The sequence below is a fragment of the Halorubrum distributum JCM 13561 genome, from assembly GCF_000337395.1.
Lineage (GTDB): Archaea > Halobacteriota > Halobacteria > Halobacteriales > Haloferacaceae > Halorubrum > Halorubrum distributum.
This window is the reverse complement of sequence record NZ_AOJF01000018.1, coordinates 1-55,170: the sequence shown is the minus strand read 5'-3', so window position 1 is coordinate 55,170 and position 55,170 is coordinate 1. Positions and strand designations below refer to the sequence as shown.

Sequence of the window (55,170 nt, the reverse complement as noted above, 5' to 3'; positions counted from 1 at the left end):
GAGGGAGTCGGGCGCGCCGAGGGCGACCGAAGGGAGCCCGATGGACGCGCCCGACGAGGCTGGGGAGGCGTGAGGTGCGGTTGCGGTCCGGTCGGGGCGGGACTCAAAGGGGCAGTCGCGAGGGCGGCGCAGACGACGTAAGCACCGCAGCGAGCAGCGCGAGCGAGGAGCGCAACGAGTGTGCGCCGCCCTCGCGACTGGGGCTTTGGCGGTGTTCGCCACCGATCCGCGAGCAGCGGTTTATAAATGAGCGATGGGACGTTGGCGGTGTTCACGAGTACAGAGCTCAGATCGTAGTCGTCACTCCGCACGTAGCATCGAAAGGAATTGTGCGTGGGTGCTGTCGTAGAGACAACACCGTGCATCGTTCGGGGGTGGACCCCTGCGATGCGTGGGACCGGATTTGAACCGGCGGACCTCTACAGGACAGCGCCCTCAACGCTGCGCCGTTGGCCTGGCTTGGCTACCCACGCTCGCGGTGTTCTGTCGCGTCTCCACGTACCCTTCCCCTAATTAAAAGCCCTTCCATTTGGCGGGACCGTGGCGGGGTTTCGCAGACCGCCGTGCGGCGCGCCGCGACCGCGACCGCGACTCGGTGACCGCACCCGGAACGCGTCGACCGCAACCGGCACGCGTTTGGGGGTCGCGTCCCACCGCACGGACATGTCCGACTGGGCCCGCGAGAACGTCTCCGTGTTGACCGCCGTCGCCTCCGCCGTCGCGCTCGCGCTCGTCTTCAGCGCGGTCGGCGGCGTCATTCCGAGTTCGCTGCTACCGCGCGCGAGCGACGCCGTCCTCGCCGCGATCCCGCACTTCAACGCCGCCGTCTCCGTGACCGCTATCGCCACGATCCTGCTCGGGTGGCGGGAGATCTCCCGTGGGAACGTCGAACGCCACCGGAACTTCATGGTGACCTCGTTCGCGCTGTTCGCCGCGTTCCTCGGCGCGTACCTCTACCGGCTGATCCTCGTCGGCACGACCGAGTTCCCCGGCCCCGAGCTCGTCTACTCGTACGTCTACCTCCCCTTCCTCGCGATCCACATCCTGCTCGCGATCGTCTGCGTCCCGTTCGTCTTCCACGCGCTCCTGCTCGCCGCGACCCGGCCGTACGAGGAGATATACCACACGCGGCACGCGCAGGTCGGGATGGTCGGCGCCGTCCTCTGGCTGATCTCCTTCACGATGGGGATCGGCGTGTACCTGCTGCTGTACCACCTGTACTGACAGAAGCTGCGAGAACCGGAGTCGATTACGCGTTTCTGTCCGCGTTCCGCTCGGCCATCTGGTGGGCCGCGTAGAACAGCGGGACGAGCAGCGCGCCGGCGAAGCCGAAGCCGAGCGCGAGCGTCCCGATGTCGCTCGCGGAGAGCCCGCTCCCGCCGCCGGACCCGCCGGATCCGCCCTCGCCGCCGAGGAGGTCGTCGTCGACGGCGCCGACCGCGACCGCGCCCTTCATCCCGACCGACTGATGCGGTTCGCAGGCGTACCGGAACACGTCGCCCTCGCCGGCGTCCTCGAACGTGTGCTCGAAGGTGGTCCCCTCCTCCGCGACTGCCGACCCGCTGTCGAAGGCCCCGTTCTCCTCGACGACGTTGTGACCGCCGCCCTGTCCGGTCCACTCCCAGACGACCGTCGTCCCCTGATCGACCAGAATCGCGGGCGGGTCGAACAGCAGGCCGTTCTCGCCGCCGCCGACCGCGACGGTGACCTCGTCCTGACCCCGGAGGTCACGTGTCCCCTCGTAGTTACCGACGTTCTCGAACCAGTCGCCGTAGCCGGACGCGCCGCTCCCCTCGCCGTCGCCGCCGTCACTGCCGTCGCCGCCCTCGGCCTGCGGGTCGACGAGGTCGTCGTCGACGGAGCCGACCGCGACGACGCCCTTCATGCCGACCGACTGATGCGGCCCGCAGTAGTAGTTGAACGTGTCGCCGTCGCCGGCGTCCTCGAACGTGTGCTCGAAGGTGGTCCCCTCCTCCGCGACCGCCGACCCGCTGTCGAAGGCTCCGTTCTCCTCGACGACGTTGTGGCCGCCGCCCTGTCCGGTCCACTCCCAGACCACGGTCGCGCCCGGGTCGATGAGGATCGCGGCCGGGCCGAACCGGAGTCCGTTCTCGCCCGCCCCGACCTCGACGGTAACCTCGTCCTGCCCGCGGTAGTCGTGGGTGCCGTCGTAGTTGCTGACGCCCTCCAGCCAGCCGTCGTACTGCGCGGCGACGGTCCCGCTTCCGGCGGCGACTCCGGCGGCGACCGCCGCCCCGGCGGCCCCGGCGCGGAAGAATCCGCGACGGCTCATCGACCCGGCGTCGTCGCCCTCGGCGGCAGCGTCGGCGTTCCGTGTCATACTCCCACGTCTAATCGTGAGCGTATTTAAGCCCCCGATACGTCCCGACCCGTCGGACCGGTGCCGAACGTGTGCGGGATGGCGTTGGAAAGGGGAGCGCTACTCGTCGGCGGAGCCGGACGGAGAGCGCTAATCGTCCGCCGGCGTCGGGTCCGAGACCGGCGCGTCGACGTCGCGGTCGGTCGCCTCGCCCTCGACGTCGAAGGGGTACTCGCCGGTGACGCAGCCGAGACAGAGGTCGGCGCGGCTCTCGCCGAGCGCCTCCGCGACCGCGTCGATCGAGAGGTACGACAGCGAGTCGGCGCCGACCTCCTGGCGGATCTCCTCGGTCGAGGCGTCGGCGGCGATCAGCTCGTCGCGCGTCGCCATGTCGATGCCGAAGTAGCAGGGCGCGAGGATCGGCGGCGCGCCGATCCGGAGGTGGACCTCCTCGGCGCCCGCCTCGCGGACCAGCTCGACGAGCTGGGTCGAGGTCGTCCCGCGGACGATGGAGTCGTCGATGATCGTGACCGACTTCCCCTCCACCGTCGAGCGGATCGGGTTCAGCTTCAGCCGGACCGCCCGCTCGCGCTCGTCCTGCGTGGGCATGATGAACGTCCGGCCCACGTAGCGGTTCTTCATCAGCCCCTCCGCGAACTCGACGCCGCCGTCGTCGGCCGCTCTGGGCTCGCCGTCGGCGGTGGTCTCGCCCGCGGCGTCGGCGTAGCCGGAGGCGAACGCGCGCCCCGAGTCGGGGACGGGCATCACCACGTCGGACTCGACGCCGGACTCCTCCCAGAGCTTCCGGCCGAGCTTCCGGCGCACCTCGTACACGAGGCTCTCGTCGATGACGGAGTCGGGGCGCGCGAAGTAGACGTGTTCGAAGAAGCAGTGGGCGGTCGCGTCGCGTTCGACCAGCTGATACGTGTCGTACCCCGTGCCGTCGGGGTCGAGGACGACGAGCTCGCCGGGTCGGACGTCGCGGATCAGCTCCCCGTCGAGCGTGTCGATGGCGGCGGACTCGCTCGCGAGGACGTAGCCGCCGTCGATCTTGCCGAGACACAGCGGGCGGTTGCCGAGCGGGTCGCGCACGCCCAGCACGGTGTCGTCGTGGGTGATCGCCAGCGAGTAGGAGCCGTGGATGCGGTTCATCGTGTGTTTGACCGCCCGGACGAGGTCCTCTTCGAGGAGGTTGCGCGCGAGGTCGTGGGCGATCACCTCGGTGTCGCCGTCGGAGGTGAACGCGTGGCCCGCGGCCGCCAGCTCCTCGCGCACCTCGTCGGCGTTGACGAGGTTGCCGTTGTGCGAGAGCCCGAGCGATCCGGACTTAAACGAGACAGAGAAGGGCTGCGCGCAGCTCTTGTCGAGGCTCCCGGCGGTCGGGTAGCGCACGTGGCCGATGCCAGTGCCCCCCGACAGCGACGCGAGGTCCCCCTCCTCGAAGGCGTCGCCGACGAGGCCGCGCTCGACGTGGCTGTGCTGTTGGAACCCGTCGTGCGTGACGATCCCGGCCGACTCCTGCCCGCGGTGCTGGAGCGCGTACAGCGCGTAGTACAGCGGCCGCGCGGCCTCCCGGTCCTCGAGCGAGACGCCGACGACGCCGCACTTCTCCCGCGGTTCGTCGCCGCCGTAGTCCCCACCGGCGTTCATGTACGCGACGGTCGGGCGGGCGGCGATAAAAATCCTCGTGTTCGTGGCGTATCCGCTCGCATCTCGCCGCGAGTTATGCGTAATCGTGGATAGTATCCGGTGCGGACCGCCGCGCGGTCACGCGGTCTCCTCGCCGCCGACGAACTCGTCGAGCCGCGCGAAGTACTCCTCCCGCGGCACCTGATACGCGCCCCGGTAATCCACCTCGCCCGCGACGAACCGCGCCGCGACGTCGACCGCGCCGGCCGCGCCCGCCTCGCGGCTCTCGTACGTCTCGGAGACCGCCTCGATCTCCGGCTCCAAGAAGCAGACGACGTGCCACTCGTCGGTCGCGTACTGGCCCGAGCCCGGGCGCGCGTTCCGAGCGCCGTTCGTCAGGTAGATCGTCGGGAGACACTCGTTCGGGAGGTCGCCGGTCCCGAAGACGTCGGGGCGGTAGACGAGGATGGCCCGGCCGCTCGGCTCCTCGTTCCACACCCGCCACCCCTCCGGCAGCGATTCGAAGGTCATGCGCCCTCTCCGTCGCGGAGGCTTGAAAACGTCGCGCTCGGGCGGGTCGGTGGGGCGCGCGCTCCCCGGCGGGCCGTCAGTCCACGATGTCCGAGCCGCCCGGCGGGAGGAACTCCTGGAGCTGGTCCGCGCTCGCGACCTTGCGGACGAACGACTTGTCGTTGAACCGCTCTTTGAGGTTCCGGTAGGCCATCATCGCGGCGTCGTTTTGCGCGTACATGCCCGGCTCGAAGGTGACGTGCGCGGCCGCGCGGTCGACGATCGCCGACGGCGGCCCGCCGATTGCGCGGGTGACCGGCTCGCACTGGACGCCGACGGCGATCCGGCAGGCGACGTCCTCGAAGTAGGTTCGGTCGCCGCGGATCACGAAGCTCCCCTTCTCGATGTACTCGCCGCTCTCGGGGGTCTTCGACACCTGATCCGGCTCGACCATGTACGCGTCGCCCGCGCCGCGGCCGTCCTTCCAGTCCGACGAGTAGGAGACGGCGAACTGCGCGGCCTCGCGCAACGTCTCCTCGGAGAAGTCGACCGGGTCCGCGGACTCCGAGGGCCCGGCGGCCTTCAGGAGCGTCACCGGACCCCCGTGGGCCTGCGTGTGGAAGAACCGGTCGTGTTTGCTCATGTACTTTTTCACCAGCTCCTCGTTCTGGTCCGCGTTGCGCCCGCCGATGACGAGGTAGCCGGTCGAGGTGTGGAACCAGCGGAACCGCTCGAACCAGTCGTCCGGGCTCCGGATCGGGATCGACGAGCGGGCGAGCCAGTCGGTCTCGTACTCCTCGTCCTCTTCGCCCTCGTTGTCACCGCCGTCCCCGCCGCTCCCGTCGTCGGCCGCCTGCTGTTCCTCCCACTCCCGCTTGCGCTCCTTGACGGCCTCCAGCTCCTCGCGGGTCGACTCGATCGCCTCCTTCGCGCCCTCCTTCTTCCCCTCGACGCGCTTCGCCTCCCGGTAGAGGCGGTCGGCGTTGACCTCCACGCCCTCGCTCGCGTCGAGTTCGACCGCCATCGTCCCCCCGTCGTCCCCCTCCTCTTCGAGCTCGACCGTCACCGTCCCCTCGCCGCCGTCGACGCCGACGACGGCCTCCGCGGCCGGAATTCCTCGCTCCGCGCCGGCCGCGAGCGTCTCCTCGATCTCGTCCCACGGCACCTCGTTCTCGCGGGCCTCGCGGACCGTCGAGATCACCTCGTCGACGAGGTCGTAGTGCGCGTACAGCAGCTCGGCGCGCTCGCGCTCCGCCTGCGCCTGCTCCTCGAACCCCTCGATCGCTCCCTTCTGCTGTTCGATGATCCGCTCCTGTTTGGCGATCTCCTCCTCGAAGTCCGGGCGGGACGCGCTCGCGTCCGCCGGGGCCTCGCCCTCCTCCGTCTCCTCGCCTCCGAGCCGGTGGAAGTATTCGTCGACGGCGGCGTTGAAGGAGTCGAACCCGACGCTCGGCAGATCCTCGTGCTCCGCGAGCGGGAAGGGAGTGACGTCGACGACGCGGGGATCTCGCCCGTCGCTTCCGTCGGCGTCTCCTCCGTCGCCGCCCTCGCCGTCGACCGACTCCTCGTACACGCGGGGGTCGATGTCGCCAGAGCGGAGCCGCTCACCGATCCGGGAGAGCGCGTCGTGGAGCGCCCCGAGCTGGTCGTCGGTCGCCTCATCGATCGGCGTCTCCTTCGGCACGCCCGCCCGGGTACACACCTCCTCGGCGTAGAGCCCGCCGAGGTTCAGCTGGGTCGCGAGGGTGCGCACCACGTCGCTGTCCGACTCGCGCATGTGCCGGTCGAACCCGCCGCGGCTCACGGTGAGGGGGTTCAGCCGCGAGGCGGGGTACTCGTACTGCGAGCCGGGCGCGACGGTGCGGGACTTCAGCCGGACCGTCGACAGGGCGCCGATAACCTCGCCCGTCTCGTCGAGCGCGGCGACGTTTCCCTGGCCGAACAGCTCGGCGACGAGCGTCGTGTTCTGGTCCTCGCGCTCGAATTCGAAGGTGAGGATCCGGTCGAACTCGTACTGCTCGACGCCCGCGAAGTCGGCGCCCGACAGCCGGTTCCGCAGCATCTTCGCGAAGTTCGGCGGGCGGCCGGGAGCGTCGGCGACGTGGTCCGGGTCGGCGGCGTGCGCCCGTTTGATGTCTCCGACCTCGATCATGAGCTCGACGCGGCCGCGGTCGAAGTCGCGCAGCTTCAGCCGGAGCAGGTCGTCGTCGTAGAGGTACGCCTTGTCGACCTTCGCGCCCTCGTACCGATTCAGCTCGGTGACGAGCGCGGCGAGGTCGATGCTCGACAGCTCCCGCTTCTGGTCCATACTCGAAAGAGACCGGCGGGCCGGAAAAAGGCGTGTCGTTGTGGAGGCCGCGCTACGGTGGACACCAGCGCGGGTTTGCGTCGGAATAAATATTATCCTACATAAGATCTGTGAGAAAATTATATATTAACTTAGCACAAGGAATAGTCGCATGCCTAACGTTACCAAGCGTGACTTTCTCAAAGTGAGCGGGTCGCTGATCGGCGGGATCGCGGCCGGAACGACTGTCACGGCCGCGGAGCGGACCGATCGGTTCATCGTCTCGACGGGGGGAAAGGCTGACCTGAGCGACCTGACGGTCGTCCACGAGATGCCCGGGATCGACTACGCGGTCGTCCGGGGCGACGAGTCGGCGGTAAAGCGGTCGGTCAAGAGCTACGAGGCGGACGTCCAGATCGAACTCGACTCGCCGGACGTGAACAGCGAGGCGCCGACGCTGGACGCCGACGAGTACGAGGGACAGCCGGGCGACATCTATCAGTGGGACAAGGCCGACCTCGACATTCCGGAAGCTCACGAGACGGCCGAAGGCGAAGGGACACGGGTCGCCGTGATCGACTCCGGGGTACTCGAAACGCATCCGGACCTATCGGGGCCGCTGAACCTCGGCCTCTCCCGGAACTTCACCGACGACGGTGGCGACCACAATCCCGTCGGCGGCGACGACCACGGGACGCACGTCGCCGGGATCGTCGCCGCGGACAACGGCGGCGGACTCGGCGTCAACGGGACCGCCCCGAAGACCGACCTCGTCGACTGTCGCGTGTTCTCCGGGGACGGCGCGTCGTTCGCTGACATCCTCGCGGCGGTCGTCTACAGCGCGAACATCGACGCTGACGTTGCGAATCTCTCGCTGGGGGCGTATCCGGTGCCGCGACAGGCGCAGGGCCAGTTCTACGGGAAGGTCCTCAACAGCGCGATGACGTACGCGAACAAGGAGGGGACGCTGCTCGTCATCGCCGCGGGCAACGACAGCGCCGACCTTCAGCACGACAAGAACTTCATCAGCCTGCCGAACGAGGGCGCGCAGGCGGTCTCCGTGGCTTCGACCGGTCCGATCGGCTACGGCCTCTCGTTCGACCTCGGGGACGTGAACAGCCCCGCGGAGAGCCCGGCGGTCTACACGAACTACGGGACCAACGCGGTCACGCTGGCCGCGCCGGGCGGCGACTTCGACGCGTCCCTTTCCGATCCGGTCGGTGGCGTCCCGGCGTACGCGTACGACCTCGTGTTCAACACGGTGTTCTCGGTAGAAACAGACGAGGACGGCGAATCAGAGCAGGTCCCGGGATACGGCTGGAAGGCCGGGACCTCGATGGCGGCGCCGAACGTCGCGGGCGCGGCTGCCCTCGTCAAGTCGGCGAATCCGGATTACAACGCGAACCAGGTCGAGGCCGCGCTGAAGAGGGCCGCCGAAGTGCCCGACGACTACGGGAAAGAGTACTACGGCGCCGGCTACCTGAACGTAGTCGACGCGCTCTGAGCGTCAGCCACCGAACTCCGGTTTTCCGAACTACAGCCGCTTCGAGACGTACGGCCCGTCCTGCCGGTAGCCGAGCTTGTTCCGGTAGTACTCGCGGGCGCCGATCCCGGAGATGACCGCGATCTTCTCGTAGCCGGCCTCGCGAGAGAGCTCCTCGGCGCGTTCGAGGAGCTTCGTCCCGTACCCCTGATGCTGCCAGTCGCCGTCGCCGCCGATGCCGACCTCGGTGCCGTACACGTGGAGCTCGCGGACCAGCGCGGCGTCTTCGAGCTCCGGCCGGATCGGGTCGCCCTCGGTGCCGGGCGCGCCGGGCTGGTCGGGGGCGAACGACGGGAACCGCAGGCGACAGAAGCCGACGAGCAGGTCGCGGACGGGGTCCTCGAAGGAGATGAAGTGTTCCGTGCCGCCGCCGGCCTCGTAGGTGAGCACGTCGAGCTCGACGTCGTCGGGGTCCGGGTCGGCGTCGTTGTGGCCGACCTCGCGGGCGCGGATGTCCTGTTGGACGATCCCCTTCTCCTCGGCGCGCTGCGCCGCGAGCTGGCGGAGGTTCGACTTCTGGACGCCGGCGTCGATGAAGTCCGCCGGGATGTCGCGCTGGACGCGCTGGAGCCGCGTGTACTTCGGGATCAGGTCCATCACGTCGGCGACGAGGTCGGCCGCTTCCTCGCTCGTGAGCGGGTCGAAGTCCTCGCGCCGCCAGCGGTCGTACACGCGAGTCCCCTCGACGACGAGGGTGGGGTAGATCTTCAGGTAGTCCGGGCGCCAGTCGGGACTGTCGAACAGCTGGCGGAAGTCCTCCAGGCACATCTCCCGCGTCATCCCCGGCTGGCCGGGCATCATGTGGAAGCCGACCTTGAACGCGGCGTCGCGCAGGCGGCGGTTCGCGTTCCGGGAGGCCTCGTTGCCGTGGCCGCGGTGCATCTCGCGGTTGATGCGTTCGTAGGTGGTCTGGACGCCGACCTCGACCTTCGTGCCGCCGAGGTCGAGCATCCGGTCGATCTGCTCGGGGTCGCACCAGTCCGGCTTCGTCTCGAACGTCGTGCCGATGTTGCGGATCGCGTTCGTCTCGTTTTCCGCGATCACGTCCTCGAGGTACTCGAACTCGGTCTCCTCGGGGGCGGGCGCGAACGACTCGCCCTCGGCGGGCTCGGGCTCCTTCTCGAGGTCGTAGTCGTTCATCGCCTGAAGTGCGCGCTTCACGAACCACTCCTGGTAGTCGTGCGAGCGCGCGGTCATCGTCCCGCCCATCAGGATCAGCTCCACCTTGTCGACCGGGTGGCCGATCTTCCGGAGCTGTTCGAGCCGGAGCGTGACCTGCCCGTACGGGTCGTAGTCGTTCTGCTCGCCGCGGGCGGCCGCGGGCTCGTGGCCCGTGTACGACTGCGCCGAGGAGAACTCCGAGGCCGGGCCGCCCGGGCAGTAGAGGCACTTCCCGTGGGGGCACAGCTCCGGCGAGGTCATGATCGCGACCGGGGAGACGCCCGAGGCGGTCCGGACGGGCTTGCGCTGGACCACCTCGATCACGTCGTCACGGGCCTCGGCGGGCGCGTGGTCGAGGATCTCGGTGTTCTTCGGCACCTTCGGGGAGCCGAACTCCGAGCAGGCGTCGAGCTTTGCGCGTTCGAGGTCGTCGCGCTCGATTTCGCCCGCGAGGATGCGGTCGACGAGGTGCTCGCAGGTGCGGACGAACGCCTCGGAGTCGGTGGGGTCCCCGGAAGCGGCGTCCTCGGACTCGGCGTCGCCCGCCGCGTCGGTACTCATTACCCTTCGATCCGCGGGTTTCGGGGTTAAGCGTGTCGCACCCGGGCGCCGACTCGGTGCGCCGAGCCGTTTACCACAGAGTATATTAGTTAGTGGTATTAGCGGGTAATTATGCCAGCGACACAGATGGAGCGGGCGCGACGCGGCGAGGTCACCTCCGCGATGGAACGCGTGGCGGCGCGCGAGAACCGTGATCCGGAGTTCGTCCGCGAGGCGGTCGCCGAGGGGCGTGCGGTGATTCCGAACAACCACGCGCACGACGCGCTCGACCCGATGGTCATCGGCCGGGCGTTCGCCACGAAGGTCAACGCGAACATCGGGAACAGCGAGACGACGAGCGGCCGGGAGGAGGAGCTCGAAAAGCTCCACGCGGCGGTCCACTACGGCGGCGACACGGTGATGGACCTCTCGACGGGCGACGAGCTGGACGCGACCCGCGAGGCCAACGTGGCGCACTCGCCGGTGCCGGTCGGGACGGTCCCGATCTACGAGGCGGTCAAGCGGGCCGAGTCCGCCGAGGCGATCACCCGCGAGCTCCTGCTCGACGTCATCGAGAAACAGGCGCGGCAGGGCGTCGACTACATGACGGTCCACGCGGGGATACTGATGGAACACCTCCCGCTGACCGACGGCCGGAAGACGGGGATCGTCTCGCGAGGGGGGTCGATCCTCGCGCAGTGGATGGAGGAGAACGGGTCGCAGAACCCGCTGTACGCGAATTTCGAGGCGATCTGTGAGATATTCGCCGAACACGACGTGACGGTCTCGCTCGGGGACGGCCTCCGTCCGGGCTGTGTGGCCGACGCGAGCGACGAGGCGCAGTTCGCCGAGCTCGACACCCTCGGAGACCTCACGCGGACCGCGTGGGACCACGGCGTCCAAGTAATGGTGGAGGGCCCCGGCCACGTCCCGATGGACGATATCGCGGAGAACGTCGAGCGGCAGCAGGCGGTGTGCGACGGGGCGCCGTTCTACGTCCTCGGCCCGCTGGTGACGGACGTGGCGCCGGGGTACGACCACATCACGAGCGCGATCGGCGCGACCGAGGCCGCGCGGGCCGGCGCGGCCATGCTGTGCTATGTGACGCCGAAGGAGCACCTCGGACTGCCGGAGCCCGAGGACGTGCGGGACGGTCTCGCCGCGTATCGGATCGCGGCGCACGCGGCCGACGTGGCGAACGACCTCCCCGGCGCGCGCGACTGGGACGACGCGCTCTCCGAGGCGCGGTACGAGTTCGACTGGCGGCGCCAGTTCGACCTCGCGCTCGACCCCGAGCGCGCGCGGTCGTACCACGACCAGACCCTTCCCGGAGACAACTACAAGGAGGCCCGCTTCTGCTCGATGTGCGGCGCGGAGTTCTGCTCGATGCGGATCGATCAGGACGCCCGAGACGCGGACGGCGAGATGGCGTCGATAGCGGGATCGGAGGGGACGGACCTCGACGCATCGCCGGCCGCGAGCGTGAACCTCCCGCCGGTCGGGGCCCACGACACGAGCCGCGTGCCGGAGCGGATCGAGGTCGAGGGAGTGACGTTCACCCCGGAGACCACGGACGACGACTGAGTCGGGCGGAGGGGCGGGTGCGGGGGAGCCGCGGCCGGAAGCGCGCGTCGGCCCGGGAGAGGCGAACCCGGCCGGTTTTAGTCCGGCACCCGCGTAGTCGCGGCCGTGTTACGGAAGGACCTCCTGCGCGTCTCCCGGGCGGGCGGCGGCTACCGGCCGCAGTTCACGGGGCGCGAACACCGCCCGCTCGCGGCGCGGGTCCTCGGGACGTTCGAGTCGCACGTCGGCGAGCGCCGCGGCGACCTCGACGACGCGCTGGCGGACCTGGAGGCCGACGCGGCCGCGCGGAACGGCGACTTCAAGCTCGTCCGCGGGCTGGCGGCGCTCGTCGAGCGCGAGTGCGAGTTCGAGACGCGCGCGCCGGTTCCGCCCCGTCGCGTCCGGCGGACCGCGTTCGAGGCCGCGGAGGCGGTCGGCGTCGCGAGCGAGGCGGAGCGGGAGGCGGCGATCGAGCGCGCCGCGGCCGCGCTCGGGATAGAACCGGCCGACGTGGAGCGGTCGCTGTACGCCGACCGCGACGTCGAGCAGGTCCTCTCCGGCGCCGACGTGCGCTGGGATCCCGACGCGCTCTTGGAGCAGTACGACCTCTCTCTGGCCCAGACCGCGCTGTTCGACGCCACCGAGGTCAGAGTGCGGTCGAACGACCCGAAGCGGCTCGTCTCCGCCGTGAAGCGCCTGCGACTGATGTACGAGGTCGAGCAGACGCCGGAGGGCCGCGAACTCGTCGTTACGGGGCCGGACCGGCTGTTCTCGCGCACCCGGCGCTACGGGACCGCCTTCGCGCGGCTGCTCCGCAGCGTCGCGGAGTCCGCGGAGTGGTCGCTGGAGGCGACGATCGACGACCGCGGCCGCGAGCGCACGATGCGCCTCTCGGACGGCGACGTGACCGTGCCCGACGTGGAGCCGGTCGCGGAGCCCGACTTCGACAGCGGGGTCGAAGCGGACTTCGCCGGCCGGTTCCGCGGGCTCGACCTCGACTGGACCCTCGTCCGCGAGCCGGAACCCCTCGAAACCGGCGCGAGCGTCATGATCCCGGACTTCGCGTTCGACTACGCCCACGCCGACTTCCGGCTGTTCTTCGAGGTGATGGGGTTCTGGACGCCCGAGTACGTCGACAAGAAGCTCGGCCAACTCGCGGACGTGGAGGACGTGGACCTGCTCGTCGCCGTCGACGAGAGCCTCGGGGTGGGCGAGGAGATCGCCGCCCGCGACCACCGCGTCGTCACCTACTCCGGGACGGTACGCGTGAAGGACGTCGTGGACGTCCTCCGCGAGTACGAGGCCGAGTTCGTCGCCGACGCGGCCGCCGACCTCCCGGGCTCGCTCTCGCCCGACGCCGACGTGATCGCGCTGGACGACCTCGCCGACGAGTACGGCGTCAGCGTCGAGGCGCTCGAGGGGAAGGCGTTTCCCGACCACGAGCGCATCGGGCGGACACTCGTGCGGCCAGCAGTGTTGGAAGCGGTCGACGCGGGAATCGAGCCCGGGATGGCGCTCTCGGAGGCCGAAGCGGTCCTCGACGACCGCGGCGTCGACGACGCGAGCGCCGCGCTCTCGCGGCTCGGCTACCGCGTCGAGTGGGAGGGGCTCGGCGGCGGGACGGTCCGAGAAAAGGACCCGTAGCCGTGCGCGGGCAGAGACGATGCGGGGCGAGATCGGAGCCGGCGTTGGAGCGTGTTCAGGGGAAATTGCGGCGGCTATCGCGAGAGGCCGCGCCGCGACGGGTTGCGGGCGTGCCGGCGAGTTCGACTCTCCCGGGCGGAATCACGCCCGTCTCACGTGAGTTCGGACCCGTCCGCCTCGGCGGAGAGGTTGAGCTCCGCGACGAGGCGGGCGGTGATGACCTGCTCGATGATGTCGAGTAGCTGTCCGTCGTCGGTGACGTAGTCGGCGAAGAGACCGAGCGGGATTTCACCGCCCGCCACGTCGTGATGCCCCCCGCCGCTGCCGACGTCGCCGAACGCGTTGTTCAACACGTCGCCGACGTGGACGCGAGGGTCCGGCGATCGGGCGCTGATCTGAATGGACTCCTTGACGAGGCCGAAGACGATGGCCGTCCTGACGCCCTCTAACCGGACGAGATAATCGACGGCCTGTGGGAGCGAGTCTCGCTCGGTGGTCCGGCCGACGTGGGAGATGAGCACTGCGCCGTTCGTCCGTCGGTTGTCTATCGCGGTCGATATCGCGTCGATCGTTCCGCCGCTGACCGACGGGCTCGAGAGCTTTCGGAGCAGTTCCGGATCCCCGTGGTCGTGGAGGTACCCCGCCGCTTCGTATTCGACGTTGGTCGCCCCTCGGAGGAAGTCGAGGGTGTCCGAACGGATGGCGAACAGGAGTGCCGTCGCGAGGTCGCTATCGAGGTCGACCTCCAGGGCGCGGACGTACTCGGTCAGGATCGTCGCCGCCGCGCCGAGTTCCTCGCGGTGATCGACGAACCGGGCGTCGATGTCCCCGGTGGGGTGGTGGTCGATTACGATGTCCACCGGCGTGTCGGGAGGGACCGTGTTGTTCCTGCCGGGGATCGAGTGATCGACGAAGGCGAGCAGCGAGTCGGGCGGCCGGTCTTCGACTTCGGCGGTGTCGAACGGTTTGAGATCCACGTCGAGGAGGTTGACGAAGGCCCGGTTCTGTTGGTGAGAGATGTCACCGCTGTAAAAGATGTGGCGCTCGTCGATGCCGGCGGTGGCCGCGATCCGCCCCAAGGCGAGCGCGCTCGCGAGACAGTCCGGATCGGGGTTGTTGTGACAGACGATGTTGATCTCGCTGCTCTCGCGGAGCATCGATCGGAGTTCCTGTGGGCGGCCCATACCTCCCACGTACGACCGCGACACGGTTAGTACTGTACTCCGGATCGAACGCGCGAACCGCGTCTCACTCGACGACCGGCAGGTCCGCGCGGCTCCCCTTGGGAACCACCGACCGCAGTTCGTCGTATAAATACAGCCCCACGCCGATCGGCACGCTCTCACCGGCGACCTCGTGGGTCGCGATCAGGTACCCCCAGTCGCCGTCCCACTCCGGGATGTCCTGATCGTCCCCGGCAGCGAACCGAGACGCCTGCTCGGGGTCCAGTTCGATCACGTTCTTCGTCGCCCGCGACCCGAACCGCGAGACCGCGCGCCCGGTCGGCTTCCAGTGCTCCTGTCGCGTGCGGAGGAACGTCATCCCGACCGCCTCCACCTCGCTGGGGTCGGTCGCCTCGCCGTTGAAGATCCAGATCTTCCCCGCGCCCTTCTCCCAGAAGCTGTACTCCTCGAACACTCCACCGCCGATCCCGAACCGCTCGGCCCACCAGTCGAGGACCTCCGCTCGGCTCGCGCGGCCCTCGACCTCGCGGTCGGCGGGAGTCTCGGGAAGGCGGTCGAACTGCTGGCCGTCGTTGGTGGGGGCGCTGTCGGTCACGCTCCCACCTCCGTTTCCTCCCCGCCCACGCGCAGCTTCGCGCAGAAGAACCCGCCCGTGTCGTTTCGGTGCGGGTAGACGCGCTTCGCGCGCGTCACGGACTCGTCGTACGCCTCGCCGTCCCACTGGGTGACGCCGGGGTCGGTGTCGAGCGGCAGGTCGAACTCGACGAGCTCGCAGTCCTCCTCGTCGAGGACGTGGTCGAGGACGGCCTCGTTCTCCTCCGGCGCGAACGTACACGTGGAGTAGACGACGACCCCGCCGGGGCGGGTCGCCTGAACCGCTCGCGCCAGAACGCCCTTCTGGATCCCGGCGACCGCGTGGACGTGGTCGAGCGTCCACTGGTCGAGGACGTCAGGGTTCTTCCGGCAGGTGCCCTCACAGGAGCAGGGCGCGTCGACCAGCGCGCGGTCGAACTCGTCGAACGCCAGCGGCTTCGTCGAGAAGTTGCGGGCGTCCTGGTTCGTGACGATCGCGTTCGTGATCCCGAGGCGCTCGGCGTTGTGCCGGAGCGCGGAGAGGCGCCCGAGGTTGTTATCGTTGGCGACGACGGTCCCCTCGTCGTCCATCGCGTCCGCGATCTGGGTGGTCTTGCTGCCGGGCGCCGCACAGGCGTCCCAGACGCGCTCGCCGGGTCGGGGGTCGAGCGCGAGCGTCGGCAGCACGGACACCTCCTCCTGCCCGTGCGTCCAGCCGTGGACGTACGGCCAGTTGCCGCCGGGGTTCCCGTCGGGAAGCCGGAAGAGGCCGTCGTGCCAGTCGACCGGTTCGTACGCCACTCCCGCCTCGTCGAACGCCTCGCGGACGCGGGCCGGCGTCGCGGCGATCTCGTTCGTACGCACGACCGAGGGGAGGGGCCGGTCGCACGCCGCCCGGAACGCGTCGACGTCGTCGACGAGCGGCTCGTATCGGTCGAGCGGATTCATGCCCGTCCTTTCGCGTCGGGCCGTTAGACGGTTTCGGGACACGCGCCCGGCGCTGCGCGCCTCACCTGTACCCGGAACCGCCCCCGCCGCACCTTTAGGTCCGCCCCGAGCGTAGGGGCGCGCATGGCACGCATCTCCGTCCTCGACGACGACGTCTCGCTGGACGAACCCACCCTGATCGAGGGATTCCCGGGCGTCGGCCTCGTCGGCAAGATCGCGACCGACCACCTGATCGACGTCCACGAGATGACCCACTACGCGAACGTCCACTGCGACGGGCTCCCGCCGGTGGCCGTCTACCGCGAGTCCGAGACGGCCGCGACGACGCCGGTGCGGTTGTACGCCGATCCGGAGAACGACCTCGTCGCGCTCCGCAGCGACGTGCCCGTCAACCCGACCGCGGCGACGGAGGTCGCGGCGTGCCTCGGCTCGTGGTTCGACGAGGCCGAACTGTTCCCGGTCTTCCTGTCGGGGCTCGGCCGCGAGAAGGGCGAGGCCCCCCCGAGCCTGTACGGGATCGCGACCGGCGGCGGCGGCGAGGCGCTCGGGCGCGCGGACGTGTCCGAGCCGTCCGAATCCGGGCTCGTCTCGGGGCCCACGGGTGCGATGCTCGCGGCGGCGCTCGAAAACGACCGCGACTCGGTCGGGCTCGTCGTCGAGTCGGACCCGAAGTTCCCCGACCCCGAGGCGGCGCGGGTGCTCATCGCCGACGGCATCGACCCCATCGCCGGGATCGAGACGCCGATCGACGGGCTCGTCGAGCAGGCGACCGAGATCCGGAACGCGAAACAGCAGCTCGCCGAGCAGATGCGGCAGGCGACCGAGGAGAGCTCGCAGGCCGAGCCGCTGAAGATGTTCCAGTAAGCGCGGCGCAACCGTCGACTGACCGCGCTACCGATCGGGTGAGTCGCCAGCGCCGTCACCCTCCAGCTCGTCGAGGATCGGCCGGTACTTCAGCTGGACCTCGTCCCACTCGCGGTCGGGGTCGGAGTCGGAGACGATACCGACGCCCGCGAACAGCGTGGCGCGCCGGCGGCTCGCCACGGCCGAGCGGATCGCGACCGCGAACGCGCCGTTCCCGGCGGCGTCGATCCAGCCGACCGGCGCGGCGTACCAGCCGCGGTCGAACGGTTCCGTCTCGCGTATCGTCGCCAGCGCTCGGTCCGGCGGCAGCCCGCCCACCGCGGGCGTCGGGTGGAGCGCCTCGACGAGGTCGAGCACGTGACGGTCCGCGTCGAGTTCGGCGGTGATCGGGGTGTGGAGGTGTTGGACCGTCGCGAGCCGGCGGACGCGGCGCTCGCCGGCCGAGATGGACGCCGCGAACGGCTCCAGCTGGTCGCGGACCGTCTCCGCGACGAGCTCGTGCTCGTGGACGTTCTTCTCGTCGTCGAGGAGCTCCTGCGCGAGCCACTCGTCCTCCGCCGGCGTCTCGCCGCGGCCGGTCGTCCCGGCGAGCGCGTCGGTCTCGACGGTGCGGCCGCGGAGCGAGACGAGCCGCTCCGGCGTGGCGCCGAAGAAGGCGCTCTCGCCGCCGTCCGGCTCGAACCAGTAGCGGTGACAGTCCGGGTACTTCTCCGCGAGGCGTTCGAGCGTCGCCGCGCGCGGGAAGTCGGCAGCGAGGTCGGCCTCCAGCGCCTGCGCCAACACCACCTTCCGGAGGTCGCCGTCGCGGATCCGGTCGACCGCGGCGCCGACGCTCTCGCGCCACGCCTCGCGGCTCGTCGTCCGGCGGCTCTCGCTGATGCCCGGACGGGGCGGACGACCGGCGTCGGCCGCGTCCGCGGAGTCCCTCCGGTCGAGCGCGGCGAACCGGTCGACCTCGCGCGCCAGGCGATCCTCGACTGCGGACACGTCGGCGTCGGGGCCGACCGCGTTGACGGTGAGCCACGCGCCGTTGTCCGCTATCGTCAGCTGGACCCGCGGTAACACGAACCGCGCCTCCGGAAACGGCCCCCACGGGTCGCCGTCGCAGGCGCCCTCGTGGAAGGCGAACCCCCCGAAGACGCGGGGGCGGGCCGCCTCGGTGCCCGCGTGGACGTCGCCCGACTCGAACAGCTCGGCCGCTGCCTCCCGGATCGCCGCGAACCGATCGCCGCCGGAGGCGGTGAGCGTCGCCGCCGCGCCGCCGCCGAGCACCAGCGCGTCGTCTGGCGCGCTCCACGTCGTGCGCGGCGACGGCAGCACGTCGAACGCCGCCGCGAACGCCGGCTCGTCGACCGCCGTAGTCCGGCTGACCAGCGGCGGCGACGACCGAGAGCGCACCCGTTCCATGCGTATCGAGTGGGGGCCGGGGACCCTTTATCCTGACTATCGGGGCGGAGCGGGCGGGGGAGATCCGGCGGCGGGGCGGAGGGACTTCAGCGCCGAACGATCAGCTGTATCGCTCTTCGTTCCAGGGGTTCGCCGTGTCACTGTACCCGCGCTTCTCCCAGTAGCCCAGCTCGGGCTTGGTGAGGAGCTCGACGCCCGAGACCCACTTCGCGCCCTTGTACGCGTACTTATGCGGCGTGACGACCCGGACCGGTCCGCCGTGGTCGGCCGGGAGGTCGTCGCCGTCGAAGCCGTACGCGAGCTGGACGCCCGGCTTCGTACACTCGTCGAGCGGGAGGTCGGTGGTGTACCCGTCCAGCGAGTGGAACATCACGTGTTCGGCGTCGTCGCGGACGCCCGCGAGCTCGGCCAGGTCCGCAAACGCGACCCCGGTGAACTCGCAGTCGAACTTGCTCCACCCCGTCACGCAGTGGAAGTCCTGTCGCTGGGTGACCGCCGGGAGGTCGCGGAACTCGTCGAGCGAGAGGGACAGCGACTCCTCGACGGCGCCCCACACCTCGAGTTCGAACGTTTCCGGGTCCCACGAGGGCGTTCCGCTCTTCGAGAGGACCGGGAAGCCGTCGGTCTCGCGCTGCCCCGGCGGGAGTCGGTCGTCGCCGTACTCGCGGTAGAGGTCGGTGAGGTCCTCGGTGGCCTCGACGCCGGACTCTGTCATGCGGTTCGGTTCGGCCCGGACCGACGTATGAATGTCGCTCTCGGTGACGGTCGGGCGTCAGAGCGCGCCGCGCTCGGCGGGAACGCCTCCGGCGCCGGAGGGAGTGGGATCGGGTTCGCACATCTCTAACGCGTATTTAGAAGATCAAAAATGAACTTTTGAGTAGTCGTTTTGAGTTTTTGTATCCGCGGATCTCCGACGCCAATTTTATATACGCCATGCCACAAGACCCGGACAGCAAATGCCACGAGTGAAGATAACCGTGCCGGAGCATCTGGAGATGCAGATCGCCCAGATGGTCGAGGAGGGAGAGTTCCTCAACCGGGAGGAGGCGGTCGAGGAGCTGCTGTCGACTGGCATCAAGGCGTACAAGACGAGCGGTCCCCGAGACGACGACGACTCCAACGGGTTCGAGGACGAGGGGATGATGGGCCACGAAGACGAGTACGTCTTCTGAGCGAACGACCCCCGCATCGAACCGCACGCGGTACGGATCCGTGCGTACCGCCCTCAACAACCCTTATAGGGCATACAACACGTATCCGTGGGTATGCACAAGGATGAGCTGCTCGAACTCCACGAACAGATGGTGACTATCATGGAGCACTTTCGCGCGCAGGAGTCCGTCGACGGCTCGCTGTTCGACCCCTACGACGAGCTCGAGGTCGACCCGTCCCACGTCCACAAGTCGAAGAGCGAGCACAAACACGCCGTGTTCGTCCTCGGCAACGCATTGGCGAACGCGATGAGCGAAGACGAGTTCTCGCCCGCCGGCCGCGTCGGCAAGCGGATGGAGGAGCTGGCCGACGACGCGGAGAACAAGATCTGAGGCCGGAGGCTCCGGTCACCCGTCGAGGCACGCTCTTCCTCCTATATCTATCTCGACTCGACGCGCTGGACCCCCGTATTGATGTGTGCGCGGCCCCCTCGAACCCCACATGGTCGCGGAAGCGCTGACGTCGGACGCCGTCCATCTCGCAGCCGGAGGCGTCGGCGTCGTCGTCGCGCTCGCCGCGGTGTACCTCGTCGAGCGCCCGAGCGGCGACTGGACGCGGGCGCTCCGGTCGCGGCTCCTCCTCGGCGTCCCGTGGGGGACGCTCCTCACGATCGCCGGCGTGATCGGGGTGTACCTGTTCGTCCAGTCCGGCGTCGACGACCCGAACCGACCGGTGGTGATCCCGTTCCGGTCGTGGTCGTACTTCTACCCGGAGGGGCTCGTCTGGTCGAGCTTCGCGCACGCGAGCCGCGGGCACCTCACCGGGAACCTCCTCTCCGCGCTCGTCGCCGGCGGGCTCGCGGAGTACGCGTACGGCCACTTCCCCGACGGGCGCGAGGTCGACCGCGGGGGTCGGCCCGCCGTCCGGCTCCGGCGGCTCCCGAGTCTCCTTCGGGGACTCCCGATCCGACTCCGTAGACTCCCCGAACGAGTCCGGGAGGTGCCGAGCCGGATCGCCGCCGTCGAGTCGCCGGCCGAGAGCCCCTACGTCCGAGCGTTCCTGATCGTTCCCGGCGCCGCGGTCGCGTTCGGGCTCCTCTCCGCGCTGTTCGCGCTCGGTCCGGTGATCGGCTTCTCCGTCGTCGTCTTCGGGTACTGGGGGTTCGCGCTCGTCTCCCGCCCAGTCGCCGCGGTCGTCGCGATGGCCGGGACGACCCTCGTCGGCGTCCTCTACGACGCAGTCCGGGTCCCGGTGGCGTTCGCGGAAGCGTCCCCCTCCTACGGCGTGCCGGGGTGGGCGAACGTCGCGATCCAGGGGCACGCGCTCGGGCTCATCGGCGGCGCGCTGGTCGCCGTCCTCCTCCTGCGCCGTCGCGCCCGGCGACCGAACCGCGTCGACCGTGACGCGGACTCGGAGTCGACCGCGGGGCGGTGGCGGTACCATCCGGTCGCGACCGCGGACGACGGCGAGGGATCCCGCGCTGACGCGACCACGAGCGGAAACGGCTCCCGCCCTGACGCGACCGAGCGGTCCGCGCTCCTCGTCTTCGGCGCGCTGCTGCTGTTCGGCGCCTCCCGTCGGCTGTGGGCTGTCTACTGGTACCTCGGCAACGAGCGGTACGAGCTGTACCGCGCCGTCGGCGTCGGGCTGCTCGCCCTGCTTGCCGCGATCGTCGCCGTCGCGGCCGTCTCGCGCGACGACCCCCTGTGGCCGGCTCGGGCGGTTCCGGAGCCCGAAACGCTCCGGGACGGGATCCGGTCGGCGACGCCGGCGGCGCTCGGGGTCCTCCTGCTCGTCGCGGCGCTGGCGGCCGTCGCCGGCCCGGGCGTCGTCCCGAACCTCGTCGCGGTCGACGGCGCCGACCTCCCGGGCGACCCGATCGAGGTGGAAGGGTACCAGGTGACGTACGCCGAGAACGTGGAGGATCAGCTCGTTGGCGTCGTCGACGTGGAGGCGTTCGGGCGCTCGACGTCGGTCAACACCTCGGGGGTGATCGTCAGCGACCCTGACCGCGAGATATGGACGACCGCGGTCTCGAAGGGGAACCTCGCGTTCTGGGGGTACCGCGCGGTCGACGTGGGCGGGGCGGGCTGGCGCGAGACCGTCTGGGTCCAGCGCGTCGGGTGGGTCGCCGCGAACGGCGGCCCGACCTACCGGGTCGACGCGGTCCGGAACGAGACCAGGCGGACGCTGTTCGTGAGCGATCCGGCGCGGGCCGAGCCCCGGATCGACGGCCGAAACGTCACCGTCGCGGCGACGCAGGGCGGGTTCGAGCTGCGGGTCGACGGCCCGGACGGGAACGCGAGCGCGCCGCTCCCGGCGGCCAACGAGTCGGTGACGTTACGCGGGGTCGAGCTCGTCAGAGAGAGCGACGTCCTGTTCGCCGAGCGCGGCGAGACGCGCGTGCGGATCGCGCAGCGGGAGCGCTACGAGGGGCGGCAGTAACCGGTGGCGACGGCTCCGCAGGAAGAGCTCGGAGCGCCCTACGACCACTCGATCCGGTACACTTCGGTGTCGATCTCTCGCGCCTCGTCGGTGTGGTGGTCGAACTGCGCGTCGATCCGGAACTCGGCCGCGAAGGCGTGGGTCACCTCGCCGCCCTCGTCGGCGGCGAACGCCTCGATGAACTCCCGGCTCCCGGCGTTGTGGACCGAGTAGGAGACGTCCGCGAGGTCCCTCGCGGCCGCGAGGAACTCGCGGTCGGCGTTGCGGTTGCCGTCCTGCGCCCCGAACGGGGGGTTCATCACGACGGTCGCGGGCTCCGAAACGTTGAGCGGCGGGCGGGTGGCGTCGCCGCGGACCCAGTGGACCGGCGCGCTGGCGGCGACGCGGCGCTCGTTGTCCCGGGCAGTCGCGAGCGCGCCGCCGTCGAGTTCCAGGCCGACGACGCGGGCGGGACCGCGCAGCGCGGCGGCCAGCGCGAGCATTCCGGTGCCGGCGCCCAGATCGATCACGGTCCGGCCGTCGACGTCGCCGTGGAGGTCCGCGAGGTGGACGACGTGGGCCGCCAGCTCCGGGGGCGTCGGGTACTGTTCGAGGGCGGCGTTAGGGCGCTCGAACCCGGCGACGACCCCGAGCTTGGTCGCGAGCGACCGTTTCGTCGCCATCGGTCAGGCGGCGCCGCCGCCGTCGACGCGAACCAACTCGACGCCCTCGCGGTCGGCCCGCTCGGCGAGCGCCGCGAGCGCGGTTTTCGCCTCCTCGCACGCGTCGCCGTCGACGCTGACCTCGATCCGGCCGGCGCCGAGGAACGAGGCCGCGCGGACGAGCCCGCGGAGGCGGTCGGCCTCGCGCTGGCGTTCGAGCGTGCTCTCGGCGTCGAACTCCGCCTCGGTCGCGACCGCGGCGGGCTGGTAGCCGCGGGCCGCGAGCCCCCGCTTGAGGTCGCGGAGGTGTTCGGGCGCGGTGCTGTCGAGGTCCGCCGCGTCGATGACGACGGGGTCGACGTCCGCGGGACGACAGCCGCGCAGCGTGCGTTCGATGCCGGGAGACGAAGTGGTGCTCATACGAACCCATTGGCAATAGTTATACAAAAGCCTTTATAGATGTCTGAAAGTAATAATGCGAGCGGCGCTCGACACCTCCCGGTAGTGGGTACGCCGGTATCGGCGTTTGAGCTCCGTCGGCCGTGGAACGCACGCGATTTGGGGACTCGGGACCCGCTGTCCGAAAGCAGGCGACGATTCCGACCTCAACCCGCGGTCACGTTTCGTACGTCGCGGCCGAGCGACGGGACGGGCCGCGGCCGTTGCCGAACCGACGCCCAATTTCCAGATCCGTCGCCAAATGGGCTCAGATGGCGGTTAAAACGGTATCCGTACGGCGGCCGACCATCAGGATCGTTGATGGGGGTGGACAAGGTTTAAATGCGCGACTGACCACAAACCTTTTAATGGAACGTCCGAGTCGCCAGCGACAACAGGAGCGGGACACGGAGCAGGAAACGGACGAATCGACGGTCTCCTGTCCGGAGTGTGACTCGGAGAACATCGTCACCGACGCCGACCAAGAGCTCGTCTGCGAGGACTGCGGGCTCGTGCTGGACGAACGGAACATCGACCGCGGCCCGGAGTGGCGCGCGTTCAACCACAACGAGCGGCAGTCGAAGTCGCGCGTCGGCGCCCCGATCACGGAGACGATGCACGACAAGGGGCTGACGACGACGATCGACTGGAAGGACAAGGACGCCTACGGGCGGTCGCTTTCCTCGGAGAAGCGCTCACAGATGCACCGCCTGCGCAAGTGGCAGGAGCGGATCCGGACCAAGGACGCGGGCGAGCGCAACCTCCAGTTCGCGCTCTCTGAGATCGACCGGATGGCGAGCGCGCTCGGTGTGCCGCGCTCGGTACGCGAGGTGGCGTCCGTCATCTACCGACGCGCGCTCAACGAGGACCTCATCCGAGGGCGCTCCATCGAGGGCGTCTCCACGGCCGCGCTGTACGCCGCCTGCCGACAGGAGGGGATCCCCCGCAGCCTCGACGAGGTCGCCGACGTCTCGCGGGTCCCGCAGAAGGAGATCGGCCGGACCTATCGGTACATCTCCCAAGAGCTCGGGCTGGAGCTGAAGCCGGTCGACCCCAAGCAGTTCGTCCCGCGGTTCGCGTCCTCGCTCCAGCTCTCCGAGGAGGTCCAGTCGAAGGCGACCGAGATCATCGACGTCTCCGCCGAGCAGGGGTTGCTCTCCGGAAAGTCGCCCACCGGCTTCGCTGCGGCCGCCATCTACGCGGCCTCGCTGCTCTGTAACGAGAAGAAGACACAGCGCGAGGTCGCCGACGTCGCGCAGGTCACCGAAGTCACCATCCGCAACCGGTACCAAGAGCAGATCGAAGCGATGGGGTTCCGCTAGGGGGGGTCCCGTTCGAAATCGCGGTGTCCGCTCCGTACCCGGCTTCGAGACAGTTGATCGGGTTTTTAATCGATACCCGCTGTACAGTGGAGTGAGATGTACTCAGAGATCCTCGTTCCGACCGACGGCGGTCCGGCGTCGGACGCCGCGATCGAGCACGCGATCGACCTCGCGGACCAGTACGGCGCGCGCCTCCACGCGCTGTACGTCGTCGACGGCGCGGCGTACTCCAGCCTCGAGGCGGGCGCGGAGATCGTCGTCGAGGCGCTCGAATCTGAGGGCGAGGAGGCGACCGGCCGTGTCGCGGACGCCGCCGCGGACGCCGGGGTCGAGTGCGTCACCAGCGTGACGTCGGGAACGGCCTACCGGTCGATCCACGACTACGTCGACGAACACGGCATCGACGTCGTGGTGATGGGGACGCACGGACGGAAGGGCCTCGACCGTTACCTGCTCGGGAGCGTCACGGAGCGCGTCGTCCGAACCTCTGACGTTCCGGTGTTGACCGTGCGACAGCCGACAGATGAGTAGCCGCAGCGTACTCGGCGAACGCGGGTGAGACCGATGCGCGACTGGCTCTCTCACCGCGTGGTCTCGTCGCCCGACGACACCGCCCTCGTCCGCGCCGAGGACGGCGAGGCGTGGAGCTACACCGACCTCGACCGCCTCGTCGCCGAGACGGCCGGCCGGCTCGTCGCCCACGGGCTGGGCGAGGGCGACCGCATCGGCGTGCTCACGCCCCCGTACGTGGGTACCGTCGGCCTCGTCCACGCGACGATGCGCATCGGGGCGACGTTCGTCCCGCTCGGCCAGGAGCTGACCGCGCGCGAGATCGCCGCGCGAATCGACCGGACCGACCTCGACGCCGTCGTCTGCGCGGAGCCGACCGAGCCGACGGCGACCGACGCGGCGGCGGAGATCGAGGGCGTCCCCGTCTACTCCGTCGACGACCCGACGAGCGCCGAAGTAACGGGGATCCACGACGTCGACCCGGCGTCGCTCGATCCGCCCGAGTGGTCGTTCGAGGACCCGCTCTGCGTGCTGTTCACCTCGGGGACCACCGGCGAGCCCAAGCCCGTGCCGCTGACCGCGGGCAACGTGTACAGCTCGGCAGTCGCTTCCGCGTTCCGCCTCGGCGTCGAGGCCGACGACCGGTGGCTGGTGTCGCTGTCGCTCCACCACATGGGCGGGCTCGCACCGGTGTACCGGTCGGTGCTGTACGGGACCACGCTCGTGTTGCGCGAGGGGTTCGACGCGGGCGGCACCGCCGACGACATCGACGCGTACGACGTGACCGGCGTCTCGCTCGTCCCGACGATGCTCAAGCGGATGCTCGACCGACGGGGGACGCTGTCGGACTCGCTCCGCGTGGTCCTCCTCGGCGGCGCCCCCGCGCCGGCGGAGCTGTTGGAGCGGTGTCGCGACTACTCGGTCCCCGTCTACCCGACGTACGGGATGACGGAGGCCGCCTCGCAGATCACGACCGCGACGCCGCGACAGACCAGAGACCGGATCGGGACGGTGGGCCGACCTCTCTTCGGCACCGACGTGACGGTCGTCGACGACGGCGACCCGGTCGAGACGGGCGAGACCGGCGAGATCGTCGTCAGCGGACCGACGATCACGCCGGGGTACCTCGTCGAAGACGAGGGAGACCCCCCCGACGCGGTCGGCGAGGGCGACGCGTCCCCGGGCGAGGCGATCGGTCTGAACGGGATCGACCTCGCAGACGTCGACCGATCCGATTTCGGCCCGTACGGACTTCACACGGGCGACGTCGGACGGTTCGACGAGGACGGCTACCTCCACGTGCTCAACCGCGTCGACGACCGGATCATCAGCGGCGGCGAGAACGTCGAACCCGGTGAGGTCGCGGACGTCCTCCGGGAGTACGACGAGGTCGACGACGTGGCGGTGGTCGGGCTCGACGACGAGGTGTGGGGCGAGCGCGTCGCGGCGCTCGTGGCCGTCGGCGACCGGTTCCCGTCGCCGGCGACGGCCTCCGTCGAGGGCGACGCCTCGGAACAGGGCGCGGCGGAACAGGGCGCCGTGGAACAGGACGCCTCGGAACAGGGCGCCTCGGAACAGAGCGCAGCGGAACAGGACGCCCCGGGCGACGAGCTCGTCGACGACGAGCCCGCGGAGCAGAGCGCGGGAACCGCGACGCCGACGGTCGAAGCCGGCGGCATCGGCCCCGCGCCGATCGACGAGACGGCGTTCGTCGCCTTCGCCCGGGAGCGACTCGCGCGGTTCAAGATCCCGAAGACGATCGCCTACGTCGACGAGCTGCCGCGGACCGTCTCGGGGACGGTCGACAGGGAGGCGACGCGCGCGCTCCTCCGAGAGCGCGGCGCGGACCCTCGACGGAACGTCGACGCAGACCTCGAAACCGCGGGATTCAAACCCGCCGACCCCGCCGAGCCGCCCGAATCGACCGAACCGCCGGCGGAGTCGGAGGAGGACTCGCCGAGCGAGGCGAACGCCTCGGAACCCGGTTCCGACGAGCCGAGCGGCGACGGCGCGGCCGCGGACGAGCCGAGCGACGACCCTGACGAGGTCGACATCGCCGACGCGGAGGAGATCGCGACCGAGCCGAGCGACGACGCTGCCGACGCCGCGGAGTCCGGTGACACGGCCGCTGTCGAGGCGGGAGAACGGGACGGCGACGGAGACGACGCGAGCGCGGGCGACGAGGAGTAAACTCCCCCGAAGTTCTCCGTTGTTCCACGAACGTTTTGCCCGCGGAGTCCTCACGGGTCGTATGGAGCTGCTCGACGACAGCATCGTGCCGGAGCGCGCGCGAGACGTCAAACAGGAGGCCCGCGAGTTCGCCGACGAGTACATCGCCCCGAACGCCGAGGAGTACTACGAGTCGGGTGAGTACCCGTGGGAGGTCCTCGAGGCGGGGATGGACGCCGGCCTCGTCGCACAGGACATCGGCGAGGAGTACGGCGGGAAGGGGTTCGACCTCGCGCAGGTGCTGGCCATCGCGGAGGAGTTCTACCGCGCCGACGCCGGCATCGCGCTCACGCTCCAGCTCGCCAGCTTCGGGGCGGAGATGGTCGAGGATTACGGCACGGAGGAACAGAAAGAGGAGTACCTCCGCCCGGTCGCGGAGAACGACCAGATCTCGGGGCTCGCGGTCTCCGAGCCGCAGACCGGCTCGGACCTCGCGGGGATGACGACGAAGGCAGAGAAGGTAGAGGGCGGCTACGAGCTCACCGGCGAGAAGTACTGGGTCGGCAACGCGGTGGAGGCCGACTGGCTCACCGTCTACGCCAAGACCGGCGAGAGCGACGACCGCTACTCGAACTACACCCTGTTCATCGTCGAGACCGACTCGGACGGCTACGAGGCCGAGCACATCCCCGAGAAGATGGGGATGCGCGCGTCCAAGCAGGGCCACATCGTCTTCGAGGACTGCTTCGTGCCGGAGGAGAACGTCGTCGGCAGCGAGGGCGGCGGCTTCTACGTCCTCGCGGACTTCTTCAACCACGGCCGCGTCATCGTCGGCGGCCACGGGCTCGGGCTCGCGGCCGCGGCCATCGAGGAGGCGGAGGCGTTCATCGACGAGCGCGAGGCGTTCGGCCGCACCATCGACGACTTCCAGGCCGTCCAGCACACCATCTCGGACATGCGGATCGGGTTCGAGTCGGCGCGGGCGCTCAACTGGCGCGCCTGCGAAAAGGTCGCGAACAACGAGGACGCCGGCTACTGGGCCGCGCTGGCGAAGACGAAGTCGACGGAGGTAGCAACCGACTGCGCCGAGCAGGGCATGAAGCTCCACGGGGGCCGCTCGATCCTCACCGACCGCCGGATCGCCCGCGTCTACCGCGACGTGCGCATTCCGGTGATCTACGAGGGCGCCAACGACATCCAGCGCAACCTCATCTACCGGCAGTCGCGCTGAGCGGCCGTTGTTAAACTGAGTTCACAGCGTCGCGGCCGCCCGCTTCAGCGCCTCTCGCCCGTCGGTCGCGATCGGGTCGCCGTGCCCGGCGCAGGCGACCTCGAACGCCGGGGCGCGTTCGGCGAGCCCGCGCACGCTCGTCGCGACCGCGTCCGTGTCGTAGCTGATCACCCAGCCGGAGGGCTTCAGGTCGCCGTCCGACGCCGAGACGAGGTCGCCGAGCAGTCCGACCCCCAGTTCCTCGCTGACGTACGCGACGTGGCCCGGCGTGTGCCCGGGCGTGTGGTAGGCGGTGAACGAGCCGACCTCCTCGCCGTCGCGGACGCCGACGACGTCGAGGTCTGGGAGATCGGTGACGAGCCCGCCGAGCCGCTGGATCAGTCCTTTGTGGTTCCGGAGGGGCGGCGACCGCGCTCCGCGGATGAGTTGCGCGTCGAAGCCGTACGCGCGGACCGGTGCGTCGAGGTCGGGCGCGAGCGCCGCCAGCGTCCCGACGTGGTCGAGGTCGTAGTGGGTGAGGAGGACGCGACCGATCTCCGAAACCTCGACGCCGGCCTCGTCGAGGCCGCTCCGGATCGCCGCCTCGTCCCACGGCGTGCCGGCGTCGACGAGCGTCGGCACGTCGTCGGAGACGAGGTACGCGTTGACTCCGCGACAGTCGAGCCGCCAGACGCCGTCCGCGATCTCCGTCGCCATGTCCGTCGGGTACGGCCCGGAACGGAATGAACGCTGTCGTGGCGGAACCGCGGGGAACGCGGCCACCGCGGAGCCCAGCGGACGCCGTCGGCGGCGCTGGCGACGAAAGCGCCAAGACGCCGGGGCGACACCACGGGGTATGCGACTCCAGGACTACTGGGGGATCGGGCCCAAGACGAGCGAGCGGCTCGTCGAGGCGCTCGGGACCGAGCGGGCGGTCGAGGCGATCGAGTCGGCCGACGTCCGCGCGCTCGTCGACGCCGGGCTCCACCGCGGCCGCGCGACCCGCATCCTCCGCCGGGCTAACGGCGAGGCCGGCATGGACGTGCTCGCGACGGGCGACGCGCGCTCGGTGTACGACGACCTCCTCGGACTCGCGGCCGACGCCGCGCTGACAGCCCACGCGGCGGACCGGATCCGGGTGTTGACCCCGCTGCTCGACCGCGACGCCGTCGAGGAACGACTGGATCGGGTGGTCGCCGCCCGCGACGCGTGGAGCGGCCTCGACGAGGCGGACCGCGAGGCCGTCGCCGACGCCTTCGCGGCGTACGACGAGGCGGACGGGTCCGACCTCGCCGCGGTCGAGACCGCCGTCGCGCTCCGCGAGGCGGGATTGACCGACGGCCCCTTCGCGAACGTGGGCGCGCTCGACGGCGACCGCCTGCGCGACGCGGCCGACGCGCTCGCCGACGTGCGTGGCTCGATCGACCCCGCCGGCGATCTCGGCGGGGAGGACATCGAGATCGCGAGCGGCGCCGACGCGGAGCTGGACCGCCTGCGCGAGCAGCTGTCGGCCGCGCGCGACCTCGCCGACTCCGCGTTCGACGTGCTCGAATCGGTCCGCGACGGGAGCCTCCGCGACTTCGAGGCGCTGGAGGCGGCGACCATCGAGCACGTCGCGCGCGAGACGGAGGTCGATCCCGCGACGGTCCGCTCGGCGGCGCCCGACGAGGCGCTCGACGCCGCCGACTTCGTCTCCGGGACGCTGCGCGACCTCGTCGCCGAACTCGAGTCGGCAGTCGACGAGCGCGAGGCCGCGGTCGCGGCCGACATCCGCGAGCGGCTTGGCGACGAGCCGGAGGCCGACGAAGACGGCGTCGACGCGGACGACGGCGAAACCACCGTCGCCCGCGCCGCGACGGCGGTCTCCGACGCCGCGTTCCTCCTGTCGCTCGGACGGTTCGCGGCCGAGAACGGCCACGTCCGACCGACGCTCGTCGACGACGGCATCGCCGTGCGCGGCGCGCGGAACCCCTTCCTCGGCGGCGAGGTCCAGCCCGTCTCCTACGGCGTCGGCTCGCACTCGCTGGCGGACGAGGCGGGCGTCGCGAGCGCGGACGCCCCGCCGACCGGCGACCGCGTGAGCGTCCTCACCGGGGCGAACTCCGGCGGGAAGACGACGCTCTTGGAGACCCTCTGTGCGGTGGCGCTGCTCGCGTCGATGGGGCTGCCCGTGCCCGCCGACGCGGCCGAGGTGGGGACGTTCGACCGGATCGTCTTCCACCGACGGCACGCCTCCTTCAACGCCGGGGTGCTGGAGTCGACGCTGAAGTCGGTCGTCCCGCCGCTGACCGCGGACGGCCGGACGCTGATGCTCGTCGACGAGTTCGAGGCGATCACGGAGCCGGGCCGGGCCGCCGACCTGTTGAACGGGCTGGTGACGCTCACCGTCGACCGCGGCGCGCTCGGCGTCTACGTCACGCACCTCGCCGAGGACCTGAGCCCGCTGCCCGACGCCGCCCGGATCGACGGCATCTTCGCGGAGGGGCTGACGAACGACCTCGAACTCCGCGTCGACTACCAGCCGCGGTTCGAGACTGTCGGGAAGTCCACGCCGGAGTTCATCGTCTCGCGGCTGGTCGCGAACGCGGGCGACCGCGGCGTCCGGGCTGGCTTCGAGCACCTCGCGGGCGCGGTCGGCGAGGAGGCCGTCCAGCGAACGCTCTCCGACGCCGAGTGGGCGGCGAACGATGAGTGAGGAGGGGAGCGGTCGGGACTCCGGACCCGACCGGATCCGGTCGATCGCCGTCCACCGCGAGGACGTGGCGAACGCGCTCGAAGCCACCCTCCGGAGCGACCGCGAGGTCGTGCTCCGCGCGACGCCGCCCTTCTCCGGGCGGATGCGCGCCCGCCTCCACGCGCTCGATGCGGGCGGGAACGGGAACGACGGCGGGGATCCGGGGAGCGCCGACGGCTCCGACGCCCCCGGGCCGCTTCATATCGACCCCCGGGACCTCGTCCCGGACGTCCCGCCGTACCCGGAGCCGGACGAGACCGCGAGCGAGCATCCTGACGCCGACCTCGAGGCTCGACGGGAGCGACACGCGGAGGCCGTCGAGGCGTGGCGCGAGCGCGTCCGGGAGCGCGTCGGCTCGACGGTCGAGATCGAGGTCGACGACGAGACCCGCACCGTCGACGTGGTCGGGCTCGGATAAATCGGAGTTCCCCGTCCTGCCTACAGCCGTAACCGCTCGACAGCGGTGCCGGCGGCCTCGAAGTCGTCGTCGGTCGCGGCCGCGACCACGACGGTGTCCGCGTCGGTGTCGGCGTCGAGGTCGGCCTCGAAGGCGCCGGCGTCGTCCGGCGTCACGAACCGCGAGGTCGTTCGGGTGTGGACCGCGACGGTGTCCGCGTCCGTCTCGCCCGCGATGACGACCGAGTCCTCGACGAACTCGGCGGTGGCCGTCAGGTCGGGGCCGGCCGGGCGGTCGCGCTCGACGTAGCGGTCGCGGACGACGGTCGGCGTCTCCACCGGTTCGCCCGCGTCGACGCCGTGCGCCAGCCGGACGAAGCCGGCCATCGACCACGCGAGGGGGGTCGCCCCCCCGGTGCCCTCGCCGAACTCCCAGCCGTACTTCGTCGGGTGCTCGCGGTCCCACACCTGCTCGGGCAGCATCAGTCCGGAGTTGCCGAACCCGGCCATCGTCTCCAGCAGCGCCTCCGGTTCGAGCATCTCGTCGTCGGTGCCGCCGAAGGCGTCCGGACCGTCGGCGCGGGCGCGCAGTTCGTACTCGCCGCGCTCGCCGGTGAAGATGGGCCAGAGGCGCCCGCGGCCGTCGCCCGTGCCGGCCCACGGCGCGCCGGGATCGCCGACGGCGATCTCGCCGTACGCGTCGCCAACGTACCGGTACCAGGCGGCGCCGTGCGGCGTGTCGACGCGGATCGAGTCGTCGACGACGGAGACGGAGTTGCGGACGACCGCGTCGTCGGCGGGCTTGATCCCCAGCCGGACGAGCTCGAGGAAGCCGCCGTCGACGATCTCCCGCTCGTCGTAGGTGGGGCCGTCGTTGGCGATGGTGCGGGGCCGGCCGGAGTCGGGGTCCCCGTCCGCCGTGATCCGAAGGTAGTACGGCGTCCGGTCGTGGCGGTCGGTGCCGGTCGCGGTCGCGCACCACTCCTCGACGCGCGCCGTCCAATCGTCCGCGAGCGCGAGCCACGCGAGCGCGTCGGCGCGCAGCTCGTCGGGCGACGCCACGGCGTCGCTCCCGGAGTCGTCTCCCTCGCGTCGGTCGGCCTCTGCGAGCGCGAGCGCCGCGCCGCAGACCAGGCCGGCGATCTCGGCCGCGATGCTCGACGGCGAGTAGCCGGCCTCCTCCTCCCAGCGCTCCTGGGCGGTCTCGGGGCCGTTCTCGGCGATGTAGTCGAGCGAGCGGGCGACCTGGTCGTAGGTGTAGCCGGCGTCGTCGAGCGTCACGCCGCGCTCGTACAGCTGCCAGGCCATCACCGAGGGGAACCCGATGTTGTCCATCTGCTCGCCGCCCCACCGGGTCCGGCCGTCGATGTAGGTGTTCTGCGGGAGGAACCCGTCGTCGTCCTGCTGGGTGTTGTACAGGTACGCCAAGGCGTCCGCGCCGCGCTCGAGCTCGTCCATCTCGATCAGCGCGGTGAACACCTGGTAGAGGTCCCGCGACCAGACGAAGTTGTAGCCGTAGCCGCGGTCCTCCGCGGCGTACTCCGTCTCGCCCCACGGGACGGAGGGGCTCGCGATCCCCGCGCCGTCGTGGGCCTTGTCCTCGACGGCGGCTAGCGTCATCAAGGCGAAGCGGTACTGCGCCGCGAGGTCCGGGTCGCCCGCGACCGAGTCGGGGAGGTCGCGGTCAGCGAGCCACGACCGCCACGTCTCGGCGTACGCGTCCGCGGCGTCGTCGAATCCGCGCCCGAGCGCGCCCTCCGCCTCGCCGAGGGCGGCCGCGGTGTCCGAGTCTTCGGCGAACCCGAGCGCGACCGTGTCCGCGACGGTCGCGCCGCTCCCGACGAGGCCGGCCAGCACGACGTTGCCGACCGCCTCGGCCGACTCCTCGACCCGCTCGCCGTCGCCGAACAGCGCGTCCGCCGCGTCGCCGCCGGCCGCGAGCGCGCTGGCCCAGTCGAACCCGTCGCCGCTCGCCAAGGCGAGCGCGGGGTCGAACGGCTCGCCCTCGTCGTCGACCAGCTTGCCCGGGTCGCGGTCGGGGGTGTCCTTCCGCGCGAGCAGGTGGGCCCCCGCCTCGCCGTCGACGCGCTCGGCGTGGTCGTTCGTGCCGACGTTGGCGATCGTCGCGTCCGCGAGCGCGTACACGTCGTACTCGCGGCTCCCCTCGAACCGGACGTCCGCGAGGATCGCGGTCCCGTCGGTGTCGACCGCGTACTCGACGCGGAGCGTCCAGGAGTGCCCGTGGCCGTCGCCGGTCTCGCGGATCGTCTGGACGTACGCGAGCGCGTCGTCGGCCGCCGGCTCCGTCGTCCGCTCTATCGTCTCCGTGGCCGTGACGTGACCCGTCTCGTCGAACGTCCGGATCGCGTACTCGGAGTCGGGGTCGGCGACGAGGAAGTCGAACGTCCGGACGTTCATCACGTCGATCCGGGGGAACCGCGCCTCGGTGAGCGCCCCCTCGGTGAGCGTGAACCACACCGGAACCGGCTCGTCGGCCTCGTAGTCGGCCGGCGTGCCGACGCCGAACTTCCGGCCGGTCGTCCAGTGCGGCGCCGCCTCGGGGCCCGTCTCGCGGTCGTGCGGGACCGGGAGCTCGCCGTGGCTCGCGAGCGTCACCGTCGCGTCGATCCGCAGCGCGTGCGACCACGCGATCGGCGTCGCGCTGTCGAGGTCGCCGTCGTCGAACGCCTGCTCCGCGAACAGCCCCGCCTCGTTGACGAAGGGGCCGTCGGGTTCGCAGAGCGCGTACAGGTCGCGGGCGTCGGCGAACAGCGGTCCGGCTGCCCCGCCGCGCTCCTCGACGACGCCGGCGAGCGTCGCCGCCGCGGTCGCGCCCCACAGCGTCGCGATGGACCACACCTTCGCGGCGCCCTGTTCGGCCGTGCGCCAGTCGTCGCCGGTGAACCTGACGAGCCCCTCCACCGAGGCGGTCTCGCGGCGGAGCGCGTCGATCGACTGCCGGACGTGGGTGTTGACGCGGTCGAGGAAGCGGTCGAACTCGCTGCTCTCGACGGGATCGATCGAGCCGGAGCCGTCGGTCGCGGCGTCGTCGGCCGCGGAGCCGTCGGCGCTCGGGTCGTCTCCCGCTCCGGCCTCGTCGTCGATCAGGGCGGCGTACTCGGCGGCCGCGGTCGCGAGCGCGAAGGTGCTGGCGTCGGCGCGGGCGTCCTGGCTCTCCTCGCTGGCGCGCTGGAGGAACCGCTCCGTGTCGGGGTTCCAGCGCGCGTCGAGCCCCGACAGCGCCGCGTCCGCGGCGTCGGCGGCGTCGGCGCGGAGGTCCTCGTCGACCGGCGCGCGCGCCACCGCGGCGAACGCCCGGAGGTACTCGGCGCCGGTGTGGGTGAACCGGCCGAGCGCGTTCTCCCAGCAGTTCTGACACCGGCGCGGGAGCCCGTCCTCCTCGGTCGTTTCGAAGAGGAACTCGACGGCGTCCGCGATCGTCTCGTCGACGCGGTCGCGCCACTCGGTCGGGAGGTCCGCCTCGCGGCGCAAGGTCGCGAGGAAGGCGACGACCGTCGCGGGCTGGTCGAGCTGGTCGTTCGGGCCCGGCGTCGCGTTCGCGCCCTCGATCCGGGCGTTCGCCCAGCCGGGCGCGACCTTGCCCGAGTCGGCCCACACGCGGTGGGGCCACGAGCCGTCGGCGTCCTGGGTGCGGCAGAAGAAGCTCGCGGCCGCGAGCAGCTCCTCGTCGGCGTCGAGGCCGAGCTCCTCGCTGGCGCCGAGCAGCGCGGTCGACACCGTCGCCTCGTCGCGGAACCAGGTGTAGCCGTAGCCGCCGGAGGTGGAGTAGAAGGGGTCGAACTCGGGGGCGGCGATCCGGCCGCCGGACTCCGCTGTGAGCAGGTCGAGCGCGCGGAGGTCGCTGGCGATCACCGACCGGCGGGGGGCGTCCGCGGGCACGTCCGGACCGCGACCGTCAGCGGCCTCCCGGAGGTCGTCGGCGTCGGGGTAGGCGGTGGCGATGTTCGAGACCGCCTCGATGCGGCGCTGGCGGTCGATCCCGTCGGTGAGCGCGTCCTTCGCGTCGTCGCCGGTATCGCGCGTCGCCCGGCGGTCGACGACGGCGCGGCCGGCGAGCGTGACCCGCTCCGTTCGCCCGTCGCGCTCGAAGGGCGCGCGGACGACGACGTCGGGGGTGAGCCGCGAGTCCTCGCGCCGGTCTATCTCGCCGCGGTGCGGGAACCCGTCGCCGCCCTCGCCGAGCAGTTCCGGGATCGTCCGCAGGCGTTGGCCGTGGGCGTTCGAGAGGCCGGTGGACGCGGTGAGGAAGTCGTGTTCGGTGCGGTGGTACACCTCGACGACGCCGCCGTCCGCGGGACCGGCCCCGTCGTGGACCATGTTGCCGACCCGCCCCTCGACCATGTCGGGCGAGAACGCGTAGGCGGCGACGAGCTCGGCGTCGGCCGGCGGCGAGCCGCGGAGCTCGACGTGGGTGAGGTGCGTGTCGCTCACGATTAGGTCGAACTGGTGGATCGTGTAGCGGCCGGCGTCGTACTCGGTCTCGACGAGCGGCGTGTCGCCGTCGTAGTGCTGGCGGGTCGTCTCAAGGTCGTCGAACCAGCGGACGCCGCGCCCGGCGGTTATCCCCATCCGGAGGCGGTCGGCGCCGCCGACCTCGGAGAGGGAGTACGAACAGTCGTGGACGGTCCCGTCCGGCCCCACGTGGACCAGTCGGCCGTCGTCGCCGGTGAACGCGCCGGCGGTCATCGAGTGCTCCGCCGGGTAGCGCTCCCCGCGCCGACGTTCGTGCTCCGTAAGGGCGGTACGCAGTCGCATACCCGCCCTGCGCCGGCCGGAGTAAAAGCCTTGACGACCGCGGCGGAGACCGCGAGCCGCCGAGCGAGGCGACACCGAAACAAGAGCAACACCGAAGGCCCCGGGTGCCGATGGGCGTCACATGCACCACCCCGGACCCCCGCGCTTCCTCGCGACCGGCGAGCGGACGGAGCTGGCACCGAGAGACCCGGACCCCGACGCCGCGTACGCGTGGCGCGTCGCGGACGCGCCGCCAGACAGCGAGGCGACCGTCGGCGACGACCCCGTGACCGAGTTCACGCCCGACGTACCGGGGCGCTACCTGCTCGGCCTCGACGCGCCGGACGGCGACCACCTGCTCACGGTCCGCGCGTTCCCCGCGAGCTACGAGGGCGTCGACGTCGCCGGCGGGAGCGGCACCGCGATACGCGACCGCGACGCGGGCGACGTCGACGCCCCGGTCGACTACGCCGCCCGCGAGCGACACGAAGGGGTCGGTAAACCCCGCGTACGGGTGGACGCGAGCGTCGCGTCCGGCGACGACGCCGGGAGGAGGGGCGAAGCCGTGTTCACCGCGGTCCCCTCGCCGAACCCCGAGTCATCGCTCGACGCCGACGACTTGGCGGTGACGTTCGTCGTCGACGACCGCGACGTCGCCGACGCCGTCGCGGCGGGACGCGCGAACCCGCGGGACGCGCTCCGCGTGACCGGGGAGGGCCGCGAACTCCGCGTGCCGCTCGACGCGGTGCCCGAGCGGCTCCGGGTTCACGCCGTCGCCGTCGCGCGGGACCCGGGCGAGGACCCGCGCGTGAGCGTCGCCGACGCGGCCGCCGTGAAGCGGGTCGGCAGTAGCCCGTCCGCGCTCGACGACGCCGCCGAGGGCGAGGCCGTGTTGACGCCGGACACGCCCGAGTTCGAGACTGTCCGACTCAACGAGCCGCCGGGGTGGACCCGCGAGGCCTCCGTCTACGAGGTGTTCGTCCGCACCTTCGCGGACGCCGAGGAGGGCGAGGGGTTCGACGCCATCGCCGAGCGGATCCCGCGGATCGCGGAGCTCGGCGTGGACACGCTGTGGCTCACCCCGGTCCTCGGCCACGACGGGAAGCAGCACGGGTACAACATCGTCGACTTCTTCGACACCGCCGACGACCTCGGCGAGCGCGAGGACTTCGAGGCGCTCGTCGAGACCGCCCACGACCACGGGATGCGCGTGCTGTTCGACTTCGTCGCCAACCACACCGCGCGCGACCACGAGTGGTTCCGGGACGCGTATCAGAACCCCGACTCGCCGTTCCGCGACCGCTACGAGTGGCAGGAGTCGGGCGAGCCGGGCACCTACTTCGACTGGGAGCTGATCGCGAACCTGAACCACGCGAACCTCGACGTGCGGCGGTTCCTGCTCGACGTGATCGACGAGTGGGCGCCGCTCGTCGACGGGTTCCGCTGCGACATGGCGTGGGCGGTCCCCGACTCGTTCTGGCGCGAACTCCGCGACCGCGTGAAGGACATCGACCGGGAGTTCCTCCTGATGGACGAGACGATCCCGTACATTCCCGGCTTCCACGAGGGGATGTTCGACGTCCACTTCGACGCGACGCTGTACTTCCAGCTCCGGCAGGTCGGCCGCGGGGCCGAGCCCGCCAGCACCGTCCTCGACGCGGTCGACCAGCGCGCCGAGATCGGGTTCCCGGACCACGCCGAGTTCCTCCAGTACATCGAGAACCACGACGAGACGCGCTACCGCGTCGAGTGCGGCGACGCCGCCGCGGCCGCCGCGGGCGCGGCGATCATGACGCTGCCGGGCGTCCCGATGGTGTACGCCGGCCAGGAGATCGGTCAGCGCGGGCGCCGGGACGCGATCGCGTGGGACCACGCGCGCGAGGAGGTCCGCGACCGCTACGAGCGCCTGCTCGAAACGCGGCGGGAGCACCCGGCACTCGGACCCGAGGGCGACCTCTCCCGCGTCGGCTACCACGTCGCGAGCGGCGATCTCTCCGAGCGGCCGATCGTCGCCAGCGGCGACGTCCACCCGGACGACGTGGTCGCGTTCCGTCGGCAAGACGGCGAGGAGGACCTCGTCGTCGTCCTCAACTTCGCGCCCGCAGACGCGAGCGTCGCGGTCGAGGTCGACCACGGCGAGCGCGACGTAGTGACCGGCGAGCGGTGTATCGTCGAGGACGGCGAGGGGACCGAGCGGCTCCGCGTCGACGAGGTGGCGGTGGTGCGGGTCGTAGGGGAGTAGGCGGCCCTCTCGCTCCGGCGGTCCGTTTCGCGAGTCGCTCTCGGCCGCGACCCGCCCGGACGCAACGCTTGAGTCGGTGGGGGTCGCAGGGTGGCGTATGCGATTCGACCGCTCCGACGCCGTCTTCTGTCACGTCACCTCGCTGCCGGGGGCGTACGGGATCGGCGACCTCGGCGAGGGCGCGCGCGAGTTCCTCTCGTTCCTCGGCGACGCCGGCGTCGACCACTGGCAGATCTGTCCGATCGGGCCGACCATCTCCGCGGCCGGTGAGTCGCCGTACCAGTCGCCGTCGGCGTTCGCCGGCAACCCCCTGTTCGTCGACCCCGAGGGGCTCGTCGACGACGGCTGGCTCGACGAGGGGGACCTCGAACCCGTGCCCGAGTTCCCGACCGGCCGCGTCGACTACGACGCGGTCCGCGAGTACAAGCTCCCGCTGTTACGGACCGCGTTCGACCGGTTCGAGGAGCGGGCGAGCGACGACGACCGCGCGGCGCTCGACGAGTTCCGCGAGCGCGAGCCGTGGCTCGCCGACTACGCGCTGTTCCGGGCGCTCTCCGACGCGCGGCCGGAGGACGTCTGGACCGAGTGGCCGGCGCCGCTGCGGACGCGCGACCCCAAGGCGCTGGCCGACGCGCGCGAGGAACACGCTCGCGAGGTCCGGTTCCGCGAGTTCGTCCAGTGGACGTTCGACCGCCAGTGGCGCGACCTGCGCGCGGTCGCGGCCGATGAAGGGGTGTCGATCGTCGGCGACGTGCCGATCTACGTCGCGCTCGACTCCGCGGACGTGTGGGCGAGCCCGGAGGCGTTCCGGCTCGACGAGGGGAACCGGCCGACCGCGGTCGCCGGCGTCCCGCCGAACGCCGGTGACACTGGACAGCGCTGGGGGAACCCGCTGTACGACTGGGAGCACCTCGCCGAGACCGGGTACGACTGGTGGCTCGACCGCTTCCGCCGGCTGTTCGACCTCGCGGACGTGGCGCGGCTCGACCACTTCCTCGGGTTCGTGACCTACTGGGCGATCCCGGCCGACAGCGACGACCCCGCGGCCGGCGAGTGGCGCGACGGGCCGGGGCGCGACCTCTTCGAGACGGTCGAGCGCGAGCTCGGTCAGGCCCCCTTCATCGCCGAGGACCTCGGCTTCGAGGAGCCGGCGATGGACGAGCTGATGGCCGAGTTCGGCTTCCCCGGCATGCGCGTCCCGCAGTACGCGGACTGGTGCGCGGAGGGGAACGAGTACCAGCCGATGCACTACGGCGAGGGGGTCGTCGGCTACACCTCGACGCACGACACGGACACGTGGGCCGGCTACTTCGAGGACCTCCCGGACGAGCAGCGCGACTGCTTCCGGTACAACGTCGGGTCCGACCCCGACGAGCCGAGCGAGTGGGCGATCATCGACGCGGTGTGGGGCTCGGACGCCATCCTCGCGGTGACGACGCTCCAGGACCTGCTCGGGCTCGGCAGCGACGCGCGGTTCAACGAGCCCGGCACCCTCGACGGCAACTGGGAGTGGCGAGTCGACCGCGACGCGCTCGACGACGAAATCGCGGACCGGCTGTGGGAACTGGGCGGAAAACACGTGCGCTGAGCCGTGACGGGAGCCCTCCCCGACGCGCCGGTCGTCAACGTCCTGGTGATCGTCGCCGCGACCGGGTTCATCTGGCTCGGGAGCGGCTGGTTAGAGGAGGCCGCCGAGGCGCTCTCCGGGTACTACGGGCTCCCGGCCGTGGTCCAGGGCTCGGTCGTCGTCGCGGTCGGGTCGAGCTTCCCGGAGCTCGTGAGCGTGCTGGTCACCGCCCTCACCGGCGTCTTCGACATGGGCGTGGGCGCGTTGGTCGGGTCGGCCATCTTCAACGTCCTCGTTATCCCGGCCGCGTCGGGACTGAGCGGCGACAGCGATCTGGAGGCCAACCGGGCGATCGTGTACAAGGAGGCGCAGTTCTACATGCTCGCGGTGTCGGCGCTGGTCGTGACGTTCGCGCTCGCGGTCATCTACTTCCCCGTGTCGACGGATCCGATCGTCGGGACGATGCCGCGCTCGCTCGCGGTCATCCCGCTCGGGCTGTACGGACTGTACCTCTTCATCCAGTATCAGGACGTCGACGACGCGGGGATCGAGCGCGTTCGCGACGGGGTCGACGTCCCCCGCGAGTGGGGCAAGCTGGCGGCCGGGCTCGGGCTCATCGTCGTCACGGTCGAGCGGCTCGTCGCGTCGGTCGAATCGCTCGGCGCCACGTTCGGGATCCCAGAGTTCCTCGCCGGCGTCACGGTCGTCGCCGCGGCGACGAGCCTGCCGGACGCGCTGGTGAGCGTCCGGACCGCGCGCGAGAACCGTGGGACGACGAGCCTCGGGAACGTCCTCGGGTCGAACACCTTCGACCTGCTCGTCGCGATCCCGCTCGGCGTCCTTATCGTCGGCGAGGTCGCCGTCAACTTCTCGACGGCGGTACCGATGCTCGGCGTGTTGACCGTCGCGACCGTCCTGCTGTTCGTGACGCTCCGGACGAGCCTCGCGCTCGACGAGCACGAGTCGTACGCGCTGCTCGCGGCCTACGGGCTGTTCGTCGCGTGGGTCGTCGCCGAGAGCGTCGGAGCGACGAGCGTGCTCAGGGGCGTGTGAGGCCCGTCGCGGTCGTCGGTCGGTCTCGGGCACCGGTCGCCGGACGGCCGCGACACCGCCTGTCGGCTGTACGACGAGGGGTCAGTAGGAGTTCCGGCCGATGATGAGGTACAGCAACAGACCGAGAATCGGCGCGAAGAACACCACGAGCGCCCAGAGGACGGGCGGGTGGTCGCTGCGTGACTCCGCGTCCGAGTAGGTCCACACGATCATCGCGAGGTGGACGACGAGGAACACGAGGCTGATCAGGAGAGCGATCCCGGCGGCCGCGCCTTGGAGGAGCAACGGGGACATGCCGCCCGATATCAGCACGCCCTCCGACAAGTGTTTTCGGATCCGCACCGGGCGCTCGGCGAAACCGCTTTTCGCGTCGAGTGCGAACGTGTCGCATGGTTAACGCGGTGCGCGCGGTCGGCGCCGCGGGCGAGTGTCTCGGCGGCGTTCTGCTCGCTGTGTCGGCGGCCGCCGACGCCGAGGTGCGGACCGTTCCGCTTGCGGTCGGCTTCGCGGCCGGCTTCCTCTACCGCCACGCGCGAGCGGTCGCAGGCTGTCGGCGGTTCCGGAGCGGGCCGGGACGGGGGCTCGGGATCGCGCTGGCGTGGACGGCGATCGGCGTCGCTGTCGACCGATCCGTCGACGGTCCGGCGGCGAGACGCGCGTTCGCGGCCGGACTCGGACTGGGGTCGGCCGGCTACTGGCTCGCGTGGCGTGGAGAGCGATCGGAGCGAGCCGGGGGCTGACCTGACCCATGCGGGAGCCCCGGGGGAGACCGAACCGTTTTGATCCCGCGGCGCCCGGTGCCGGTATGACGCTCCCAGTCGACGCGGACCGGCTCCGCGCGGACATCGAGGCGAACGCGGCGTTCGGTCGGGTCGAGACGGACGACCCCGAGGCGCACGCGCGAACGAATCGGACGGGAACCGAGGCCAATCGGCGGGCGAGGGACCGGCTGGTGGAGCGCCTCCGCGACGCCGGCCTCGACGTGACGGTCGACGCCGTCGGGAACGTCCTCGGGACGTGGACGCCGGCGAGCGCCGACCCGGACGCAGAGCCGGTCGTCTCGGGGAGCCACCTCGACAGCGTTCCCGAGGGGGGAATCTTCGACGGTCCGCTCGGCGTCTACGCGGCGCTGGAGGCGGTGCGCGCGATGCGCGACGAGGGCTTCGAGCCCGAGCGCCCGGTCGGCGTCGTCAGTTTCACCGAAGAGGAGGGAGGCACGTTCGGCGACGGACTGCTGGGCTCGTCCGTCGCGACCGGCGAGCTAGCGCTCGACGAGGCGCTCGCGCTGTCGAATGCCGACGGGGAGATGCTGAGCGAGGCGCTCGACCGGATCGGCTACCGCGGCGGGAGCGCGGTTGACGCCGCCACGCCGACCGACGCCGACGGCGACCCTGCGACGCTCGATCCCGCGTCGTGGGCGGCGTTCTACGAGCTCCACGTCGAGCAGGACACGAAACTGGAGGCGGCGGGCGCGGCGGCCGGCGTTGTGACGACGATCACCGGGATCACCCACTGCGAGGCGACCGTCGAGGGCGAGGCGAACCACGCGGGCGCGACCGCGATGGACGAACGGACGGACGCGCTCGCGGCCGCGAGCGAGTTCGTGCTTGACGTCGAGGCCGCCGCGAACGAGGTCGTGACGTCGTCGTCGCCCTCGGCGGTCGGCACGGTCGGGTCGCTGTCGGTCGAGCCGAACGCGACGAACGTGGTTCCCGGACGCGTCGAGGCCGGCGTGGACATTCGCGACGTCGAGGTCGCGTCGATGGAGGCGATCGTCGACGTCGCGCGCGACTCGCTGGCCCGGCTTGAGCGCGAGCGGGGCGTCGAGACCGAGTTCGAGCGCCCGTTCGACGTGGCGCCGACGCCGATGAGTGGCCGCCTCCGCGACGCCGCCCACGCCGCCGCCGACGCGGCCGGGCGCGAGGCGATCGACCTCCACTCCGGCGCCGCCCACGACGCGATGCGGGTCGCGCGCGTCACGGACGCGTCGCTACTTTTCGCTCCCTCGCGGGACGGGATCTCGCACAACCCCCGCGAGTGGACCGACTGGGCGGACTGCGCCGGCGCGACGGAGGTGCTCTCGGGGGCGCTCGCGCGCGTGGCGGACGGCGAGTGAGGGTCGCTCGCGCAGGTGGCATCGAACTCCGTGACGGCACAACCGTTTTGGCGGTCGGCCGCGAGCGACGAGCGTGAGACGTCCGCTCGGACTCGCGTCGCTCGCCGTGGGACTGCTGGCGGGGGTCGCCGGAACGATCGCCGGCACGACCGACGCGCTCGCGAACTGGCCGCCGATCGGCGGGTATCCCGCGGCGACCGTCGTGGGACGGACGCTGCTCGTCGTCGCCGTCGCGGGGCTCGTGTACGGGAGCTACCTGCTCGCGGTCCGGGTGCTGACGCGGGCGGCCAACAAGCGACGCGCGCACAACGTCCGGAACCTGCTGCGGCTGGCGTTCGGCGTCGTCGGGACGGTGGCGACGCTCGCGGTGGCGACGGAGAACTGGCTCGGCCTCCTCTTCTCGCTCGGCGTCATCGGGTTCGCGATCACCTTCGCGCTCCAGCAGCCGCTCCTGTCGCTGATCGCGTGGGTGTACATCGCCGTCAAGCAGCCGTTCGGCGTCGGCGACCGAGTCAAGATCGACGACGCGAAGGGCGACGTGATCGGGGTCGACTTCCTGGTGACGACGCTGTGGGAGATCAACGGCGAACTGGTGACGACGAACCAGCCCTCCGGGCGGGTGGTCACCGTCCCGAACAGCGTCGTCCTCTCGTCGAACGTCGTCAACTTCGGCGGCGGCGGGTCGCCGTACGTCTGGAACGAGGTGTCCGTTCAGGTCGCGTACGAGACCGACCTGCCGTTCGCGCGTTCGGTGATGGTCGAGGAGGCGACCGACCTGATCGGCCGGGACATGGCCGAGGGAATCGCCGCCTACCGCGAGGCGCTCGCGGAGACGCCCGTCGAGCTGGAGGTCCACGACGGCCCGACGGTCAACGTCCGGCAGGAGGAGTCGTGGGTCGAGCTCCGCGTCCGGTACCTCACCCACCCGAGGCGGGGGCAGCGCGTGAAGAACCGGCTGTACGAGCGGATCTTGGAGCGGTTCAACGACAACCCGGACCGCGTGGCGTTCCCGGTGAGTCGGAGCCGATAGGTCGTCAGCGGCGGTGTCCTCGACACGGGGACGAGTGCGGTCACGAGCCGGACTCACCACTCCGGCTCGATCCGGGAGTGAAGTATATATGCGCTCGTCCGTCTCGGTCGCCGGACGGCACTCCGTCTCGGAGGGGGCGGATCCGTGGCCGTTTTCGGCGGTTGTGACCGCAAAACGCCTCTCGTGGGTTTTTCGATGACCAGATCCGCGCCCGATACAATAGATACATTTATATACTCTCGTGACTAACTATACGTTAACAGACTGGCGATTGCGGACCTCGCTGTATTTTCGTCGGGGGATCGTCGGAGCCACACCCATGACAGAGACAGACACCTACAGCGACGGCGGAACGGAACGAGAGCGACTCGCGGACCCGGGCCACGCGCCCGCGAGCGGCGAGCGCACGCGAACGAAGGCGGACGCGGAGAAGTCGGCGGACGTCGAGGAGCGCTCGGAGGACGAGCGCGAGCGGGTCACGACCTGCCCCGAGTGCGACGGCCGACTCGCGACGGACACGGAACACGGCGAGACCGTCTGCAGCGACTGCGGGCTGGTCGTCGAGGAGGACTCGGTCGACCGCGGGCCGGAGTGGCGCGCGTTCGACTCCAAGGAGAAGGACAGCAAGTCGCGCGTCGGGGCCCCGACGACGAACATGATGCACNTCGACCGCGGGCCGGAGTGGCGCGCGTTCGACTCCAAGGAGAAGGACAGCAAGTCGCGCGTCGGGGCCCCGACGACGAACATGATGCACGACAAGGGGCTCTCGACGAACATCGGCTGGCAGGACAAAGACGCCTACGGCAAGTCGCTCTCGGGGCGACAGCGGCGCCGGATGCAGCGGCTGCGCACGTGGAACGAGCGGTTCCGCACCCGCGACTCCAAGGAGCGCAACCTCAAGCAGGCGCTTGGCGAAATCGACCGCATGGCCAGCGCCCTCGGCCTCCCGGACAACGTCCGCGAGACCGCCTCCGTCATCTACCGCCGCGCGCTGAGCGAGAACCTCCTGCCCGGCCGCTCCATCGAGGGCGTCGCGACCGCGGCGCTGTACGCCGCAGCCCGGCAGGTGGGGAACCCCCGAAGCCTCGACGAGTTCACGGCGGTCTCTCGGGTGGAGAAGATGGAGCTCACCCGGACGTACCGCTACGTCGTCCGCGAGCTCGGCCTGCGCGTCCAGCCCGCGGACCCGACGAGCTACGTCCCGCGGTTCGTCTCGCGGCTCGACCTCTCGGAGGAGACCGAGCGGCGCGCCCGCGAACTGCTCGAGGACGCCGCGAACGCGGGGATCACGAGCGGCAAGTCGCCGGTCGGGCTCGCCGCCGCCGCCGTTTACGCCGCGGCACTGCTGTCGAACGAGAAGGTGACCCAGAGCGAAGTGTCCGACGTCGCCGACGTCTCTGAGGTCACCATTCGGAACCGGTACAAGGAGTTGCTCGAGGCGAGCGGAACCGTAAGCGCCTGACGCGCCGCCACGCACCGATTCGACCCGGGCAGTGGACGACCGCGGTCCCCGCCCCGGCGGGCGGCTCTCCGTCGGCACCTACGTTTTTAACGCGGCCGGCTGTACAGGGTGACATGGTTGACGCGTTCGTCAGACTCGTCTGTCCGGAGTGCGACAAGGAGTGGCAGGACAATCCCGCCGATCTTCAGGATCTTCGGTCCAACTTCAGCTGTCCGGCGTGTCACGCGACGCGTCGCCTGACCGAGTTCATGCGAACGGAACGCGACCTCGAGGCCGTCAAGCAGTTCCAGTGACGCGCGGCGGAGCCGGCCGCCGCCGAACCGACCACGGGCCGCCCTCCCGATCGAGAACTCACTGACTGCGCAGTGACGGCTCTCGGTCGCCTCGCGCGTCGCCGCGAACGTCCGAAAACGATCCTGATCGATCTATCGAGAACCCACTTCTCCGCCCCGCTACTCGCGAAATACGCGAATGGTATGGTAACGTGACTCAAGATAATAATATAAACCTCCGGTAGCAAAGGACTGGTACTCATGAAGAAGCAGGAGCTCATCCATCTTCACGGTCTCCTCGCGGAGGTACGAAAACAGTGCGAGTTCTGGGACGACGACGTTGACCTCGAAGCCTACGAGGAACTGGGTGTGAAGCCGACATCGATTCACAAGTCGAAGACCGACCACAAAGCGGCCGTTTTCAAGCTGACAGAGGGAATCACCGAGCCGATGGAGTCGTCCGAATCGGAGCCGCTGGCCCCGACGGCCGACTGAGACGTCTACTGCGCGCTGCTCCTCGCTGACCGCACAATCGACGATTAGCGCTGCGGCCGCAGCTCAGTATCCGGTGTCTTCTCCGGCGTCGCTCCCGACGCCGTCCGACTCGGACATCCCCTCCGGGGCGCCGGATTCCTCCGTGCGGTCGCTCACTTCTGAATCTATCTCGGTGACAGAAAGCACCTTCAGCGGAATGTTGCGGAGGCGCTTCCCGATCTCCTTGCGCGCGACGCGGCTGGCGTGTTCGCCGCGGTCGACGTTGAACACGTCCATCTGAAGCTCCAGGGCGACGAGCGCCTCGTCGGCCGCGACGAACGCCGGATCGAGCCGCTCGCCGCTCGGCGACGTCCGCGTCCCGGTGTCGATCTCGACGTAGTTGAGATCCGGGTTGAGCATCTCGCCCGTCTTCGAGATGGCGATCCGGACCGCCTCGTCGGCGGTTTCCACGTCGTACACCGGGACCGCGGCCTCGACGACGACTCGACAGTCCATCACGCGCGAAGGTACCACGCGAACAAGTATCAAACTTCGGCCGCGACGGGCCGTCGAGGCCCGAGGCGGCCGGCTCTCGGGGATCGCTCCGGTCCCCGTCACTGCCCGATCACTCGCCGCCGGCGCGGAGGTAGTAGAACACGTACGTCTGCGCGTAGCCGGCGAACTCGCCCCCGAACCGCTCGCGGATCGCCCGGGAGGTCTCGGCGTAGCTTCCGCGGTCGCAGTCGGGGTAGTACTCCTCGACGGTGGTGCGGATCCAGGTATCGAGCGGCACCGCTTCGAGGAAGCCCAGCGAGAACAGCAGCACGCAATCCGCGACCTTATCCCCGACGCCGACGAACCGCGTGAGCGACTCGCGGGCCTCCTCGTAGGGGAGGTCGGCCGCCTCCAGCGGGTCGGCCTCGCCGCTCGCGACCATCTCCGCGGTCCGCCGGACGTACGGCGCGCGGTAGCCCAGAGAGAGGTCGCGGAGTTCGTCCTCGGTGCGCGCGGCCAACTGCCCGGGCGTCGGGAAGGCCTGATACGTCTCGTCGCCGAGCGCGACGGCGTCGCCGTACGTCTCCCGAAGCCGTCGCTGCATCCCGTGGATGCGGGCGACCCGCATCTGCGCCGAGCAGATGAACGAGATCAGACAGGGGAAGACGGGATCGCGGGTCAGCCGCATCCCCTCGTAGGCGTCGTACGCGCGCTCCAAGAGCGGGAGGTCCGGCGTGGCGTCCAGGATGGCGTCGAGATCGTCGTCGAGCCGGAGCAGGTGCGTCAACAGCGGCTCGGCGTCCGTCGACGCCTCCCAGCGGAGCGTCCCGTCGTGGACGCCGCCCTCCTGTCGGACCCGGACCGCGACGCGCTCCTCGGTCACGCCGGGGATCGGGTCGACGACCGTCTCGTACCACGCGTCGCCGCCGTGCGCGTGGAGCTCGTCGTACGTCTCGCCGTCCGCGCGGTTCCAGAGGTAGCTCTGTCCGCTCTCGAGGGTCGCCTGTAGGTCGAACGGTCCAGCCAGGTCGCCGACGTCGATCGCCCCGCGTTCCATCGTCTTCGGTCAGGGCGCGCGCGGACATGCGGGTTTCGGTCCCCGGACCGCCGCCGAGGACGGGTTTTTGTCCGCGCGACTCCTACCTGAGGTATGCCGACGTACAGGCGGACGACTCGGGTGCCGGCCCCGATCGAAGACGTGTGGGCGTTTCACTCCACGGTCGACGGACTGCGAGAACTCACGCCGGACTGGATGCGGCTCCGCATCGACGGCGTCACGGGGCCCGACGGCTCGCCCGACCCCGAGGTCCTCGTCGCCGGTTCGGAGATAGAGATGTCGATGCGCCCGTTCGGGGCGGGGCCGCGACAGCGGTGGACCTCGCGGATCGTCGAGCGCGAGCCCGACGGGACGACGCAGCCCGAGCGCTCCGCTCGCTTCGTCGACGAGATGGAAGGCGGCCCGTTCCGGCGGTGGGAACACACCCACGCGTTCTACGCCGACGGCGACGAGACCCTCCTCGTCGACACGGTCGCCTATCGGCTGCCGCTCGGTCCGCTCGGCGACGCGGTCGGACCGATGGCGAAGGTCGGGTTCGAGGGGATGTTCCGCGACCGGCATCGCCGGACGGTCGAGCGGTTCACCGAAAACTGACGGCGCGGCGGCGACGTGCGCGGTGCCGGACAGCTACGAGGAGGGGTGCGGTGCCGGACCGCTACGGCGACGCGAGCCGCGTCGCGTCCGCGCCGAACGTGAGTTCGAAGACGGCGCCGTCGTCGTTTCGGGCCTCGATGTCCCACTCGTGCGCGTCGACGATCCGGTCGACGATCGCCAGTCCGATACCGGAGCTGTCGGCCGACGAGACGCCCGATTCGAACACCGTATCGGCGAGTTCGACCGGGATCCCGGGTCCGTCGTCCGCGACGTACATCCCGCCGACGCCGCCGTCAGCGGTGATCGGGCCGACCTCTATCGACACCTCCGGGCCGCCGTGGTCGATCGCGTTCCGGAAGAGGTTCTCCAGCGCCTGCCGGAGCCGACCCGGGTCGGCCTCGACGCGACCGACCTCGCCGGCGATTGTGAGCGTCGCGTCGGGCGCGCGCACGGACCCCCACGCCTCCTCCGCGACGGCCGCGATCGGGACCGGTTCAGTCTCGCCGATCGTCTCGCCTCGCCGCGCGAGCATGAGCAGGTCGTCGATCAGGGTCTCCATGCGGTCGACCGCGCCGCTCATGGCGTCGTACCGCGAGGGAGCGAGTTCATCTTCGGAGAGCGACAGGTAGCCCGAGATCACGTTCAGGGGGTTCCGCAGGTCGTGTGAGACGACCGCGCTGAACTGTTCCAGCTGTTCCGCCTGTCGGCGGAGCGCCTTCCTGCGGTCGTTGCGCGCGATCGTGTGCGCGATCAGGTCGCCGAGGGTGCGGTATAGGTCGACCTCGTCGTCCGTCCAGGCGCGGGGGTCGGTGGACTCGAACGCGACGATCCCGCTCAGTTCCCAGTCGACGACGAGCGGGACGTGAACCGTCGCCGGCGATTCCGCGACCCGGACCGCGTCGCCGTCCCCGTCCGCATTCCCGGCAGGGACGGATCCTCGCGCGACGTTGCCGAACGTCGACAGCTTTTCCGGGTCCGGGAACGCCTCGAACGGCCTCGGTTTCGGCTCGGACCCGTCGGGACACCAGCCGTACGCGGGGACGAACTGCCCGTCCTCCTCCCGGTAGCAGACGATCCGATCGAGCTCGGCGTGTTCGCCGACGTTCTCCATCGTCCACTCTATCTTCGTCCCGACCTCGTCGGTGCGGGTGCTCATCAGCGTCGTTCCGGCGTCGAGCAACACCTCGGAGAGGCGGGCGACGTCGTCGTTGCCGAGTCGAACGCGGTCGGGGTCCAGTCGGCTCGCGAGCCGTTCGGCGAGCGGGTGGGACGCGTCGATCTCGTCCGGGTCGGACTCCCAGTCGTCCGCGTCGACGGCGTCGTCCACACCGGCCGCTAACAGGGATCGGACGGTCGCCGTCGTCGCGTCCTCGACGAGCGCGATCACCGGCACGTTCGACGGGAGCGCCGCGAGCCGCTCCGTCACCCGATCCTCGGTCGCGGCCGCGGCGGTGATGACGACGCCGCACGTCTCGTTCAGCGGATCCTCACCGTCGCGGTCGTCGTCCAGGTCCGTCGGGACGAACGTGCGGAGTTCCGGTCCCCTCGGGCCGCCCCAGACGGCGTCGACCGCGCGGGACACGCGTTCGCTCGCGCTCGGGTCCTCGCCCACGAACGCGACGACCGTTCGCCGGTCCATACACGATTCACTCGTTCGGGTGGCTTCAACGTTCACCCCCAAATATCGGCGCTGAAAACGCTACGTCCGAGCCGCCGTCGCGGTGACGTAGATCCCGACGAGGACGACGCACCCGCCCGCGATCGTTACCGCCGTCGGCGTCTCCGACAGCAAGGCGAACGCGAGCAGCGTCGCACCGACCGGTTCGCCGAGCAGCGAAACGGAGACAACGCTCGACTCGAGATGCGCGAGCGCCCAGTTGAGGACGGTGTGACCGAGCAGTCCAGGCCCGACCGCGAGCCCGGCGAACAGGAGCCACTCCCGAGCGGGATATCCCGTGAGGGGGTGTCCCGCGGCGAGGACGAACGCGAGCAGAACGACCACGCAGACGCCGTACACGACAGTGACGTACGGGATCAGCGAAATCCGCTGCCGAAGCGAGCGACCGGCCAGCACGTAGCCCGCGGCCGCGACGGCGCCCGCGAGCGCCAGGGCGTTGCCGTACAGCGGCCGGGGACCGACCGCCACGCCGCCGAGGAAGTCGCCGAGCGACATCGACGCCATCCCGCCGACGGCGACCGCGATGCCCGCCGCCATCCGACGCGTGACGCGTTCACGCAACAGCAGCCACGCGCCGATCGAGACGAACACCGGCTGCGCCTGAACGAGCGTTACGCTCGCGGCGACGCTCGTCCACCGGAGGCTCTCGAACCAGGCCGCGAAGTGGACCGCGAGCGCGATCCCGGACAGCACCGCGAACGCGAGGTCGCGAGACCGGATCCGCGCGAACTCCCCGCGATACCGCCACGCCGCTACCGCGGTCAGCGGCAGGGTCGTGAACAGCACTCGGTAGAACGCGGCGACCGAGCTCGGCGCGTCGCTCACGCGGACGAGGATCGCGCCCGCGCTCACCGCGACGACCGCGGCCGCCAGCCCCGCCTTCGGCGACACCGCCGGCTTCGAGCTCATCGGATCTCGTGGTCGTTCGAGCGGGGGGCGCTTACGGGTTTCGAGAGCCGACCCGTCGGACGGCGAGGTACCTCGCTCGCTCTCCCCCGACAGACGACGCCGACGGAGATTTTACACCCCGGCGCGAACCACCGCTCATGTGTGCGGACACGTTCGGCGTCGGCATCCGCGTCGCCGAAACGGAGCTCCGAGTCGTCGTCGGCGTCCCTTCCGATATCGACGCCGGGTGGACCGACCCCGAGGCGTTCCAGTCTCTCGTCGCGGAGGCCGTGTGGGAGCGACTCGACCGCCGCCCGACCCTTGAGGCCGTCGCTGCGCGGTACGAAACCGGTGAGACCGCTGCCCTCGGGAGCGTGACGCTCGAACCTGACGGCACCGTGGTCGAGACCGACCTCAACCACGTCGCGGCGTCCGACGGTCGGGACGCTACGGACGACTGACGAACCGCGTCAGAGCAGGGCCCGTTTCATTCCTCAGAGACGTACGCTTCGAGCGCGGAACCGACCGCCAACGTCCGCTCCGGCCGGTACGCGGTGAGGTCGTATCGGGTCGGTCCCACAGTGTCTCCCCACGTCTCCAGCGCGCCGAGCGTGACCAGTCCCGACAGCGTCGCACCCAGCGTCCGCGGCGTCGTCTCCGGGTCGGTCAGTGCGGCGTGGACCTGTTTCGACTGCGGGTAGTTGCGGTCGCACGTCTCGATGCCGCGCTCGGCCTCGACCCAGTGACGACGGACGTATCCGAAGGTCGTGGGGTCGTCGCGAGAGAGCCGTTCGACCGCCGCCGTCGCGTCCGCGTCGGCACCGACGACGGCGTCGACGCGACCGCCGACGCGCGACAGCAACTCTGCGGACCCCTCGAAGGAACATCCGATCGCGACCCGGTTCGCTCGGTCCCCGAACCGTCCGAGGAGCCGGTCCGCGAACGCGACGGCGGCGTCGACGCCATCCCGAGCGGCGACCGGTGCGACGTCGTCGATTACCACGTCGACCGTTCCCGATGGGACCCCGTCGAGGTGATCGTCGACGGCGTCGAGAACCCGTTCGCTCCCGGCGTCGCGGCCGAGCACGGTGTACGCGAGCCCGTTGTTCGGTACCACCTGCGTCGACGCGGTGGCCCCGCTCCGAGCGATACCGTTCACGTCAACGACCGCCTCCCGCGTCGGCGGCCCCGCCGGCCTTCGCTCCCATCCGCTCCGCCACGCCTCGACATCGGTTCCGAACAACACGGACACGACACGGTCCGAGGCGACTCCGTCGCGAACCGACGGCTGGCCGCCACAGAACAGTCGTCCCGCGTCGTTCGATCTATCCACGATACGTTGGGTTCATCGACAAAAGTGATAAACTTACGGATGGAACTATTAGTACTGATACGCTATCCGGCGAGACGATCAGTCGAGCGCGGTGAATCGTCCGTCCGTGGGCGCCTTCCGAGACATCGAACCAGTAGCTTCGATTACAACCGGTTGCGGAACACGCAACCGAGACCGCCGGCCGACAGTCGGTGAAAACGAGTGAATCGTGAGCGCTGTGGGTCGCTGGATATGAAAAAAGCCCACGGACGTTACGTCCGTGGGCTTGGTGGGATTGTTCCCGTATGAATGGGTAGGCGGCGACTNTGTGGGTCGCTGGATATGAAAAAAGCCCACGGACGTTACGTCCGTGGGCTTGGTGGGATTGTTCCCGTATGAATGGGTAGGCGGCGACTCGTGGTTCCCAGAGGATCGCTCACTCCAGTACTTCACGATACGCTGGTAGGCTTAACTTCCGTGTTCGGAATGGGTACGGGTGTTTCCCTACCGCTCTGGCCGCCTTCATGCCGACTCTCGGAGTCGAACCGAGACTCTCTCTCTCTGTGACCGGAGAGAGACGCCTGTGTCGGTGTGGTTCGATACCAACCGTGTAAATCGTGCGATCCAGATACCGCCTGAACTCATGCGAGTCGTGGCGCGTCAGCGCCAATGAATGTGGCTCGGTCTGTTAGTGCTCGTGGGCTTAACACCTCGTTGCCTCGGTGCGTACACCCCGAGTCTATCGAACTCGTCTTCTACGAGTGACCTCTGTGGTACCTCTTTTCCATGTGGGTTTCGAGCTTAGATGCGTTCAGCTCTTACCCCGTGTCGCGTGGCTACTCGGCATCTGCCCTCTCGGACAACCGATACACCAGTGGCGACCAAACGTAGTTCCTCTCGTACTATACGTTCGTTCACGTCAGGTACCTCACACCCCCAATAGATAGCAGCCGACCTGTCTCACGACGGTCTAAACCCAGCTCACGACCTCCTTTAATAGGCGAACAACCTCACCCTTGCCCGCTTCTGCACGGGCAGGATGGAGGGAACCGACATCGAGGTAGCAAGCCACTCGGTCGATATGTGCTCTTGCGAGTGACGACTCTGTTATCCCTAAGGTAGCTTTTCTGTCATCTACGGGTCCCATTCCGGAACCTCGTAGGTTCGCTAGACCACGCTTTCGCGTCAGCGTTCCTCGTTGGGAAGAACACTGTCAGACCATCTTGTGCTCTTGCGCTCTTCGCCGGATTCCCGACCCGGCTGAGATGATCTTCGGGCGCGCTCGATATCTTTTCGAGCGCGTACCGCCCCAGTCAAACTGCCCGGCTACCGGTGTACTCCTCCCGGAGTGAGAGTCGCAGTCACCGACGGGTAGTATTTCAATGCTGTCTGGGTGGCGCGCTGGCGCGCGTACCTCTGTAACGACTCCTACCTATGCTGCACATCGGCGACCACGTCTCAGCGACAGCCTGCAGTAAAGCTCTATAGGGTCTTCGCTTCCCCTTGGGGGTCTCCAGACTCCGCACTGGAACGTACAGTTCACCGGGTCCAACGTTGGGACAGTGGCGCTCTCGTTTATCCATTCATGCAAGCCGCTACTGAAGCGGCAAGGTACTACGCTACCTTAAGAGGGTCATAGTTACCCCCGCCGTTGACGGGTCCTTCGTCCTCTTGTACGAGGTGTTCAGATACCCGCACTGGGCAGGATTCAGTGACCGTACGAGTCCTTGCGGATTTGCGGTCACCTGTGTTGTTACTAGACAGTCGGAGCGCCCGAGTCACTGCGACCTGCTCCGTCGAGAGCAGGCATCCCTTCTTCCGAAGGTACGGGACTAACTTGCCGAATTCCCTAACGTCGGTTCTCCCGACAGGCCTTGCCTTGCGCTGGCAGAGCACCTGTGTCGGATCTCGGTACGGACATCGTGCTTGCCTTTTCACGGGCCCTATGTACGGCTGACTTTCGCTATTTCGCGCTTCGCTCGCTTCGTGCCGTGACGGCGTCCACGAGTTTCCACGATTCGACCGGGCGAGTGCCCGGCTCAGCGTTCCACACGGCGTCGGCGTTTACTGCACGATGGCGCTGGAATATTAACCAGCTTCCCGTCGGTGTAGTCAAGTTGTGGTACACCTTAGGACCGGCTAACCCTCGGCTGAACGGCAGTGCCGAGGAACCCTTGCTCTTCAGGCCGTCGAGGTTCTCACCCGACTATCGCTGCTACTGTGACCAGGATTGTCGTTACTGGACGGTCCACACGAGCTCTCGCCCGGGCTTCCATCCGACCAGTACGCCAACCTACGCGGTTGCCCCTGTCAAGGGCACGGCCAGGTCTCGGTGGTAGATTTGAGCCCCGATCATTTTGGGCGCCTCAAACCTCGGCCGGTAAGCTGTTACGCTTTTCTTAGAGGGTAGCTGCTTCTAAGCTCACCTCCCGGCTGTTTAGGGCTTGAGACCACCTTCGAATCGCACTTAATCTACACTTTGGGACCTTAACCCGGCTCTGGGTTGTTCCCCTCACGGTACACAGGCTTACCCCGCGCACCGGACTCCCTTCGTCTACAGCGCCTGCGGGTTTGGAGTTCGACAGGATGGCCGACTCCTCTCGGAGGCGGGTCATCCAATCGGTAGCTCTACCCCGCGGGCTACCTCGGAAGAGGTCATGCTTCGACATGTTTCGGTTGGAACCAGCTGTTGCCAGGCTCGATGGGCCTTTCACCCCTACACACGAGTCACGAGAGGATATTGTAGAATACCAACTCTAACAGGCCTCCACGTGGCTTTCGCCACGCTTCACCTTGCTCGCGCGTAGATCGCCTGGTTTCGGGTCGCACCTGATTGACTCCCCGCGCTTGAACACGGTGGCCCTCACACGAATGTGCTGCGGCCGTATCGGTTTCCCTGCGCCTTCCCCGGTTCACGGGTTAGACTCGCCAATCAAGTGCACTCCCTGGGTCGTTTTTCAAAACGCACGACACGACGCCGGCTCG

At 70.0% G+C, this 55,170-nt stretch carries 45 protein-coding genes, 1 tRNA gene and 2 rRNA genes; 25 read left to right on the top strand and 23 right to left on the bottom strand.

From position 1 onward, the window contains the following. Nucleotides 1–388 precede the first annotated feature (388 nt). Nucleotides 389–473, bottom strand: a tRNA-Leu gene (locus C470_RS00740). Nucleotides 474–663: 190 nt separating this feature from the next. On the opposite strand from C470_RS00740, the gene C470_RS00735 reads away from it, so the two are divergent. Further along, nucleotides 664–1,224 (top strand): DUF420 domain-containing protein, encoded by a 561-nt coding sequence (locus C470_RS00735; protein WP_004598589.1) that lies wholly within the window; start codon nt 664–666, stop codon nt 1,222–1,224. A 25-nt stretch (nt 1,225–1,249) separates the two neighbouring features. Here the strand turns inward: C470_RS00735 and C470_RS00730 are convergent, their stop codons facing one another. The 4 genes from C470_RS00730 to rqcH form a co-directional block, all read right to left on the bottom strand. Further along, nucleotides 1,250–2,341 carry a halocyanin domain-containing protein gene (locus tag C470_RS00730; protein ID WP_008364544.1) on the bottom strand — a complete coding sequence of 364 codons (1,092 nt, stop codon included), beginning with the start codon at nt 2,339–2,341 and terminating at the stop codon, nt 1,250–1,252. 129 nt (nt 2,342–2,470) lie between these two features. Continuing rightward, nucleotides 2,471–3,970: an amidophosphoribosyltransferase gene (purF, locus tag C470_RS00725; RefSeq protein WP_008364543.1), complete on the bottom strand. Its 1,500-nt coding sequence runs from the start codon at nt 3,968–3,970 to the stop codon at nt 2,471–2,473. Nucleotides 3,971–4,087: 117 nt separating this feature from the next. Further along, entirely contained in the window at nt 4,088–4,480 is a 393-nt protein-coding gene (locus C470_RS00720) for a DUF5820 family protein (RefSeq protein WP_007344649.1), read from the bottom strand. A gap of 76 nt (nt 4,481–4,556) precedes the next feature. After that, nucleotides 4,557–6,767, bottom strand: coding sequence for a ribosome rescue protein RqcH (rqcH, locus tag C470_RS00715; protein WP_008364542.1), 2,211 nt, complete (start codon nt 6,765–6,767; stop codon nt 4,557–4,559). A gap of 151 nt (nt 6,768–6,918) precedes the next feature. Here rqcH and C470_RS00710 point away from each other — a divergent pair, with 151 nt between their 5' ends. Further along, the gene (locus C470_RS00710; RefSeq protein WP_049908494.1) at nt 6,919–8,250 is read left to right on the top strand and encodes a S8 family peptidase; all 1,332 of its coding nucleotides are present in this window, start codon (nt 6,919–6,921) and stop codon (nt 8,248–8,250) included. A gap of 30 nt (nt 8,251–8,280) precedes the next feature. Here C470_RS00710 and C470_RS00705 read toward each other — a convergent pair whose 3' ends face one another. Further along, complete coding sequence (locus C470_RS00705; protein ID WP_008364540.1) at nt 8,281–10,011, bottom strand: tRNA uridine(34) 5-carboxymethylaminomethyl modification radical SAM/GNAT enzyme Elp3; 1,731 nt, start codon at nt 10,009–10,011, stop codon at nt 8,281–8,283. A 162-nt stretch (nt 10,012–10,173) separates the two neighbouring features. On the opposite strand from C470_RS00705, the gene thiC reads away from it, so the two are divergent. Both thiC and C470_RS00695 read left to right on the top strand, forming a co-directional pair. Further along, on the top strand, nt 10,174–11,574 hold the full coding sequence (gene thiC, locus C470_RS00700) for a phosphomethylpyrimidine synthase ThiC (protein ID WP_394295043.1): 1,401 nt from the start codon (nt 10,174–10,176) through the stop codon (nt 11,572–11,574). Between the two features lie 105 nt (nt 11,575–11,679). Beyond that, nucleotides 11,680–13,197, top strand: coding sequence for a DUF790 family protein (locus tag C470_RS00695; protein ID WP_008364538.1), 1,518 nt, complete (start codon nt 11,680–11,682; stop codon nt 13,195–13,197). A 152-nt stretch (nt 13,198–13,349) separates the two neighbouring features. Here C470_RS00695 and C470_RS00690 read toward each other — a convergent pair whose 3' ends face one another. From C470_RS00690 to C470_RS00680, 3 genes are all read right to left on the bottom strand, one after another. After that, the gene (locus C470_RS00690) at nt 13,350–14,381 is read right to left on the bottom strand and encodes a DHH family phosphoesterase (RefSeq protein ID WP_008364537.1); all 1,032 of its coding nucleotides are present in this window, start codon (nt 14,379–14,381) and stop codon (nt 13,350–13,352) included. 64 nt (nt 14,382–14,445) lie between these two features. Then, nucleotides 14,446–14,976, bottom strand: coding sequence for a DUF7122 family protein (locus C470_RS00685; protein ID WP_004598560.1), 531 nt, complete (start codon nt 14,974–14,976; stop codon nt 14,446–14,448). After that, on the bottom strand, nt 14,973–15,902 hold the full coding sequence (locus C470_RS00680; protein ID WP_008364535.1) for an RsmB/NOP family class I SAM-dependent RNA methyltransferase: 930 nt from the start codon (nt 15,900–15,902) through the stop codon (nt 14,973–14,975). The genes C470_RS00685 and C470_RS00680 overlap by 4 nt, the downstream gene beginning before the upstream one ends. A gap of 123 nt (nt 15,903–16,025) precedes the next feature. On the opposite strand from C470_RS00680, the gene C470_RS00675 reads away from it, so the two are divergent. Further along, nucleotides 16,026–16,766 (top strand): proteasome assembly chaperone family protein, encoded by a 741-nt coding sequence (locus tag C470_RS00675; RefSeq protein WP_008364534.1) that lies wholly within the window; start codon nt 16,026–16,028, stop codon nt 16,764–16,766. Nucleotides 16,767–16,793: 27 nt separating this feature from the next. On the opposite strand, the gene C470_RS00670 is transcribed toward C470_RS00675, so the two are convergent. Continuing rightward, the gene (locus C470_RS00670; RefSeq protein WP_008364533.1) at nt 16,794–18,173 is read right to left on the bottom strand and encodes an isochorismate synthase; all 1,380 of its coding nucleotides are present in this window, start codon (nt 18,171–18,173) and stop codon (nt 16,794–16,796) included. A 100-nt stretch (nt 18,174–18,273) separates the two neighbouring features. Next, nucleotides 18,274–18,888, bottom strand: coding sequence for a sulfite oxidase-like oxidoreductase (locus C470_RS00665; RefSeq protein WP_007344641.1), 615 nt, complete (start codon nt 18,886–18,888; stop codon nt 18,274–18,276). Between the two features lie 241 nt (nt 18,889–19,129). On the opposite strand from C470_RS00665, the gene C470_RS00660 reads away from it, so the two are divergent. The 3 genes from C470_RS00660 (at nt 19,130) to C470_RS00650 (ending at nt 21,770) form a co-directional block, all read left to right on the top strand. Further along, on the top strand, nt 19,130–19,345 hold the full coding sequence (locus C470_RS00660; protein ID WP_004598554.1) for a ribbon-helix-helix domain-containing protein: 216 nt from the start codon (nt 19,130–19,132) through the stop codon (nt 19,343–19,345). A 93-nt stretch (nt 19,346–19,438) separates the two neighbouring features. Then, nucleotides 19,439–19,717, top strand: coding sequence for a UPF0058 family protein (locus C470_RS00655; protein WP_004598553.1), 279 nt, complete (start codon nt 19,439–19,441; stop codon nt 19,715–19,717). 109 nt (nt 19,718–19,826) lie between these two features. After that, on the top strand, nt 19,827–21,770 hold the full coding sequence (locus C470_RS00650) for a rhomboid family intramembrane serine protease (RefSeq protein ID WP_008364532.1): 1,944 nt from the start codon (nt 19,827–19,829) through the stop codon (nt 21,768–21,770). 38 nt (nt 21,771–21,808) lie between these two features. Here C470_RS00650 and C470_RS00645 read toward each other — a convergent pair whose 3' ends face one another. After that, nucleotides 21,809–22,432 (bottom strand): METTL5 family protein, encoded by a 624-nt coding sequence (locus C470_RS00645; protein ID WP_008364531.1) that lies wholly within the window; start codon nt 22,430–22,432, stop codon nt 21,809–21,811. A gap of 3 nt (nt 22,433–22,435) precedes the next feature. Then, the gene (locus C470_RS00640) at nt 22,436–22,831 is read right to left on the bottom strand and encodes a hypothetical protein (protein WP_004598549.1); all 396 of its coding nucleotides are present in this window, start codon (nt 22,829–22,831) and stop codon (nt 22,436–22,438) included. A gap of 386 nt (nt 22,832–23,217) precedes the next feature. On the opposite strand from C470_RS00640, the gene C470_RS00635 reads away from it, so the two are divergent. The 4 genes from C470_RS00635 to C470_RS00620 all read left to right on the top strand — a co-directional run bounded on the left by C470_RS00635 (nt 23,218) and on the right by C470_RS00620 (nt 28,081). Then, entirely contained in the window at nt 23,218–24,171 is a 954-nt protein-coding gene (locus tag C470_RS00635) for a transcription initiation factor IIB (protein WP_004598548.1), read from the top strand. A 96-nt stretch (nt 24,172–24,267) separates the two neighbouring features. Beyond that, nucleotides 24,268–24,702, top strand: a complete 435-nt coding sequence (locus C470_RS00630) for a universal stress protein (RefSeq protein WP_007344639.1) — start codon at nt 24,268–24,270, stop codon at nt 24,700–24,702. Between the two features lie 33 nt (nt 24,703–24,735). Beyond that, nucleotides 24,736–26,871, top strand: a complete 2,136-nt coding sequence (locus tag C470_RS00625) for an AMP-binding protein (RefSeq protein WP_008364530.1) — start codon at nt 24,736–24,738, stop codon at nt 26,869–26,871. Between the two features lie 61 nt (nt 26,872–26,932). Further along, nucleotides 26,933–28,081 (top strand): acyl-CoA dehydrogenase family protein, encoded by a 1,149-nt coding sequence (locus C470_RS00620; RefSeq protein ID WP_008364529.1) that lies wholly within the window; start codon nt 26,933–26,935, stop codon nt 28,079–28,081. Nucleotides 28,082–28,102: 21 nt separating this feature from the next. Here C470_RS00620 and C470_RS00615 read toward each other — a convergent pair whose 3' ends face one another. After that, complete coding sequence (locus C470_RS00615) at nt 28,103–28,777, bottom strand: MBL fold metallo-hydrolase (RefSeq protein ID WP_008364527.1); 675 nt, start codon at nt 28,775–28,777, stop codon at nt 28,103–28,105. Nucleotides 28,778–28,916: 139 nt separating this feature from the next. On the opposite strand from C470_RS00615, the gene C470_RS00610 reads away from it, so the two are divergent. After that, a complete protein-coding gene (locus C470_RS00610; RefSeq protein ID WP_008364526.1) occupies nt 28,917–30,755 on the top strand; it encodes a MutS-related protein in 1,839 nt (612 codons plus the stop codon). Further along, a complete protein-coding gene (locus C470_RS00605) occupies nt 30,748–31,212 on the top strand; it encodes a hypothetical protein (protein ID WP_008364525.1) in 465 nt (154 codons plus the stop codon). The genes C470_RS00610 and C470_RS00605 overlap by 8 nt, the downstream gene beginning before the upstream one ends. A 20-nt stretch (nt 31,213–31,232) precedes the next feature. On the opposite strand, the gene C470_RS00600 is transcribed toward C470_RS00605, so the two are convergent. Continuing rightward, entirely contained in the window at nt 31,233–35,966 is a 4,734-nt protein-coding gene (locus C470_RS00600) for a glycoside hydrolase family 15 protein (RefSeq protein ID WP_193365824.1), read from the bottom strand. A gap of 121 nt (nt 35,967–36,087) precedes the next feature. Here C470_RS00600 and malA point away from each other — a divergent pair, with 121 nt between their 5' ends. The 3 genes from malA (at nt 36,088) to C470_RS00585 (ending at nt 40,807) form a co-directional block, all read left to right on the top strand. Continuing rightward, the gene (gene malA, locus C470_RS00595) at nt 36,088–38,187 is read left to right on the top strand and encodes an alpha-amylase MalA (RefSeq protein ID WP_008364523.1); all 2,100 of its coding nucleotides are present in this window, start codon (nt 36,088–36,090) and stop codon (nt 38,185–38,187) included. 97 nt (nt 38,188–38,284) lie between these two features. Beyond that, a complete protein-coding gene (gene malQ / locus C470_RS00590; protein WP_008364522.1) occupies nt 38,285–39,775 on the top strand; it encodes a 4-alpha-glucanotransferase in 1,491 nt (496 codons plus the stop codon). Between the two features lie 3 nt (nt 39,776–39,778). Beyond that, on the top strand, nt 39,779–40,807 hold the full coding sequence (locus C470_RS00585) for a sodium:calcium antiporter (RefSeq protein WP_007344631.1): 1,029 nt from the start codon (nt 39,779–39,781) through the stop codon (nt 40,805–40,807). Between the two features lie 81 nt (nt 40,808–40,888). Here C470_RS00585 and C470_RS00580 read toward each other — a convergent pair whose 3' ends face one another. Beyond that, nucleotides 40,889–41,101, bottom strand: coding sequence for a PLDc N-terminal domain-containing protein (locus C470_RS00580; RefSeq protein ID WP_049897417.1), 213 nt, complete (start codon nt 41,099–41,101; stop codon nt 40,889–40,891). A 95-nt stretch (nt 41,102–41,196) separates the two neighbouring features. Between C470_RS00580 and C470_RS00575 the strand changes: the two genes are divergently transcribed. From C470_RS00575 to C470_RS00550, 6 genes are all read left to right on the top strand, one after another. After that, nucleotides 41,197–41,547 carry a hypothetical protein gene (locus tag C470_RS00575; RefSeq protein WP_008364521.1) on the top strand — a complete coding sequence of 117 codons (351 nt, stop codon included), beginning with the start codon at nt 41,197–41,199 and terminating at the stop codon, nt 41,545–41,547. A 65-nt stretch (nt 41,548–41,612) separates the two neighbouring features. Beyond that, a complete protein-coding gene (locus C470_RS00570) occupies nt 41,613–42,923 on the top strand; it encodes a Zn-dependent hydrolase (protein ID WP_008364520.1) in 1,311 nt (436 codons plus the stop codon). A gap of 73 nt (nt 42,924–42,996) precedes the next feature. Then, nucleotides 42,997–43,953: a mechanosensitive ion channel family protein gene (locus tag C470_RS00565; protein ID WP_004598527.1), complete on the top strand. Its 957-nt coding sequence runs from the start codon at nt 42,997–42,999 to the stop codon at nt 43,951–43,953. A gap of 319 nt (nt 43,954–44,272) precedes the next feature. Further along, entirely contained in the window at nt 44,273–45,415 is a 1,143-nt protein-coding gene (locus C470_RS00560) for a transcription initiation factor IIB (RefSeq protein WP_008364518.1), read from the top strand. 113 nt (nt 45,416–45,528) lie between these two features. Further along, on the top strand, nt 45,529–45,708 hold the full coding sequence (locus C470_RS00555; RefSeq protein ID WP_004598524.1) for a DUF7836 family putative zinc-binding protein: 180 nt from the start codon (nt 45,529–45,531) through the stop codon (nt 45,706–45,708). A gap of 240 nt (nt 45,709–45,948) precedes the next feature. After that, a complete protein-coding gene (locus C470_RS00550; RefSeq protein WP_004598519.1) occupies nt 45,949–46,182 on the top strand; it encodes a UPF0058 family protein in 234 nt (77 codons plus the stop codon). A 63-nt stretch (nt 46,183–46,245) separates the two neighbouring features. Here C470_RS00550 and C470_RS00545 read toward each other — a convergent pair whose 3' ends face one another. Then, on the bottom strand, nt 46,246–46,677 hold the full coding sequence (locus C470_RS00545; protein ID WP_007344624.1) for a DUF555 domain-containing protein: 432 nt from the start codon (nt 46,675–46,677) through the stop codon (nt 46,246–46,248). A 109-nt stretch (nt 46,678–46,786) separates the two neighbouring features. Further along, complete coding sequence (locus tag C470_RS00540; protein ID WP_008364517.1) at nt 46,787–47,713, bottom strand: DNA-3-methyladenine glycosylase family protein; 927 nt, start codon at nt 47,711–47,713, stop codon at nt 46,787–46,789. Between the two features lie 93 nt (nt 47,714–47,806). Here C470_RS00540 and C470_RS00535 point away from each other — a divergent pair, with 93 nt between their 5' ends. After that, the gene (locus C470_RS00535) at nt 47,807–48,307 is read left to right on the top strand and encodes an SRPBCC family protein (RefSeq protein WP_049908404.1); all 501 of its coding nucleotides are present in this window, start codon (nt 47,807–47,809) and stop codon (nt 48,305–48,307) included. Nucleotides 48,308–48,368: 61 nt separating this feature from the next. Here C470_RS00535 and C470_RS00530 read toward each other — a convergent pair whose 3' ends face one another. Continuing rightward, on the bottom strand, nt 48,369–49,946 hold the full coding sequence (locus C470_RS00530; protein WP_008364516.1) for an ATP-binding protein: 1,578 nt from the start codon (nt 49,944–49,946) through the stop codon (nt 48,369–48,371). 60 nt (nt 49,947–50,006) lie between these two features. After that, a complete protein-coding gene (locus C470_RS00525; protein ID WP_008364515.1) occupies nt 50,007–50,894 on the bottom strand; it encodes a DMT family transporter in 888 nt (295 codons plus the stop codon). 137 nt (nt 50,895–51,031) lie between these two features. On the opposite strand from C470_RS00525, the gene C470_RS00520 reads away from it, so the two are divergent. Next, complete coding sequence (locus C470_RS00520) at nt 51,032–51,334, top strand: hypothetical protein (RefSeq protein ID WP_008364514.1); 303 nt, start codon at nt 51,032–51,034, stop codon at nt 51,332–51,334. 26 nt (nt 51,335–51,360) lie between these two features. On the opposite strand, the gene C470_RS00515 is transcribed toward C470_RS00520, so the two are convergent. From C470_RS00515 to C470_RS15185, 3 genes are all read right to left on the bottom strand, one after another. After that, the gene (locus C470_RS00515; protein ID WP_239638546.1) at nt 51,361–52,206 is read right to left on the bottom strand and encodes a hypothetical protein; all 846 of its coding nucleotides are present in this window, start codon (nt 52,204–52,206) and stop codon (nt 51,361–51,363) included. 381 nt (nt 52,207–52,587) lie between these two features. After that, nucleotides 52,588–52,709, bottom strand: a 5S ribosomal RNA gene (gene rrf, locus C470_RS00510). A 144-nt stretch (nt 52,710–52,853) separates the two neighbouring features. Next, nucleotides 52,854–55,170: ribosomal RNA gene (locus tag C470_RS15185) — 23S ribosomal RNA — on the bottom strand; the annotation flags it as partial.

Bases quoted from the DNA above. Each gene is read 5' to 3' on its own strand.
- C470_RS00545 (WP_007344624.1), bottom strand. From the start codon at position 46,677: ATGGACTGTCGAGTCGTCGTCGAGGCCGCGGTCCCGGTGTACGACGTG.
- purF (WP_008364543.1), bottom strand. From the start codon at position 3,970: ATGAACGCCGGTGGGGACTACGGCGGCGACGAACCGCGGGAGAAGTGC.
- C470_RS00650 (WP_008364532.1), top strand. From the start codon at position 19,827: ATGGTCGCGGAAGCGCTGACGTCGGACGCCGTCCATCTCGCAGCCGGA.
- C470_RS00530 (WP_008364516.1), bottom strand. From the start codon at position 49,946: ATGGACCGGCGAACGGTCGTCGCGTTCGTGGGCGAGGACCCGAGCGCG.
- C470_RS00525 (WP_008364515.1), bottom strand. From the start codon at position 50,894: ATGAGCTCGAAGCCGGCGGTGTCGCCGAAGGCGGGGCTGGCGGCCGCG.
- C470_RS00550 (WP_004598519.1), top strand. From the start codon at position 45,949: ATGAAGAAGCAGGAGCTCATCCATCTTCACGGTCTCCTCGCGGAGGTA.
- rqcH (WP_008364542.1), bottom strand. From the start codon at position 6,767: ATGGACCAGAAGCGGGAGCTGTCGAGCATCGACCTCGCCGCGCTCGTC.
- C470_RS00570 (WP_008364520.1), top strand. From the start codon at position 41,613: ATGACGCTCCCAGTCGACGCGGACCGGCTCCGCGCGGACATCGAGGCG.
- C470_RS00705 (WP_008364540.1), bottom strand. From the start codon at position 10,011: ATGAGTACCGACGCGGCGGGCGACGCCGAGTCCGAGGACGCCGCTTCC.
- C470_RS00540 (WP_008364517.1), bottom strand. From the start codon at position 47,713: ATGGAACGCGGGGCGATCGACGTCGGCGACCTGGCTGGACCGTTCGAC.
- C470_RS00710 (WP_049908494.1), top strand. From the start codon at position 6,919: ATGCCTAACGTTACCAAGCGTGACTTTCTCAAAGTGAGCGGGTCGCTG.
- C470_RS00690 (WP_008364537.1), bottom strand. From the start codon at position 14,381: ATGGGCCGCCCACAGGAACTCCGATCGATGCTCCGCGAGAGCAGCGAG.
- C470_RS00620 (WP_008364529.1), top strand. From the start codon at position 26,933: ATGGAGCTGCTCGACGACAGCATCGTGCCGGAGCGCGCGCGAGACGTC.
- C470_RS00600 (WP_193365824.1), bottom strand. From the start codon at position 35,966: ATGCGACTGCGTACCGCCCTTACGGAGCACGAACGTCGGCGCGGGGAG.
- thiC (WP_394295043.1), top strand. From the start codon at position 10,174: ATGGAACGCGTGGCGGCGCGCGAGAACCGTGATCCGGAGTTCGTCCGC.
- C470_RS00640 (WP_004598549.1), bottom strand. From the start codon at position 22,831: ATGAGCACCACTTCGTCTCCCGGCATCGAACGCACGCTGCGCGGCTGT.
- C470_RS00660 (WP_004598554.1), top strand. From the start codon at position 19,130: ATGCCACGAGTGAAGATAACCGTGCCGGAGCATCTGGAGATGCAGATC.
- C470_RS00520 (WP_008364514.1), top strand. From the start codon at position 51,032: ATGTGTGCGGACACGTTCGGCGTCGGCATCCGCGTCGCCGAAACGGAG.
- C470_RS00575 (WP_008364521.1), top strand. From the start codon at position 41,197: ATGGTTAACGCGGTGCGCGCGGTCGGCGCCGCGGGCGAGTGTCTCGGC.
- C470_RS00625 (WP_008364530.1), top strand. From the start codon at position 24,736: ATGCGCGACTGGCTCTCTCACCGCGTGGTCTCGTCGCCCGACGACACC.
- C470_RS00655 (WP_004598553.1), top strand. From the start codon at position 19,439: ATGCACAAGGATGAGCTGCTCGAACTCCACGAACAGATGGTGACTATC.
- C470_RS00535 (WP_049908404.1), top strand. From the start codon at position 47,807: ATGCCGACGTACAGGCGGACGACTCGGGTGCCGGCCCCGATCGAAGAC.
- C470_RS00635 (WP_004598548.1), top strand. From the start codon at position 23,218: ATGGAACGTCCGAGTCGCCAGCGACAACAGGAGCGGGACACGGAGCAG.
- C470_RS00630 (WP_007344639.1), top strand. From the start codon at position 24,268: ATGTACTCAGAGATCCTCGTTCCGACCGACGGCGGTCCGGCGTCGGAC.
- C470_RS00665 (WP_007344641.1), bottom strand. From the start codon at position 18,888: ATGACAGAGTCCGGCGTCGAGGCCACCGAGGACCTCACCGACCTCTAC.
- malQ (WP_008364522.1), top strand. From the start codon at position 38,285: ATGCGATTCGACCGCTCCGACGCCGTCTTCTGTCACGTCACCTCGCTG.
- C470_RS00720 (WP_007344649.1), bottom strand. From the start codon at position 4,480: ATGACCTTCGAATCGCTGCCGGAGGGGTGGCGGGTGTGGAACGAGGAG.
- C470_RS00730 (WP_008364544.1), bottom strand. From the start codon at position 2,341: ATGACACGGAACGCCGACGCTGCCGCCGAGGGCGACGACGCCGGGTCG.
- C470_RS00670 (WP_008364533.1), bottom strand. From the start codon at position 18,173: ATGGAACGGGTGCGCTCTCGGTCGTCGCCGCCGCTGGTCAGCCGGACT.
- malA (WP_008364523.1), top strand. From the start codon at position 36,088: ATGCACCACCCCGGACCCCCGCGCTTCCTCGCGACCGGCGAGCGGACG.
- C470_RS00645 (WP_008364531.1), bottom strand. From the start codon at position 22,432: ATGGCGACGAAACGGTCGCTCGCGACCAAGCTCGGGGTCGTCGCCGGG.
- C470_RS00555 (WP_004598524.1), top strand. From the start codon at position 45,529: ATGGTTGACGCGTTCGTCAGACTCGTCTGTCCGGAGTGCGACAAGGAG.
- C470_RS00675 (WP_008364534.1), top strand. From the start codon at position 16,026: ATGGCACGCATCTCCGTCCTCGACGACGACGTCTCGCTGGACGAACCC.
- C470_RS00610 (WP_008364526.1), top strand. From the start codon at position 28,917: ATGCGACTCCAGGACTACTGGGGGATCGGGCCCAAGACGAGCGAGCGG.
- C470_RS00680 (WP_008364535.1), bottom strand. From the start codon at position 15,902: ATGAATCCGCTCGACCGATACGAGCCGCTCGTCGACGACGTCGACGCG.
- C470_RS00615 (WP_008364527.1), bottom strand. From the start codon at position 28,777: ATGGCGACGGAGATCGCGGACGGCGTCTGGCGGCTCGACTGTCGCGGA.
- C470_RS00605 (WP_008364525.1), top strand. From the start codon at position 30,748: ATGAGTGAGGAGGGGAGCGGTCGGGACTCCGGACCCGACCGGATCCGG.
- C470_RS00735 (WP_004598589.1), top strand. From the start codon at position 664: ATGTCCGACTGGGCCCGCGAGAACGTCTCCGTGTTGACCGCCGTCGCC.
- C470_RS00580 (WP_049897417.1), bottom strand. From the start codon at position 41,101: ATGTCCCCGTTGCTCCTCCAAGGCGCGGCCGCCGGGATCGCTCTCCTG.